Origin of the sequence: Pseudomonas brassicacearum (assembly GCF_000585995.1) — a bacterium.
Classification (GTDB): domain Bacteria; phylum Pseudomonadota; class Gammaproteobacteria; order Pseudomonadales; family Pseudomonadaceae; genus Aquipseudomonas; species Aquipseudomonas brassicacearum_A.
The window spans coordinates 1,881,243-1,938,510 of sequence record NZ_CP007410.1; the positions used below are offsets into that span (position 1 = coordinate 1,881,243).

General features: G+C 56.7%; 53 protein-coding genes and 1 pseudogene (2 of these 54 only partly in view). 45 read left to right on the forward strand and 9 right to left on the reverse strand.

What is annotated here, in order from left to right:
• Both pap and CD58_RS08200 read left to right on the forward strand, forming a co-directional pair.
• Positions 1-113 carry the 3' portion of a polyphosphate:AMP phosphotransferase gene (gene pap, locus CD58_RS08195; RefSeq protein ID WP_025212544.1) on the forward strand. The gene continues 1,411 nt to the left of window position 1, outside the view, so 113 of the gene's 1,524 nt are visible here — the last part of the coding sequence; its start codon lies beyond the left edge, outside the window; the stop codon is at positions 111-113.
• A gap of 102 nt (positions 114-215) precedes the next feature.
• Positions 216-1,400, forward strand: a complete 1,185-nt coding sequence (locus CD58_RS08200; protein ID WP_025212545.1) for a thiolase family protein — start codon at positions 216-218, stop codon at positions 1,398-1,400.
• A 214-nt stretch (positions 1,401-1,614) separates the two neighbouring features.
• On the opposite strand, the gene CD58_RS08205 is transcribed toward CD58_RS08200, so the two are convergent.
• Positions 1,615-1,812 carry a DUF6316 family protein gene (locus CD58_RS08205; RefSeq protein ID WP_025212546.1) on the reverse strand — a complete coding sequence of 66 codons (198 nt, stop codon included), beginning with the start codon at positions 1,810-1,812 and terminating at the stop codon, positions 1,615-1,617.
• Positions 1,813-2,001: 189 nt separating this feature from the next.
• Between CD58_RS08205 and CD58_RS08210 the strand changes: the two genes are divergently transcribed.
• Positions 2,002-2,964, forward strand: coding sequence for a DMT family transporter (locus CD58_RS08210; protein ID WP_025212547.1), 963 nt, complete (start codon positions 2,002-2,004; stop codon positions 2,962-2,964).
• 186 nt (positions 2,965-3,150) lie between these two features.
• Here the strand turns inward: CD58_RS08210 and CD58_RS08215 are convergent, their stop codons facing one another.
• On the reverse strand, positions 3,151-4,545 hold the full coding sequence (locus CD58_RS08215; RefSeq protein ID WP_025212548.1) for a class II fumarate hydratase: 1,395 nt from the start codon (positions 4,543-4,545) through the stop codon (positions 3,151-3,153).
• 191 nt (positions 4,546-4,736) lie between these two features.
• Between CD58_RS08215 and CD58_RS08220 the strand changes: the two genes are divergently transcribed.
• The 7 genes from CD58_RS08220 to CD58_RS08250 all read left to right on the forward strand — a co-directional run bounded on the left by CD58_RS08220 (position 4,737) and on the right by CD58_RS08250 (position 12,633).
• On the forward strand, positions 4,737-5,264 hold the full coding sequence (locus tag CD58_RS08220; RefSeq protein ID WP_025212549.1) for a DUF2059 domain-containing protein: 528 nt from the start codon (positions 4,737-4,739) through the stop codon (positions 5,262-5,264).
• 12 nt (positions 5,265-5,276) lie between these two features.
• Positions 5,277-5,576 carry a BolA family protein gene (locus CD58_RS08225; RefSeq protein WP_025212550.1) on the forward strand — a complete coding sequence of 100 codons (300 nt, stop codon included), beginning with the start codon at positions 5,277-5,279 and terminating at the stop codon, positions 5,574-5,576.
• Between the two features lie 157 nt (positions 5,577-5,733).
• The gene (locus CD58_RS08230) at positions 5,734-6,675 is read left to right on the forward strand and encodes a rhodanese-related sulfurtransferase (RefSeq protein ID WP_025212551.1); all 942 of its coding nucleotides are present in this window, start codon (positions 5,734-5,736) and stop codon (positions 6,673-6,675) included.
• Between the two features lie 3 nt (positions 6,676-6,678).
• Positions 6,679-7,314 (forward strand): DsbA family protein, encoded by a 636-nt coding sequence (locus CD58_RS08235; protein ID WP_025212552.1) that lies wholly within the window; start codon positions 6,679-6,681, stop codon positions 7,312-7,314.
• Complete coding sequence (locus CD58_RS08240) at positions 7,307-9,133, forward strand: ABC transporter ATP-binding protein (RefSeq protein WP_025212553.1); 1,827 nt, start codon at positions 7,307-7,309, stop codon at positions 9,131-9,133. Before CD58_RS08235 ends, CD58_RS08240 begins: the two co-directional genes overlap by 8 nt.
• A gap of 191 nt (positions 9,134-9,324) precedes the next feature.
• The gene (locus CD58_RS08245) at positions 9,325-11,784 is read left to right on the forward strand and encodes an EAL domain-containing protein (protein WP_025212554.1); all 2,460 of its coding nucleotides are present in this window, start codon (positions 9,325-9,327) and stop codon (positions 11,782-11,784) included.
• A gap of 78 nt (positions 11,785-11,862) precedes the next feature.
• The gene (locus CD58_RS08250; protein ID WP_419178824.1) at positions 11,863-12,633 is read left to right on the forward strand and encodes a TenA family transcriptional regulator; all 771 of its coding nucleotides are present in this window, start codon (positions 11,863-11,865) and stop codon (positions 12,631-12,633) included.
• A 143-nt stretch (positions 12,634-12,776) separates the two neighbouring features.
• Here the strand turns inward: CD58_RS08250 and CD58_RS08255 are convergent, their stop codons facing one another.
• The 5 genes from CD58_RS08255 to CD58_RS08275 all read right to left on the reverse strand — a co-directional run bounded on the left by CD58_RS08255 (position 12,777) and on the right by CD58_RS08275 (position 17,724).
• Entirely contained in the window at positions 12,777-13,703 is a 927-nt protein-coding gene (locus CD58_RS08255; protein ID WP_025212556.1) for a GGDEF domain-containing protein, read from the reverse strand.
• Between the two features lie 362 nt (positions 13,704-14,065).
• Positions 14,066-14,806 carry a YciK family oxidoreductase gene (locus CD58_RS08260; RefSeq protein ID WP_025212557.1) on the reverse strand — a complete coding sequence of 247 codons (741 nt, stop codon included), beginning with the start codon at positions 14,804-14,806 and terminating at the stop codon, positions 14,066-14,068.
• Positions 14,807-14,956: 150 nt separating this feature from the next.
• Positions 14,957-15,628, reverse strand: coding sequence for an N-acetylmuramic acid 6-phosphate phosphatase MupP (mupP, locus tag CD58_RS08265; protein WP_025212558.1), 672 nt, complete (start codon positions 15,626-15,628; stop codon positions 14,957-14,959).
• Positions 15,629-15,632: 4 nt separating this feature from the next.
• On the reverse strand, positions 15,633-16,331 hold the full coding sequence (gene ubiG, locus CD58_RS08270; RefSeq protein ID WP_020299633.1) for a bifunctional 2-polyprenyl-6-hydroxyphenol methylase/3-demethylubiquinol 3-O-methyltransferase UbiG: 699 nt from the start codon (positions 16,329-16,331) through the stop codon (positions 15,633-15,635).
• Between the two features lie 61 nt (positions 16,332-16,392).
• A complete protein-coding gene (locus CD58_RS08275; RefSeq protein ID WP_025212559.1) occupies positions 16,393-17,724 on the reverse strand; it encodes a TRZ/ATZ family hydrolase in 1,332 nt (443 codons plus the stop codon).
• A 106-nt stretch (positions 17,725-17,830) separates the two neighbouring features.
• Here CD58_RS08275 and mtnA point away from each other — a divergent pair, with 106 nt between their 5' ends.
• The 35 genes and pseudogenes from mtnA to CD58_RS08435 all read left to right on the forward strand — a co-directional run bounded on the left by mtnA (position 17,831) and on the right by CD58_RS08435 (position 55,861).
• Positions 17,831-18,907, forward strand: coding sequence for an S-methyl-5-thioribose-1-phosphate isomerase (gene mtnA / locus CD58_RS08280; protein WP_025212560.1), 1,077 nt, complete (start codon positions 17,831-17,833; stop codon positions 18,905-18,907).
• Positions 18,908-19,352: 445 nt separating this feature from the next.
• On the forward strand, positions 19,353-22,016 hold the full coding sequence (gene gyrA, locus CD58_RS08285; protein WP_025212561.1) for a DNA gyrase subunit A: 2,664 nt from the start codon (positions 19,353-19,355) through the stop codon (positions 22,014-22,016).
• Positions 22,017-22,241: 225 nt separating this feature from the next.
• Complete coding sequence (gene serC / locus CD58_RS08290) at positions 22,242-23,327, forward strand: 3-phosphoserine/phosphohydroxythreonine transaminase (protein ID WP_025212562.1); 1,086 nt, start codon at positions 22,242-22,244, stop codon at positions 23,325-23,327.
• Complete coding sequence (gene pheA, locus CD58_RS08295) at positions 23,327-24,421, forward strand: prephenate dehydratase (RefSeq protein WP_003199233.1); 1,095 nt, start codon at positions 23,327-23,329, stop codon at positions 24,419-24,421. Before serC ends, pheA begins: the two co-directional genes overlap by 1 nt.
• A 13-nt stretch (positions 24,422-24,434) precedes the next feature.
• A complete protein-coding gene (gene hisC / locus CD58_RS08300) occupies positions 24,435-25,547 on the forward strand; it encodes a histidinol-phosphate transaminase (protein WP_025212563.1) in 1,113 nt (370 codons plus the stop codon).
• Positions 25,548-25,575: 28 nt separating this feature from the next.
• On the forward strand, positions 25,576-27,783 hold the full coding sequence (locus CD58_RS08305) for a bifunctional prephenate dehydrogenase/3-phosphoshikimate 1-carboxyvinyltransferase (protein WP_025212564.1): 2,208 nt from the start codon (positions 25,576-25,578) through the stop codon (positions 27,781-27,783).
• Positions 27,780-28,469, forward strand: a complete 690-nt coding sequence (cmk, locus tag CD58_RS08310; protein ID WP_025212565.1) for a (d)CMP kinase — start codon at positions 27,780-27,782, stop codon at positions 28,467-28,469. The genes CD58_RS08305 and cmk overlap by 4 nt, the downstream gene beginning before the upstream one ends.
• Before the next feature lie 120 nt (positions 28,470-28,589).
• Positions 28,590-30,284 (forward strand): 30S ribosomal protein S1, encoded by a 1,695-nt coding sequence (gene rpsA, locus CD58_RS08315; RefSeq protein WP_025212566.1) that lies wholly within the window; start codon positions 28,590-28,592, stop codon positions 30,282-30,284.
• Between the two features lie 227 nt (positions 30,285-30,511).
• Complete coding sequence (locus tag CD58_RS08320; RefSeq protein WP_025212567.1) at positions 30,512-30,790, forward strand: hypothetical protein; 279 nt, start codon at positions 30,512-30,514, stop codon at positions 30,788-30,790.
• 144 nt (positions 30,791-30,934) lie between these two features.
• Positions 30,935-31,231, forward strand: a complete 297-nt coding sequence (gene ihfB / locus CD58_RS08325; protein ID WP_003199243.1) for an integration host factor subunit beta — start codon at positions 30,935-30,937, stop codon at positions 31,229-31,231.
• A gap of 25 nt (positions 31,232-31,256) precedes the next feature.
• Complete coding sequence (locus CD58_RS08330; protein ID WP_025212568.1) at positions 31,257-31,481, forward strand: lipopolysaccharide assembly protein LapA domain-containing protein; 225 nt, start codon at positions 31,257-31,259, stop codon at positions 31,479-31,481.
• A gap of 192 nt (positions 31,482-31,673) precedes the next feature.
• Complete coding sequence (locus CD58_RS08335; RefSeq protein ID WP_025212569.1) at positions 31,674-32,747, forward strand: LPS O-antigen chain length determinant protein WzzB; 1,074 nt, start codon at positions 31,674-31,676, stop codon at positions 32,745-32,747.
• Positions 32,748-33,270: 523 nt separating this feature from the next.
• Positions 33,271-35,265, forward strand: coding sequence for a polysaccharide biosynthesis protein (locus CD58_RS08340; protein ID WP_025212570.1), 1,995 nt, complete (start codon positions 33,271-33,273; stop codon positions 35,263-35,265).
• Between the two features lie 531 nt (positions 35,266-35,796).
• Positions 35,797-36,318, forward strand: a complete 522-nt coding sequence (gene rfaH / locus CD58_RS08345; RefSeq protein ID WP_200868908.1) for a transcription/translation regulatory transformer protein RfaH — start codon at positions 35,797-35,799, stop codon at positions 36,316-36,318.
• 503 nt (positions 36,319-36,821) lie between these two features.
• Complete coding sequence (gene wecB / locus CD58_RS08350) at positions 36,822-37,943, forward strand: non-hydrolyzing UDP-N-acetylglucosamine 2-epimerase (RefSeq protein ID WP_025212572.1); 1,122 nt, start codon at positions 36,822-36,824, stop codon at positions 37,941-37,943.
• Positions 37,944-38,039: 96 nt separating this feature from the next.
• Entirely contained in the window at positions 38,040-39,311 is a 1,272-nt protein-coding gene (gene wecC / locus CD58_RS08355) for a UDP-N-acetyl-D-mannosamine dehydrogenase (protein WP_025212573.1), read from the forward strand.
• 82 nt (positions 39,312-39,393) lie between these two features.
• Entirely contained in the window at positions 39,394-40,392 is a 999-nt protein-coding gene (gene pseB / locus CD58_RS08360; RefSeq protein WP_025212574.1) for a UDP-N-acetylglucosamine 4,6-dehydratase (inverting), read from the forward strand.
• A 3-nt stretch (positions 40,393-40,395) separates the two neighbouring features.
• Positions 40,396-41,556: a UDP-4-amino-4,6-dideoxy-N-acetyl-beta-L-altrosamine transaminase gene (gene pseC, locus CD58_RS08365; protein ID WP_025212575.1), complete on the forward strand. Its 1,161-nt coding sequence runs from the start codon at positions 40,396-40,398 to the stop codon at positions 41,554-41,556.
• A complete protein-coding gene (pseF, locus tag CD58_RS08370) occupies positions 41,553-42,260 on the forward strand; it encodes a pseudaminic acid cytidylyltransferase (protein ID WP_025212576.1) in 708 nt (235 codons plus the stop codon). The genes pseC and pseF overlap by 4 nt, the downstream gene beginning before the upstream one ends.
• Positions 42,257-43,369, forward strand: a complete 1,113-nt coding sequence (pseG, locus tag CD58_RS08375; RefSeq protein WP_025212577.1) for a UDP-2,4-diacetamido-2,4,6-trideoxy-beta-L-altropyranose hydrolase — start codon at positions 42,257-42,259, stop codon at positions 43,367-43,369. The genes pseF and pseG overlap by 4 nt, the downstream gene beginning before the upstream one ends.
• Before the next feature lies 1 nt (position 43,370).
• Positions 43,371-43,892 carry a UDP-4-amino-4,6-dideoxy-N-acetyl-beta-L-altrosamine N-acetyltransferase gene (gene pseH / locus CD58_RS08380; RefSeq protein WP_327205592.1) on the forward strand — a complete coding sequence of 174 codons (522 nt, stop codon included), beginning with the start codon at positions 43,371-43,373 and terminating at the stop codon, positions 43,890-43,892.
• An 11-nt stretch (positions 43,893-43,903) separates the two neighbouring features.
• Positions 43,904-44,965 carry a pseudaminic acid synthase gene (gene pseI / locus CD58_RS08385; RefSeq protein ID WP_038436536.1) on the forward strand — a complete coding sequence of 354 codons (1,062 nt, stop codon included), beginning with the start codon at positions 43,904-43,906 and terminating at the stop codon, positions 44,963-44,965.
• 32 nt (positions 44,966-44,997) lie between these two features.
• On the forward strand, positions 44,998-45,915 hold the full coding sequence (locus CD58_RS08390) for a hypothetical protein (protein ID WP_144238527.1): 918 nt from the start codon (positions 44,998-45,000) through the stop codon (positions 45,913-45,915).
• An 83-nt stretch (positions 45,916-45,998) separates the two neighbouring features.
• Positions 45,999-47,156 carry an O-antigen ligase family protein gene (locus CD58_RS08395; RefSeq protein ID WP_025212581.1) on the forward strand — a complete coding sequence of 386 codons (1,158 nt, stop codon included), beginning with the start codon at positions 45,999-46,001 and terminating at the stop codon, positions 47,154-47,156.
• Entirely contained in the window at positions 47,156-47,653 is a 498-nt protein-coding gene (locus CD58_RS08400) for an acyltransferase (protein WP_025212582.1), read from the forward strand. Before CD58_RS08395 ends, CD58_RS08400 begins: the two co-directional genes overlap by 1 nt.
• On the forward strand, positions 47,637-48,860 hold the full coding sequence (locus CD58_RS08405) for a polysaccharide biosynthesis C-terminal domain-containing protein (protein WP_080712522.1): 1,224 nt from the start codon (positions 47,637-47,639) through the stop codon (positions 48,858-48,860). Before CD58_RS08400 ends, CD58_RS08405 begins: the two co-directional genes overlap by 17 nt.
• Positions 48,861-48,979: 119 nt before the next feature.
• The gene (locus tag CD58_RS08410; RefSeq protein ID WP_025212584.1) at positions 48,980-50,194 is read left to right on the forward strand and encodes a glycosyltransferase family 4 protein; all 1,215 of its coding nucleotides are present in this window, start codon (positions 48,980-48,982) and stop codon (positions 50,192-50,194) included.
• Complete coding sequence (locus CD58_RS08415) at positions 50,194-50,790, forward strand: sugar transferase (protein WP_025212585.1); 597 nt, start codon at positions 50,194-50,196, stop codon at positions 50,788-50,790. Before CD58_RS08410 ends, CD58_RS08415 begins: the two co-directional genes overlap by 1 nt.
• Complete coding sequence (locus CD58_RS29095; protein WP_080712523.1) at positions 50,787-51,410, forward strand: NeuD/PglB/VioB family sugar acetyltransferase; 624 nt, start codon at positions 50,787-50,789, stop codon at positions 51,408-51,410. The genes CD58_RS08415 and CD58_RS29095 overlap by 4 nt, the downstream gene beginning before the upstream one ends.
• Positions 51,411-51,457: 47 nt before the next feature.
• Positions 51,458-52,636, forward strand: coding sequence for a DegT/DnrJ/EryC1/StrS family aminotransferase (locus tag CD58_RS29100; RefSeq protein ID WP_080712524.1), 1,179 nt, complete (start codon positions 51,458-51,460; stop codon positions 52,634-52,636).
• A 38-nt stretch (positions 52,637-52,674) separates the two neighbouring features.
• A pseudogene (locus tag CD58_RS29105) lies at positions 52,675-52,945 on the forward strand (polysaccharide biosynthesis protein); the annotation flags it as partial.
• 133 nt (positions 52,946-53,078) lie between these two features.
• Positions 53,079-53,414, forward strand: a complete 336-nt coding sequence (locus CD58_RS08425; protein ID WP_025212587.1) for a ComEA family DNA-binding protein — start codon at positions 53,079-53,081, stop codon at positions 53,412-53,414.
• Positions 53,415-53,517: 103 nt separating this feature from the next.
• Positions 53,518-54,129, forward strand: coding sequence for a hypothetical protein (locus tag CD58_RS31385; protein WP_235195294.1), 612 nt, complete (start codon positions 53,518-53,520; stop codon positions 54,127-54,129).
• A 211-nt stretch (positions 54,130-54,340) separates the two neighbouring features.
• Positions 54,341-54,994 (forward strand): GntR family transcriptional regulator, encoded by a 654-nt coding sequence (locus CD58_RS08430; RefSeq protein ID WP_025212588.1) that lies wholly within the window; start codon positions 54,341-54,343, stop codon positions 54,992-54,994.
• A 15-nt stretch (positions 54,995-55,009) separates the two neighbouring features.
• Positions 55,010-55,861 carry an urea carboxylase-associated family protein gene (locus CD58_RS08435; protein WP_025212589.1) on the forward strand — a complete coding sequence of 284 codons (852 nt, stop codon included), beginning with the start codon at positions 55,010-55,012 and terminating at the stop codon, positions 55,859-55,861.
• Between the two features lie 169 nt (positions 55,862-56,030).
• On the opposite strand, the gene CD58_RS29120 is transcribed toward CD58_RS08435, so the two are convergent.
• Complete coding sequence (locus CD58_RS29120; protein ID WP_003183831.1) at positions 56,031-56,198, reverse strand: DUF2897 family protein; 168 nt, start codon at positions 56,196-56,198, stop codon at positions 56,031-56,033.
• A 120-nt stretch (positions 56,199-56,318) separates the two neighbouring features.
• Positions 56,319-57,268 carry the 3' portion of an ethanolamine permease gene (gene eat / locus CD58_RS08440; protein WP_025212590.1) on the reverse strand. Its footprint extends 415 nt past the window's final position, so only the last 950 of its 1,365 coding nucleotides appear in the window; the start codon falls outside the window, past its right edge — the gene reads right to left on this strand; its stop codon occupies positions 56,319-56,321.

The window sequence follows — 57,268 nt, forward strand, 5'->3', positions numbered from 1 at the left end:
ACGACAAGCGCTGGGCACGGGTCAAGGTGCTGCGCACCCTTAACCAGGCACTCGAGGAAGCGTTCGAACGCTCGGGCAAACAGGCGCGTCAGTCGAAGAAGGGCAAGAAGTAGGCGATGGCAGCGCATACGCGGGGTGAATGATTGTCGCGGTCGGTTATGCAGTGGATTTATGCTCGATTCACTCTCAACCGACCACAATAATGAGGAACAGCCATGCGTGAAGTGGTGATCGTCGACAGCGTACGGACCGGCCTGGCCAAGTCCTTTCGCGGCAAGTTCAACATGACCCGTCCGGACGACATGGCGGCGCATTGTGTCGATGCTTTGTTGGCCCGCAATGACATCGACCCGGCCAGCGTCGAGGATTGCATCGTCGGCGCCGGCTCCAACGAAGGCGCCCAAGGCTTCAACATCGGCCGCAATGTGGCGGTGCTCTCACAATTGGGCATTGGCACCGGCGGCATGACCCTCAACCGTTTCTGCTCTTCGGGCCTGCAAGCCATCGCCATCGCGGCCAACCAGATCGCCTCCGGCTGCAGCGAGATCATCGTCGCTGGCGGTGTGGAATCCATCAGCCTGACGATGAAAAGCGTCAACACCGACAACCTGATCAACCCACTGCTCAAGGAGCAGGTGCCTGGGATCTATTTCCCCATGGGCCAGACGGCCGAGATCGTTGCTCGTCGCTATCAGGTCAGCCGCGAAGAGCAGGACCGCTACGCCTTGCAGAGCCAGCAACGCACCGGCCAGGCCCAGGCGGCCGGGCTGTTCGATGATGAAATTATTCCGATGGCGGTCAAGTACCGTGTCGAGGACAAGAACACTGGCGCGGTGCAGATCCTCGATGGCGTGGTGGATCGCGACGATTGCAACCGTCCGGACACTACCTATGAAAGCCTGGCCGGCCTGAAGCCGGTGTTCGCCGAAGACGGTTCGGTGACAGCGGGCAACTCGTCACAGTTGTCCGATGGCGCCTCGATGACCCTGGTGATGAGCCTGGAAAAAGCCCTGGCCCTGGGGCTCAAGCCGAAGGCGTTTTTCCGTGGTTTTACCGTGGCCGGTTGCGCGCCAGACGAGATGGGCATCGGTCCGGTGTTTTCCGTGCCGAAGTTGCTCAAGGCCAAAGGCTTGCAGATCGCTGATATCGATTTGTGGGAGCTTAACGAGGCCTTTGCGTCCCAGTGCCTGTATAGCCGTAATCGGTTGGAAATCGATCATGAGAAATACAATGTCAACGGTGGCTCGATTGCCATCGGCCACCCGTTCGGGATGACCGGCTCACGGCAAGTGGGGCATCTGGTGCGCGAGCTGCAACGGCGTAACCTGCGCTACGGCATCGTGACCATGTGCGTGGGCGGTGGGATGGGGGCGACGGGATTGTTCGAGGCGGTGCGTTAACCGTTTACCGAAGAGATGGGGTGGCAAAAGAATCATCTGTTGGGAGGGATTTAACTGTGGCGAGGGGATTTATCCCCGTTGGGCTGCGTAGCAGCCCTGAAACCTGAACCCCCAGTGTGTCAGACACACTGGGGGTTTCTTTTGGGGCTGCTGCGCAGCCCAGCGGGGATTTATCCCCTCGCCACAGGAATGCTGCGCCCAGAACTGGGGGGACTTAGCTGGCAACCTGGGTCAACTGCTGCATCCGGCTGATATACGCCTCTATCTCCCGTTCCGCTGCCTCGCGACTGGCGAATGGACCCTCCTGCGTGCCTTCGCGGGTATTGAAATAAAACTCGCTATTTACCCGGCAGATCCGGTCACTGCGAAAAATCGTCGTAGGAACGGGGTCCTGGGCGCGTTTGCCAAGCATAGTGAGTCTCCAAGGGGCCGCGTGGTCGGTTTCATTGAGCATATGTGGTGTCGTGAATATGCGCCTGGCCAGCCGATCGACGGCTGCGACCCATACAATCCCATGGGCGGCCTTTGCCCAACTGTCCCTGTGTCGCCGGGCGCGACGCGCCTAGAATGGGGGCTCATTGTCTTGAGCTTCGAGGGTTGCATGCACGTATCGTCCGGTCGCTGGGTCTATGGTCTGTTTCTGGCCCTGTTGACCGCTTTGCTGTGGGGCATCCTGCCGATCAAGCTCAAGCAAGTGTTGCAAGTGATGGATCCGGTCACCGTGACCTGGTTTCGCCTGCTGGTGTCCGGTGGCTTGCTGTTCATCTACCTGGCGGCGACTCGGCGCCTGCCCAGCCGCAAGGTGCTTGGCCCTCGTGGTGGCTGGCTGGTGGCGATGGCGGTGCTGGGGCTGGTGGGCAATTACGTGCTGTACCTGATGGGCCTGAACCGCTTGAGCCCTGGCACGGCGCAACTGGTGGTGCAGATGGGGCCGATCATGTTGCTGGTCGCCAGCCTGTTTGTGTTCAAGGAGCGATTCAGCGTGGGGCAGGGCATTGGCCTGGCCGTGCTGTTGATCGGCTTTACGCTGTTTTTCAACCAGCGCCTCGTCGAGCTGTTGACCTCCTTGAGCGACTACACCGCCGGGGTCTTGCTGGTCTTGCTGGCTTCCACGGTCTGGACGTTCTACGCCTTGGGCCAGAAGCAACTGTTGACGGTGTGGAATTCGCTGCAAGTGATGATGGTGATCTACCTGTTTTGTGCGTTGCTGCTCACGCCTTGGGTGCATCCGTTGGAAGCGCTGCAATTGAGCCCTCTCCAGGGCTGGTTGTTGCTCGCGTGCTGCCTCAACACGCTGATTGCCTACGGCGCGTTTGCCGAGGCGCTGGCCCACTGGGAAGCCTCGCGTGTCAGCGCGACCCTAGCGATCACGCCGCTGGTGACCTTTGCCGCAGTGGCAATAGCCGCCTGGTGGTGGCCTGACTACGTCCATGCCGAGCAGATCAATCTGCTGGGGTATGGCGGGGCGGTGCTGGTGGTGCTGGGATCGGCGCTGGTGGCGCTGGGGCCGTCGCTGATGGCTGGGCTCAGGGCCCGGCGTGAGCGGATGGCCGTCGGGCGTTAAGAGCACAACAGGTCGTGCGACCGACACAAAACCAATGTGGGAGCGAGCTTGCTCGCGATGGCGGCGTGGCGGTCGATGGCGATGTCGACTCGACCGGCCCTATCGCGAGCAAGCTCGCTCCCACATTTTATTTTCAGTGGACGCAAATTTTGCGTCCGGCACACATTCGCTGAGGGCCGCCAGTCATCAGCCCTGGCTACCCGCCTCCAGCATATTCTCCGGTCTCACCCAGGCATCGAACTCTTCATCGCTGAGATACCCCAGCTGCAACGCCGCCTCGCGCAGGGTCAGCCCTTCGCCGTAGGCTTTCTTGGCGATCTCGGCGGACTTGTCGTAGCCGATGTGCGGGTTCAGCGCGGTCACCAACATCAACCCGCGTTCCAGGTGCGCGGCCATCTGCTCGGCATCCGGCTCGAGTCCGGCGATGCAGTGCTGCTGGAAGTTGCTGCAGCCATCGGCCAGCAGACGGATCGATTGCAGCAGGTTATGGATGATCACCGGTTTGAACACGTTCAGCTGCAAGTGGCCCTGGCTGGCGGCAAACCCGATGGTCACGTCGTTGCCCATGACCTGGCAGGCCAGCATCGACAAGGCTTCGCACTGGGTTGGATTGACCTTGCCGGGCATGATGGAACTGCCCGGTTCATTGGCCGGCAATTTCACTTCGGCGAACCCGGCCCGTGGCCCGGAACCCAGCAGACGCAGGTCGTTGGCGATCTTCATCAGGGTCACGGCCAGGGTTTTCAGCGCGCCGGACAGGGCGGTCAGGGGCTCATGGCCCGCCAGCGCGGCAAATTTGTTCGGCGCGGTGACGAACGGCAGGCCGGACAGCGCCGCCAGTTCGGCGGCAATGGCTTCGCCAAAGCCGTGGGGTGAGTTGAGTCCGGTGCCCACCGCCGTACCGCCCTGGGCCAGTTCGCAGACCGCTGGCAGGGCGGCGCGGATGGCGCGTTCGGCGTAATCGAGCTGGGCAATGAAGGCCGACAGTTCCTGGCCAAAGGTGATCGGTGTGGCATCCATCATGTGGGTGCGACCGGTCTTGACCAGTTTCATGTGGCGCGCTGCCAGTTCCGCCAGGCCGCCAGACAGCTCACCGATGGCCGGCAGCAATTGCTGCTGGACGGCCTGCACCGCGGCGATGTGCATGGCGGTGGGGAAGCAGTCGTTGGAGCTCTGGGAGCGGTTGACGTGGTCATTGGGGTGCACCGGGCTCTTGCCGCCGCGCGGGTTGCCCGCCAGCTCGTTGGCGCGTCCGGCGATCACTTCGTTGACGTTCATGTTGCTCTGGGTACCGCTGCCGGTCTGCCAGACCACCAGTGGGAATTGGTCGTCATGCTGGCCGTCCAGTACTTCGTCGGCGGCCTGTTCGATCAGGCGGGCGATGTCGGCGGGCAGATCACCATTGCGGTCGTTGACCCGCGCGGCGGCTTTCTTGATCAGCGCCAGGGCGTGCAGCACCGACAGCGGCATGCGTTCGTTGCCGATGGCAAAGTTGATCAAGGAACGCTGTGTCTGGGCGCCCCAATAGGCATCATCCGGGACTTCAACCTGGCCAAGGCTGTCGGTTTCGATACGGCTCATCGGGTCAAACTCCTGTAGGGCTGAATGCGCAGTTTAGGCCCTGATGGGCGGCGTCGGTTCCCTCAATCTAGGGGCGCCGGGTTCGGCCCGTCAATCGGACGTGGGGAGCATCGGGGTTGAGGCGCGGCGTTTTTTAGGCGCAGAATGGGCGCCCTTGGGGTTTTACCTCGCCTTTAATGAAAGGAAACTCGATGACCCGTCTTCGTGCCATCTGTACCGCAGTTGCTCTGGTGTGTGCCAGCGGCCCTGTTCTTGCCGATACCGCCAGCCACAACGCCAGTGCCGAAGCGTTCCTGACCCTGGCCCACGCTGACAAACTGGGCACCCCGGTGTACATGCAAGTGCAGCAAATGTTTGCCCAGCGCTTTGAGCAGACTAAAGCCCCGGAGTCGAAAAAAGCCACCCTGGAAACCTATCAGGCCAAGGCCAATGCCGCGCTGGACCAGGCCATCGGCTGGAACAAGCTCAAGCCGGACATGGTCAAGCTCTACACCAGCAACTTCAGCGAGTCGGAGCTCAAGGACCTGGTGTCCTTCTACCAGTCGCCATTGGGCAAGAAAGTCCTGGAAAAAATGCCCCAGTTGACTCAGCAATCGGCCCAACTGACCCAGGCCAAGCTTGAAAGCGCGGTGCCGGTGGTCAACAAGCTGCTGGCGGACATGACAGCGGAGCTTGAGCCAAAAGCCGCTGCCCCTGCCCCTGCCAAGAAAAAGCCGTAAGCGGAGCCTGGTATGAGCATGCAACAACGCATCGAATCGACGCTCGGGCTCTTGCAGCCCGAGCACCTGCAAGTGCTGGATGAAAGCCACATGCACAGCCGTGGGTTACAGACCCACTTCAAGGCCGTGGTGGTCAGCCAGCAGTTCGAGGGACTCAATCGCGTCAAGCGCCACCAGAAGGTCTACGGCACGCTGGGCGAGCTGATGGGCGAATTCCATGCGTTGGCGCTGCACACCTACACCCCCGAAGAATGGGCACAGATCGACACCGCCCCGGCTTCGCCAACGTGTGCCGGTGGTAGCAAGGGGTAGAGCGCTACAAGTTTCAAGCTACAAGCTATAGCCCTGTGGCTCGAAGCTTGGAGCTTGAAGCTGCTTTTTTGCTAGAATCCGCAACGCGCCTTCCCGGGCGCGTTTTTTTTCGCGTCCGGTTCACCCTTTACGAGGGTAGCCACCTGGAGAAACACCCATGACACAACCCATTGTCGTGGCGGCACTGTATAAGTTCGTCACCCTTGAAGATTACGTCGAGTTGCGTGAGCCCTTGCTCAAGGCCATGCTCGACAACGGCGTCAAAGGCACGCTGCTGATCGCCCAGGAAGGTATCAACGGCACGGTCTCCGGCACCCGCGAAGGCATCGACGGCCTGCTGGCCTGGCTCAAGAACGATCCGCGCATGATCGACATCGACCACAAAGAGTCGTACTGCGACGAGCAGCCGTTCTACCGCACCAAGGTCAAGCTCAAGAAAGAAATCGTGACCCTCGGCGTTGAAGGCGTAGACCCGAACAAACAAGTCGGCACTTACGTCGAGCCGCAGGACTGGAATGCGTTGATCAGCGATCCGGAAGTGCTGTTGATCGACACTCGCAACGATTACGAAGTGTCCATCGGCACCTTTGAAGGCGCGATCGATCCCAAGACCACCAGCTTTCGCGAGTTCCCCGAGTACATCAAGGCCAACTTCGACCCTGCCCGGCACAAGAAAGTCGCGATGTTCTGCACCGGCGGCATTCGCTGTGAAAAAGCCTCCAGCTATATGCTCGGCCAGGGTTTCGACGAGGTCTATCACCTCAAGGGCGGCATCCTGAAATACCTCGAGGAGGTGCCTCAGGAAGAAACCAAATGGCGTGGCGACTGCTTCGTGTTCGATAACCGCGTGACCGTTCGTCATGACCTCAGCGAAGGAGACTACGATCAATGTCACGCCTGTCGTACACCGATCAGCGTGGAAGACCGTGCCTCGGAGCATTATGTACCGGGCATCAGTTGCCCTCATTGCTGGGATAAGCTGAGCGAGAAGACCCGCCGCAGCGCCATCGACCGGCAAAAGCAGATCGAATTGGCCAAGGCCCGCAACATGCCGCATCCAATCGGCTACAACTACAAGCAGTCATCTTCCGAGGCTTGAACCATGGCGCCACGCCTGCTCTATGTGATGGACCCGATGTGTTCCTGGTGCTGGGGCTTCGCGCCGGTGGCCGAGGCACTGGTCGAGCAGGCGCAAGCCGCCGGTGTGGAGTTGCACCTGGTGGTGGGCGGTTTGCGCACCGGCAGCGGTTCGGCCCTGGAGCCGACTACCCGACGCTACATCCTGGAACATTGGCAGGCCGTCACCGAGGCCACCGGCCAGACGTTCAAGCTTGAAGGTGCATTGCCGGACGGTTTCGTCTACGACACCGAACCGGCCTGCCGGGCCTTGGTGACCGCCCGTAGCCTGGCGCCTGACCTGGCCTGGAAGCTGGTGAAGCTGATCCAGCAGGCTTTTTATGTTCAAGGCCGCGACGTAACCCTCGCCAGCGTCCTGGTGGAATTGGCCGAACAAGCCGGGCTGCCGCGCATCGAATTCGCCGCGGCATTCGATCGCGCCGACCAACATGCGGCCACTGCTGCGGATTTCACCTGGGTGCAGGACCTGGGTATTGCGGGGTTTCCCACGTTGCTGGCCGAGCGTGACGGCCAATTGGCCTTGCTTACTAACGGTTACCAGCCCTTGAGCCAATTGTCTCCATTGCTGGGTCGCTGGCTGGAGCGCGCGGCCTGTGCCTGACCTGTCGGATGAGGCATCGGCCACGCGGCGCATCGATCGGTTGAGTTGGGCAGAAATCCGTAGGCTGGCCCTCAAACACAAAAAAGCCCTGTGGATCGCCAACGGCGTGGCCGTTCTAGCGACGTTGTGCAGTGTGCCAATCCCGTTGCTGTTGCCGCTGCTGGTGGACGAAGTGCTGCTGGGGCACGGCGATGCTGCCTTGAAAGTCATGAATCAGGCATTGCCGACAGAGTGGCAGCGCGCGGCCGGCTATATCGGGCTGATGCTGCTGGTGACCTTGGCCCTGCGGTGCGGCGCGTTGCTGTTCAACGTGTTGCAGGCACGCTTGTTCGCCAGGCTGGCCAAGGACATCGTCTATCGCATTCGTATCCGGTTGATCGAGCGTCTCAAGCGTATTTCCCTGGGCGAGTACGAAAGCCTGGGCAGTGGCACCGTGGCGGCCCACCTGGTCACGGACCTGGACACCCTCGACAAATTCATCGGCGAAACCCTCAGCCGTTTCCTGGTGGCGATGCTGACCCTGGTGGGCACCGCTGGGATTCTGGTATGGATGCACTGGGAACTGGCGCTGCTGATCCTGTTGTTCAACCCGCTGGTGATCTACGCCACGGTGCAGTTGGGCAAGCGGGTCAAGCACCTCAAGAAGCTGGAGAACGACAGCACGTCGCGCTTCACCCAGGCCCTGACCGAAACCCTGGACGCTATCCAGGAAGTGCGCGCCGGTAACCGCCAGGGATATTTCCTCGGCCGTTTGGGGGCGCGCGCCAAGGAGGTCCGCGATTACGCGGTGAGTTCGCAGTGGAAGACCGACGCCTCGAACCGCGCCAGTGGTTTGCTGTTCCAGTTTGGTATCGATATTTTTCGCGCGGCGGCCATGCTCACCGTGGTGTTTTCCGACCTGTCCATCGGCCAGATGCTGGCGGTGTTCAGCTACCTCTGGTTCATGATTGGCCCGGTGGAGCAACTGCTCAACTTGCAATACGCCTTTTATGCCGCCGGCGGTGCGCTATCGCGGATCAACGAGTTGCTGGCCCGTGCCGATGAACCGCAATACGCTGGCGGCGTAGACCCGTTCAAGGGGTGCGAGACCGTGGGCATCGACATTCAAGGCTTGAGCTTCGGTTATGGCGAGGAGCTGGTGCTCGACCAATTGAACCTGTCCATCTCGCCGGGCGAGAAGGTTGCCATCGTCGGGGCCAGCGGCGGCGGCAAGAGCACCCTGGTGCAGCTGTTGCTGGGGCTGTACACGCCGCAGTCGGGGAGCATCCGTTTCGGCGGCGCCACGCAGCAGGAGATTGGCTTGGAAACCATCCGCGAGAACGTCGCGGTGGTGCTGCAGCACCCGGCGCTGTTCAACGACACGGTGCGTGCCAACCTCGCCATGGGCCGGGAGTGCAGTGACGAGGCCTGTTGGCGGGCGCTGGAAATTGCCCAGCTCGATGCCACGGTGCGAGCGTTGCCCCAAGGGTTGGAGAGCGTCGTCGGGCGTTCCGGGGTGCGCCTGTCGGGCGGGCAGCGTCAACGGCTGGCCATCGCCCGCATGGTGTTGGCCAACCCTCGGGTGGTGATTCTCGATGAGGCCACCTCGGCACTGGATGCCGCCACTGAGTACAACCTTCATCAGGCGCTGGCGCGATTCCTCAGCGGGCGTACCACGCTGATCATCGCCCACCGGTTGTCGGCCGTGAAACAGGCTGATCGGGTGCTGGTGTTTGACGGCGGTCAAATCGCTGAAGACGGTGACCATCTACAGCTGATTGCCGAGGGTGGTTTGTACGCCCGACTCTATGGTCACCTGCAACAAATACAGCAGCCTTGAGTTTCCTGCGCTTTTCTGCGCTTAGTATCTTAAAAAACTCAAGGAAACTCCCCGACTTCCTCCGAATTTCAAGCCAAAGCCCTTCGTTCCTTCATCTGGTCATTCGAAGGGTCGAAAACTAGCCTAGGCTGTGGAGTCAGGAGCGGAATTCTCGCGGGTGTTCATCTGGCAGTACCTGTGCAAGGGACCTCATGAAGCAAAAGCAGACTCTCGGAACGCCACGGCTGCTGGGTATTGTCTGGCCCTTTATTGCCGTTGTGTTATTTCAAGCATTACTTGGAGGCGTCAGCCTTTACGTATTGTCTGCGGTTCGCGGCTATGTGGCTGGAGAAAGCCTTTGGTCCAAGGGCCAGAAAGACGCCATCTACTACCTCAATCTCTATGCCGACAGCCGTGACGAGGCGATTTTCCGTAAGTACCAGCAAGCCATCGCCGTACCCGAGGGCGGCCATGAGTTGCGAGTGGCGCTCGACCGTGAGCCGCCGGACCTGGACGCGGCAAGGGCCGGCATCCTCAAGGGCGGCAACCACCCGGACGACGTGTCCAGCGTGATCTGGCTTTATCTGAATTTTCGACACTTCAGTTACCTGGAAGAGGCCATCGATCTCTGGACGGTGGGTGACGGCTATCTGATCGAGCTGGATAACGTCGCCCGGCAGATGCACGACAGCATTACCGCAGGCCAGGCGTCGGAGAGCGATATTCGTAGCTGGAAGGCCCAAATCTTTGCGATCAACGATTCCGTCACCCCGGCTGCCAAGGCTTTCAGCGATGCGCTGGGCGAGGGGTCGCGCTTTATCCTGCGCCTGTTGCTGGTGACCAACTTCGCCACGGCCCTTGGATTGATTGTCCTGGCGTTATTGCGTACGCATAAATTGCTGGCCCAGCGGCAGGTCTTCGCCAATGCGCTGCAACTGGAGAAGGAGCGTGCGCAGATCACCCTGCAATCCATCGGCGACGGGGTGATCACCACCGACGTTGAAGGCGCCATTGCCTACATGAACCCCGCTGCCGAAGCGATGACCCACTGGAAAGCCGAACACGCCACGGGGCTGCCTTTGGCGGCGCTGTTCAATCTGCTCGACGACAACGCACAGACCGAGGGACTGACCCTGATCGAGCACATTCTCAGCGGTCGGCTCAGCGGCGCCAGCGAGCATTCCAAGTTGATCCAGCGCCTGGACGGCAGCACGGTGTCGGTGACCCTGGTGGGGGCGCCGATCCGTCATGCGGGCAAGGTCAGTGGCGCCGTACTGGTGTTGCATGACATGACCCAGGAACGCCAATACATCGCCAACCTGTCGTGGCAGGCCACCCATGACGCCCTGACGGGCCTGGCGAACCGTCGGGAGTTCGAATATCGCCTTGAGCAGGCCTTGCACAACCTCACCCGTCAGGTCGGGCGCCATGCCTTGATGTTTCTCGATCTGGATCAGTTCAAATTGGTCAACGACACTTGCGGCCACGCGGCGGGTGACGAATTGTTGCGGCATATCTGCGCCTTGTTGCAATCGGGCCTGCGGGAAAATGACACCCTGGCCCGGCTGGGCGGCGATGAGTTTGGCATTTTGCTGGAGAATTGTTCGCCGGAGGCCGCGGAAAAAATCGCCGAGGGGCTGCGCCAGACGGTGCAGAACCTGCACTTTGTCTGGAAGGGCCGGCCGTTTGTCACCACTGTGAGCATTGGCCTGGTGCACATCGCCCAGAGCCCGACCACCCTGGAGGCGTCCCTGCGCGCCGCCGACATGGCTTGCTACATGGCCAAGGAGAAGGGGCGTAACCGGGTCCAGGTCTATCACGCCGACGACTCGGAGTTGTCCCTGCGCTTTGGTGAAATGGCCTGGGTCCAGCGTCTGCATATGGCGTTGGAGGAAAACCGCTTCTGTCTTTACGCCCAGGAAATCGCCGCGCTGGGCCCGGGCGACCATGGTGGTGGGCATATTGAAATCCTGCTGCGCCTGCATGACGAAGCCGGGCGGATGATCTTGCCGGACAGTTTCATCCCAGCGGCAGAACGCTATGGCCTGATGACCTCCCTGGACCGTTGGGTGGTGGAGAACGTCTTCAAGATCATCCGCCAATGCCTGAATGAGTCGCGACAAGAGCCAATGGCCATGTGTGCGATTAATCTGTCAGGTACTACTATCGGAGATCAGGCGTTCCTGGACTTCCTGCGTAAACAGTTCGTGGCCTACTCGATCCCGCCAGAAATGATTTGTTTTGAAATTACCGAGACCAGTGCCATTTCGAATCTGGGCAGCGCGATCCGCTTTATCAATGAACTCAAGGGCTTGGGCTGCTATTTCTCGCTGGATGACTTTTGCGCCGGAATGTCTTCATTCGCTTACCTGAAACATTTACCTGTAGACTTCCTGAAGATCGACGGGAGTTTCGTAAAGGATATGCTGGACGACCCGATTAACCGTGCAATGGTCGAGGTGATCAATCACATCGGCCACGTCATGGGTAAGCGCACCATTGCCGAGTTTGTTGAGACCACCCAGATCGAGCAGGCATTGCTGGAGATTGGTGTGGATTACGCTCAAGGGTATGTGATCGAACGCCCGCAATTGTTTACCTGTGACACGTTGCAATGTCGGCCGGCCCGGCCTCAGCCGTTGTTATTCAAGGCCCCCGGCACGTTCCGCTGAACTTCTTTGTTGATCCGGAAAATCACAATCAAAAGGAGCCCGACAGTGATCGACATATTCAACCGAACAGGCCCGCTCATGGACCCCACGAGCTATCCGAAATGGGCACAACAGCTCATTACCGATTGCAGCGAGAGCAAGCGCCGGGTTGTCGAACACGAGCTGTATCAACGCATGCGCGATAACAAGCTCAGCGCCAAGACCATGCGCCACTACCTCATTGGTGGTTGGCCGGTCGTTGAACAGTTCGCTTTATACATGGCACAAAACCTCACCAAGACCCGCTTTGCCCGCCATCCCGGCGAGGACATGGCGCGTCGCTGGCTGATGCGCAACATTCGTGTCGAACTCAACCATGCCGATTACTGGGTGAACTGGAGCGCCGCCCATGGCGTGTCCCTGGAAGATCTGCAAGCGCAACAGGTGGCGCCCGAGCTTCATGCCTTGAGCCACTGGTGTTGGCACACCAGCTCGTCGGATTCATTGATCGTGGCCATCGCCGCGACCAACTATGCCATCGAGGGTGCGACCGGGGAGTGGTCGGCGCTGGTGTGTTCCACCGGCGTCTATGCGGCGGCTTTCGCCGAGGAAGACCGCAAGCGGGCCATGAAGTGGCTGAAGATGCATGCCCAGTACGATGACGCCCATCCTTGGGAAGCCTTGGAAATCATCTGTACCCTGGCAGGCATGAACCCGAGCAAGGCCCTGCAGACAGAACTGCGCCAGGCCGTATGCAAGAGCTACGACTATATGTACCTGTTCCTGGAGCGCTGCATGCAACTGGAGCAGTCGGAGTCCGTGGGGAAAACTTCATCCACCCGTGAGCGCCTGGCGCTGGCTGGGAGCTGATTTCCTCCGCTTCGGATAGCAACCCAATGTGGGAGCGAGTCAGCTCGCGAAGAGGCTGACAGTCAACGGGGAGGTTGGCTGTCAGACCGTCATCGCGAGCAAGCTCGCTCCCACAATGATCCCAGTGTCCTTTGATTGTTTTTTCAGCCCGCCATCGCCAACCGGTTGCGGCCTTCGCGCTTGGCCACGTACAGCGCGCTGTCGGCCCGTCGCAACAGGCTCTCCGCTGATTCGCCCGGCAGCAAGGTTGCGCAACCCAGGCTGACCGTCAGTTCAATCCGTGTGCCCGCCGCGAAATAATCCTGTGCCTGAGCGGCGTAACGCAATCGTTCACCGACCATGGCCGCGGCATCGCGGCTGGTGTTGGAAAGCAGGATCAGAAACTCTTCACCACCAAACCTGAACACCATGTCCACGTTGCGCAGTTGATTCTTGATCGATTCGGCAACGGATTTGAGCACCTCGTCACCAACGCCGTGTCCATGGCTGTCGTTGATGCGCTTGAAATGATCGATGTCGAGCATCAGCAGCGACAAGGGCTGCAGATGACGCCTGGCCATGTCGATTTCACGCACCAGGGTCTGGTCCATGGCGATGCGGTTACCGGTGCCGGTCAGGGGATCGCGCAGGGCGCTTTGGGTGGCGGCACGGTAGAGCAGGGCGTTGCGCAGCGGGTAGAGCAATGTCGAGAGCACGGACTCCAGGTCGCTTTGCTCCGACTCGGAAAAGCGCTGGTTGCGGCGAAACACCAGCTCCCCCAAATGTTCGCCTTCATGGCTGAGGTTGTAGCTGAGGGTGTGATGGCCGCGCTGACCGAATTCGAGACGCAGATCGCTGGGTTTGTGCTGATAGGCCAATGCGTCCAGGGGCACCAGGCGTTGAACTTCCCGGAAAAACAGGCCCAGGATTCGTTGCGGCTCCAGGCTGGTCTGCAATTGTTGGCTCAGTTGCTGACGCAGTTGCGAAAGGTTGACGGACCGTGCCACGAGCGGCGACGGCTGGCCGAAGCCCAGGCGCTGCAACTTGGCGCTGTCGAAGTCAATCGCGTTGATCTGGGTGGGCGTTTTCATTTTGGCGTTAGCCCCTAAGCTAAATCTGTTCCTGCCGGGCTGGGTGAGGCGACTTTGGTAGTGCGTCGTACTGGTCCTTCAGTCCCGTAGGACATCTGATTTGAGTTTAGTCCGCTTCCCTGACAGGCGTAAGACTCGTCTCAACGTCCGTTCCCCGCCGAACATGGCGTGTTTGAGGATATTTAGAGCGAAAGTCGTGCCATTCAGTTCATTAGAATAAAAACCGATTAGGAATCAAGGAATTGATAGCCAATCGCTGGCATCCCTTCGTCTTTTTTTGTGACGTGGACTTGGCGGTTCGTCTGGCTGGGCATCGAAGGCGAGTGCGTCGCGACGGTAATACGTCGCGACGTGGAGGAGGGTTACTGCGCGTTGAAGGCTTGGCCGTTGACACCAGCGCTATCCGGTCCCATCAGGTACAAGTAGACCGGCATGATTTCTTCAGGCGTCGGGTTGTTGAGCGGGTTTTCCCCCGGATAGGCCTGGGCACGCATGCTGGTGCGGGTTGCCCCGGGGTTGATGCTGTTGGCGCGCACCGCGGCGACGGTATCGACTTCGTCGGCCAGGGTCTGCATCAGCCCCTCGGTCGCAAACTTGGACACGCCATAAGCCCCCCAATACGCCCGGCCTTTACGCCCGACGCTGCTGGAGGTGAACACCACGGACGCATCCTGGGACAGCTTGAGCAGCGGTAGCAGGGTGCTGGTGAGCATGAACATGGCGTTGACGTTGACATGCATCACCCGCATGAAATTCTCGCCGGACAATTGTTCCAGCGGCGTGCGCGGGCCAATGATCGAGGCATTGTGCAGCAGTCCGTCCAGATGGCCGAACTCGGTTTCGATCATGGCCGCCAGTTCATCGTATTGATGGGGCAGGGCGGTTTCGAGGTTGAACGGAATCACCGCCGGCTGCGGATGGCCGGCCGCCTCGATTTCATCGTAGACCTGGGTCAGGTTGGCTTCGGTCTTGCCCAGCAACAGCACGGTGGCGCCATGGGCGGCGTAGGCTTTTGCCGCAGCGGCACCGATCCCGCGACCGGCGCCGGTGACCAGAATCACCCGGCCATTGAGCAGGTCGGGACGGGCGGAATAATCAAACATAAAAAACCTCAACAATTAGAGCAGCACAGTACCTGTGGCGAAGAAGCTTTTGTGGCGAGGGAGCTTGCTCCCGTTCGGCGGCGAAGCCGTCGTCCAGGGGACCGCTTCGCGGTCCAGCGGGAGCAAGCTCCCTCGCCACAATGAATCAGCTCAGCAACCGCACAACGCGTTATCCAGCACTTCGCGCAGCGCCGAGGGGTGATCGATCACCACATCCGCGCCCCAATGCCTGGGGTTGTCGTCCGGGTGGATATAGCCGTAGCTCACCGCGCAGGTCTTGGTGCCGGCGTTGCGGCCGGACTCGATGTCCCGCAGGTCGTCGCCCACGAACAACACGCTGGCCGGGTCCAGGTCGAGCATCTTGCACGCCAGGATCAGCGGTTCCGGGTCCGGCTTGCTGTTTTTCACATGGTCAGGGCAGATCAGCACCTTCGAGCGCTCGGCCAGGCCCAGTTGCTGCATGATCGGCTCGGCGAAGCGCACCGGTTTGTTGGTGACCACGCCCCAGATCAGGTTGGCCGCTTCAATATCGGCCAACACCTCGGCCATGCCGTCGAACAGGTGGCTGTGGACCGCGCAACCCTTGAGGTAGCGGTCGAGGAACTCCTGGCGCAGTTCCTCGAACCCCGGTGATTCCGGATCCATGGAAAAGGTCACCGCGACCATCGCCCGGGCACCGCCGGAAATCTCGTCGCGAATGTGCTGTGTGTTCATCGGTGGCAAGCCACGGTCGGCGCGCATGGCCTGGCAGATGGCGATGAAGTCCGGCGCGGTGTCGAGCAGCGTGCCGTCCATGTCGAAGAGAACTGCTTTGAGACGCATCGACTTACTCCTCGCGCAGGGTCTGGATCATGTAGTTGACGTCAACGTCGGCGGCCAGCTTGTAGTGCTTGGTCAGCGGGTTGTAGGTCAGGCCGATGATGTCCTTGACGGTCAGCCCGGCCATGCGGCTCCAGGCGCCCAGCTCGGAAGGCCGGATGAATTTCTTGAAGTCGTGGGTGCCGCGCGGCAGCAGCTTCATGATGTATTCGGCACCGATGATGGCGAACAGGTACGCTTTCGGGTTGCGGTTGATCGTGGAGAAGAACACCTGGCCGCCGGGCTTGACCATGCGAAAGCACGCGCGGATGACCGATGACGGGTCCGGCACGTGTTCGAGCATTTCCAGGCACGTGACCACGTCGAACTGCTCGGGCATTTCCTCGGCCAGGGCTTCGGCGGTGATCTGCCGGTATTCCACGCTGACGCCGGACTCCAGTTGATGCAATTGCGCAACCGCCAGCGGGGCCTCGCCCATGTCGATGCCCATCACCGTCGCCCCGCGCTGGGCCATGGCCTCGCTGAGGATGCCGCCGCCGCAGCCGACGTCGAGGACTTTCTTGCCGGCCAGGTTGACCCGTTCGTCAATCCAGTTGACCCGCAGCGGGTTGATGTCGTGCAGCGGTTTGAATTCGCTTTCACGGTCCCACCAGCGATGGGCCAGGGCTTCGAATTTGGCGATTTCGGCGTGGTCAACGTTGCTCATGTGCAGATCCTCGAAAAACTTGAAAAATCGTGTGCCCCGAGCCATGGCTCCAGGGGCAGGGTTATTCGTTGTGACCGCTGACGCGACGGCCCCAGGCCTGGGCCGTGGCGGTCAGCTGCGATTCGTCCAGGCGAGTCAGCCGGCCATCTTCCAGCAACGGCTTGCCGGCCACCCAGAGGTGTTTCACGCAATCGCGGCCCGTGGCGTAGATCAGTTGCGACACCGGGTCGTAGACTGGCTGCTGGGCCAGGCCCGACAGGTCAAAGGCCACCAGGTCGGCGGCCTTGCCGACTTCCAGGGAGCCGACCGTCGCTTCGATGCCCAGCGCCCGGGCGCCATTGAGCGTGGCCATGCGCAACGCCCGGTGGGCGTCCAGGGCCGTGGCCGAACCGGCGACTGCCTTGGCCAGCAACGCGGCGGTGCGCGTTTCGCCGAGCAAGTCCAGGTCGTTGTTGCTCGCCGCACCATCGGTGCCGATCGCCACATTGACCCCGGCCTGCCACAAGCGCTCCACCGGGCAGAAGCCGCTGGCCAACTTCAAATTCGATTCCGGACAATGAATCACGCTGCAATTGCTTTCTACCAGCAAAGCCTGGTCTTCATCGCTGACCTGAGTCATGTGCACGGCCTGGAAGCGCGGCCCCAACAGGCCCAGCCGTCCCAGCCGGGCCATGGGCCGCTCGCCAGTGTTATCCACAGCCTGCTGCACTTCGAAGGCGGTTTCGTGAACATGCATATGAATGGCCGCGTCGAGCTCTTCGGCGATCACGCGGATTTTCTCCAGGTTCTCGTCGCCCACCGTGTAGGGCGCATGGGGGCCGAATGCGACTTTGATCCGTGGATGGTGCTTGAGGTCGCCAAACAACTCGATGCCCTGACGAATGGCTTCGTCGGCACTGGCGGCACCGGGGATCGGGAAATCCAGGATCGGAATGGCGATTTGCGCGCGGATGCCGCTGTTATGCACGCGTTCGCTGGCAACCTTGGGATAGAAATACATGTCAGAGAAGCAAGTGATGCCGCCCTTGATCTGCTCGGCGATCGCCAGGTCGGTGCCATCGCGCACGAAATCTTCATCGACCCATTTGGCTTCGGCTGGCCAGATATGCTGTTCGAGCCAGGTCATCAAGGGCAGGTCGTCGGCCAGGCCGCGGAACAAGGTCATCGCCGCATGGCCGTGGGCGTTGATCAGGCCCGGGCTGAGCAGCATGCCGGGCAGTTCGCGAACCTGGGCGGCGTCACACTTGAGGGCTTCTGCCCGCGGGCCGATGAACACGATGCAACCGTCGCGGATGCCCAGGCCATGGTCCTTGAGCACGACACCGGCGGGTTCGACAGGCACCAACCAGGTCGGCAGCAATAATAAGTCGAGCGCAACGGCAGGCTTGGGCATCGTGGAAGGGTTCCATGGGTTATAAAGGATGGCGAAGTATACCCGAGCGTCTTCGCAGAGGGATCGCTATAATCGGCGGCTTTTGTTCATGAGTGCGGGGTGAAGGATGCGCGATCGACTGTTGGCTGCGGAGAAGGTGAAGGCCATCGATTGGCGGGATGGCGCCCTGTACCTGCTGGATCAGCGTATTTTGCCGTTCGAGGAAAACTGGATCGCCTACACCAGCGCGGCCGGTGTGGCCGAGGCGATCCGCTCGATGGTGGTGCGCGGCGCGCCCGCTATTGGTATCAGCGCGGCCTATGGTGTGGTGCTGGCGGCGCGGGCGCGGGTAGCCGAGGGTGGTGACTGGCAGGCGGCGCTGGAAGCTGATTTTGCCTTGCTGGCCAGTTCCCGGCCGACCGCGGTAAACCTGTTCTGGGCATTGGACCGGATGCGCGACCGGCTGGGGCGCTTGAAAGAGCACGCCGAGCCGCTGGCGGTCCTTGAGGCCGAAGCCATCGCGATCCATGAGAGCGACCGCGAAGCCAACCTGACCATGGCCCAGCTCGGTGTCGACCTGATTCGCAAGCATCAGGGCAACGCCCAGGCCATCCTGACCCACTGCAACACCGGCGCCCTGGCCACCGGCGGCTTCGGCACGGCCCTGGGGGTGATCCGCGGTGCGTTCCTCGAAGGCATGGTCGAGCGTGTCTACGCCGACGAAACCCGTCCGTGGCTGCAAGGCTCGCGCCTGACTGCGTGGGAACTGGCCAACGAAGGTATTCCGGTGACCCTCAACGCCGACTCCGCCGCCGCCCACATCATGAAGACCAAGGGTGTGACCTGGGTGATCGTCGGTGCCGACCGTATTACCGCCAATGGCGACGTGGCGAACAAGATCGGCACGTATCAGCTGGCGGTCTGCGCCATGCACCACGGCGTGCGCTTCATGGTGGTGGCACCGAGTTCGACCATCGACATGAACTTGGCCAGCGGGGAAGACATCCCGATTGAAGAGCGCGACGGGCGCGAGCTGTTGGAAGTCGGCGGCAAGCGGGTCGGGGCGGATGTGGACGCCTTCAACCCGGTGTTCGACGTCACCCCGGCGGACCTGATCGACGCGATTATCACGGAGAAGGGCATTGTCGAGCGCCCGGATACCGCGAAGATGGCGCAGTTGATGTGTCGCAAGCGGTTGCATTGATGGTGGGTGCTGTCTGACTGCCGCCATCGCGAGCAAGCTCGCTCCCACATTTTGATCGAGTCGCCTGCAGCGTTAATGCACGACACAAATCCATGTGGGAGCGAGCTTGCTCGCTATGAGGCCCGAAAAGTCAATAAAACAAGCAGAATCGAGCCATGAATCTTCATTCACACTGCCTCTGAGGCCCTCTGGCCCTCTATCAGCCTGTCACCGGTCAACTAACTATGCTCCATGCGCATCAGGGGGATAGGTGCGTGGCGGCTCTTGTGATAACATCCGGCGGTTTCCAGGGCTGCCTCGCGAGGTGGCCTTTACTGCGCAGATCCGTGGCATAACTCGTTGATTTGTCGTAAGTCGCTGCACGGCACTTGTTCTGCAGCGGCGAGCTTCGTTCGTCCCATCTGGATGTGACGAGGTTTCACCAGAAAAAGGAATCAGGCTTCTCATGGGCGAACTGGCCAAAGAAATCCTCCCGGTCAATATCGAAGACGAGCTGAAACAGTCCTACCTCGACTACGCAATGAGCGTAATCGTCGGGCGGGCGTTGCCGGATGCGCGCGATGGCTTGAAGCCCGTGCACCGGCGCGTGCTGTTCGCGATGAGCGAGCTGGGCAACGACTTCAACAAGCCGTACAAGAAGTCTGCCCGTGTCGTCGGTGACGTGATCGGTAAGTATCACCCCCACGGTGACACCGCCGTGTACGACACCATCGTGCGGATGGCCCAGCCATTCTCCCTGCGCTACCTGCTGGTAGACGGCCAGGGCAACTTCGGTTCCGTGGACGGCGACAATGCCGCGGCCATGCGATACACCGAAGTGCGCATGACCAAGCTGGCCCACGAGCTGCTGGCCGACCTGCATAAAGAAACCGTGGACTGGGTGCCGAACTACGACGGCACCGAAATGATCCCCGCGGTCATGCCGACCCGTATCCCGAACCTGCTGGTCAACGGTTCCAGCGGTATCGCCGTGGGCATGGCGACCAACATCCCGCCGCACAACCTCGGTGAAGTCATCGACGGTTGCCTGGCCCTCATCGACAATCCCGAGCTGACCGTCGATGAGCTGATGCAATACATCCCCGGTCCGGACTTTCCGACGGCCGCGATCATCAACGGTCGCGCCGGCATCATCGAAGCCTACCGCACCGGCCGTGGCCGCATTTATATGCGCGCCCGCTCGACTATCGAAGACATCGACAAGGTCGGTGGTCGCCAGCAGATCGTCATCACCGAACTCCCTTACCAGCTGAACAAAGCCCGCCTGATCGAGAAGATCGCCGAGCTGGTGAAAGAGAAGAAACTCGAAGGCATCACCGAGCTGCGCGACGAGTCCGACAAGGACGGTATGCGCGTCGTGATCGAGCTGCGCCGCGGCGAAGTGCCGGAGGTGATCCTCAACAACCTCTACGCCCAGACCCAGCTGCAAGCCGTGTTCGGTATCAACATCGTCGCGCTGATCGACGGCCGTCCGCGGATCCTGAACCTCAAGGACCTGCTGGAAGCTTTCGTGCGTCACCGCCGCGAAGTGGTCACCCGCCGCACCGTGTTCGAACTGCGCAAGGCCCGCGAGCGCGGTCACATCCTTGAAGGCCAGGCCGTTGCCCTGTCGAACATCGACCCGGTCATCGCGCTGATCAAGGCCTCGCCAACACCGTCGGAAGCCAAGGAAGCGCTGATCAGCACACCTTGGGAATCCAGTGCCGTGGTGGCAATGGTCGAGCGTGCCGGTGCCGATTCGTGCCGTCCGGAGAACCTCGATCCGCAATACGGCCTGCGCGAGGGCAAGTATTTCCTGTCCCCGGAACAGGCCCAGGCCATCCTGGAACTGCGTCTGCACCGCCTGACCGGCCTGGAGCACGAGAAACTGCTGGCCGAGTACCAGGAGATCCTCAACCAGATCGGCGAGCTGATCCGCATCCTCAACAGCGCTACGCGTCTGATGGAAGTGATCCGCGAAGAGCTGGAAGTGATCCGCGCCGAGTACGGCGACGTACGCCGCACCGAGATTCTCGATGCGCGTCTCGACCTGACCCTGGGCGACATGATCCCGGAAGAAGAGCGCGTGGTGACCATTTCCCACGGCGGCTACGCCAAGACCCAGCCGCTGGCCGCCTACCAGGCCCAGCGTCGCGGCGGCAAAGGCAAGTCGGCTACTGGCGTCAAGGATGAGGACTACATCGCTCACCTGCTGGTCGCCAACAGCCACACCACGTTGTTGCTGTTCTCCAGCAAGGGCAAGGTGTACTGGCTCAAGACCTACGAAATTCCGGAAGCGTCCCGTGCCGCTCGCGGTCGTCCGCTGGTCAACCTGCTGCCGCTGGACAGTGATGAATACATCACCACCATGCTGCCGGTAGAGGAATACACCGAAGGTCACTTTATTTTCATGGCCACCGCCAAGGGCACCGTGAAGAAGACCCCGCTGGAATCCTTCAGTCGTCAGCGCAGCGTTGGCCTGATCGCCCTGGAACTGGACGAAGGCGACGTGTTGATTTCTGCCGCCATCACCGATGGCGAGCGTGAAGTCATGCTGTTCTCCGACGGCGGCAAGGTGACTCGCTTCAAGGAATCCGACGTTCGCGCCATGGGCCGTACCGCCCGCGGTGTGCGCGGCATGCGTCTGCCGGAAGGCCAGAAGCTGATTTCCATGCTGATCCCCGAAGAAGGCAGCCAGATCCTCACCGCTTCGGCGCGTGGTTATGGCAAGCGCACGGCCATCAGCGAATTCCCTGAGTACAAGCGTGGCGGCCAGGGCGTGATCGCCATGGTCAGCAACGACCGTAACGGTCGTCTGGTCGGCGCTGTCCAGGTGCTCGATGGTGAGGAGATCATGTTGATCTCCGACCAGGGCACCCTGGTCCGTACGCGAGTCGCCGAAGTGTCGAGCCTGGGTCGTAACACCCAGGGCGTGACCCTGATCAAGCTGGCCAGTGATGAAACGCTGGTGGGACTTGAACGGGTACAGGAGCCATCGGAAGTCGAAGGCGAGGAGCTGGAAGGCGAGGAAGGCGTGGCGTTCGACGGCACCCTCGGCGCCGATGTCGATGACATGACCGGCGACCAACCGCTCGACGCTGCCGCAGACGAAGAAGAACCGCAGGACTAAGCGGACACGCAGGGGGCGGATGAAGATTCGCCCCCTTGTTGTTTGTCCCTTTTGAAAATTTGCGACACTGCGCATTCTCCTGTGGGAGCGGGCTTGCTCGCGAATGCGGTGGATCAGTTAATGAGCCGTTGACTGACGTACCGTATTCGCGAGCAAGCCCGCTCCCACAAGGGGAGTGGGTTGAATGAAGATTTATGTGACCACCAGATCAGAGCGAGATTGGATGTGAGCAAGAGAGCCTATAACTTCTGTGCCGGCCCGGCGGCGCTGCCTGAAGCGGTCCTGAAGCGTGCCCAGGGTGAACTTCTCGACTGGCATGGCAAAGGCCTGTCCGTCATGGAAATGAGCCATCGCAGCGATGAGTTCGTGTCCATTGCCACCAAGGCCGAGCAGGACCTGCGTGATCTGCTGAGCATCCCGTCCAATTACAAGGTGCTGTTCCTGCAAGGCGGCGCCAGCCAGCAGTTCGCCCAGATTCCGCTGAACCTGCTGCCGGAAAGCGGCAAGGCCGACTACATCGACACCGGCATCTGGTCGCAGAAAGCCATCGAAGAAGCCTCGCGCTACGGCCACGTCAACGTTGCCGCCACCGCCAAGCCCTACGACTATTTCGCCATTCCCGGCCAGAACGAGTGGAACCTGTCCAAGGACGCGGCCTACGTTCACTACGCGCCGAACGAAACCATCGGCGGCCTGGAATTCAACTGGATCCCGGAAACGGGTGACGTGCCATTGGTGGCCGACATGTCTTCGGACATCCTCTCGCGCCCTGTGGATATCTCTCGTTTCGGCATGATCTACGCCGGCGCCCAGAAGAACATCGGCCCAAGCGGCATCCTGGTCAGCATCATTCGTGAAGACCTGCTGGGGCGCGCCCGTTCCCTGTGCCCGACCATGCTCAACTACAAGGTCGCGGCCGACAACGGCTCGATGTACAACACCCCGCCGACCCTGGCCTGGTACCTGTCCGGCCTGGTGTTCGAGTGGCTGAAGGAGCAGGGTGGTGTCGAAGCCATCGGCAAGCTCAACGAAGTGAAGCAGCGCACGCTGTATGACTTCATCGACGCCAGCGGTCTCTACAGCAACCCGATCAACAAGACCGATCGTTCGTGGATGAACGTGCCGTTCCGCCTGGCCGACGACCGTCTCGACAAGCCGTTCCTGGCTGGCGCCGACGAACGCGGCCTGCTGAACCTCAAGGGCCACCGCTCGGTCGGTGGCATGCGCGCCTCCATCTATAACGCCGTCGATATCACTGCGGTCAACGCGCTGATTTCCTACATGGCAGAGTTCGAGAAGGAACACGGCTGATGTCCGAGCAAGAACTCAAGGCGCTGCGCCTGCGCATCGATGCCTTGGACGAAAAGGTCCTCGAGCTGATCAGTGAGCGTGCGCGCTGCGCCCAGGAAGTCGCCCGGGTGAAGATGGCTTCCCTGGCGGAAGGCGAAGTGCCGGTGTTCTATCGTCCTGAACGTGAGGCGCAGGTCCTCAAGCGGGTCATGGAGCGCAACAAGGGGCCGCTGGGCAACGAAGAAATGGCGCGGTTGTTCCGCGAGATCATGTCTTCGTGCCTGGCCCTCGAGCAGCCGCTGAAAGTTGCTTACCTGGGGCCTGAAGGCACCTTCACCCAGGCGGCTGCCATGAAGCACTTCGGTCATGCCGTGATCAGCAAGCCCATGGCGGCCATCGATGAGGTCTTCCGCGAAGTGGCGGCCGGCGCGGTGAATTTCGGCGTGGTGCCGGTGGAAAACTCCACCGAAGGCGCGGTCAATCACACGTTGGACAGCTTCCTCGAGCACGACATGGTGATCTGTGGCGAAGTCGAGCTGCGCATCCACCATCACCTGCTGGTGGGTGAGAACACCAAGACCGACAGCATCAGCCGGATCTATTCCCACGCCCAGTCCCTGGCCCAATGCCGCAAGTGGCTGGACGCGCATTACCCGAATGTCGAGCGCGTGGCGGTATCGAGCAACGCCGAAGCGGCCAAGCGGGTCAAGGGCGAGTGGAACTCGGCGGCGATTGCTGGCGATATGGCTGCTGGCCTCTACGGGCTGACGCGCCTGGCCGAGAAAATCGAGGACCGTCCGGACAACTCCACGCGGTTCCTGATGATCGGCAGCCAGGAAGTGCCGCCGACCGGCGACGACAAGACATCGATCATCGTCTCCATGAGCAACAAGCCCGGCGCGCTCCATGAACTGCTGGTGCCGTTCCACGACAACGGTATCGACCTGACTCGGATCGAGACCCGTCCGTCGCGCAGCGGTAAATGGACCTACGTGTTCTTCATCGATTTCGTCGGCCACCACCGCGATCCGCTGGTAAAAGGTGTGCTTGAGAAAATCAGTCAGGAAGCAGTGGCACTCAAGGTGCTGGGTTCCTACCCCAAGGCAGTTCTTTAAGGGCGGATAGCAAATGAGTGGCAACTTCCTCGCTCTGGCACAGCCAGGCGTGCAACAACTCTCGCCTTACGTTCCGGGCAAGCCCGTGGACGAATTGGCTCGCGAGCTGGACCTGGACCCGGCCAGCATCGTCAAGTTGGCGAGCAACGAAAACCCGTTGGGCGCGAGTCCCAAGGCGCTGGCGGCGATTCGCGATGAGCTGTCCGAGCTGACCCGTTACCCCGATGGCAATGGTTTCTCGCTCAAGAGCCTGTTGGCCGAGCGCTGCGGCGTGGAGCTGAACCAGGTCACCCTGGGCAACGGTTCCAATGACATTCTCGAGCTGGTGGCGCGCGCCTACCTGGCGCCGGGCCTCAATGCCGTGTTCAGTGAGCATGCGTTTGCGGTCTATCCGATCGCCACCCAGGCGGTCGGTGCGGACGCCCATGTGGTGCCGGCCAAGGAATGGGGGCACGATCTGCCGGCCATGCTGGCCGCCATCGACGCCAACACCCGCGTGGTCTTCATCGCCAACCCGAACAACCCGACCGGCACCTGGTTCGACGCCCAGGCCCTGGATGACTTCCTGCAGGACGTGCCCGAGCACGTGCTGGTGGTGCTGGACGAGGCCTACATCGAATACGCCGAAGGCAGCGACTTGCCCGATGGCCTGGACTTCCTCGCGGCCTATCCGAACCTGTTGGTTTCGCGCACGTTCTCCAAGGCCTATGGCCTGGCATCGCTGCGGGTCGGCTACGGTCTGTCCACCGCGGTGGTGGCCGATGTGCTGAACCGCGTGCGCCAGCCGTTCAACGTCAACAGCTTCGCCCTGGCCGCCGCCTGCGCCGCCTTGCAGGATGAGGCCTACCTGGCTGAAAGCCGTCGCCTGAACGAGGCTGGCATGCAGCAATTGGAAGCCGGGTTTCGTGACTTGGGCCTGAGCTGGATTCCATCGAAAGGCAATTTCATCTGCGTCGACATCGGACGAGTGGCGGCGCCGGTCTTCCAGGGCTTGCTGCGTGAAGGCGTGATCGTGCGTCCGGTGGCCAACTACGGCATGCCGAACCACCTGCGCATCACCATCGGCCTGCCTGCGGAAAACAGCCGTTTTCTTGAGGCGCTGAGCAAGGTTTTGGCTCGTGGTTGATGTCACTTCACTGCAACCTGCGACCCCTATGATCGGGCGCCTGGTGGTGGTCGGCCTGGGGTTGATCGGCGGTTCGTTTGCCAAAGGCTTGCGTGAAAGTGGCCTGTGCCGTGAAGTGGTCGGTGTCGACCTGGATCCGCAGTCGCGCAAGCTGGCGGTGGAGCTGGGGGTGGTGGATCGCTGTGAAGATGACCTGGCGATTGCTTGCCAGGGCGCGGACGTGATCCAGCTGGCGGTGCCGATCCTGGCCATGGAAAAACTTCTGGCGCGCCTGGCCGCCATGGACCTGGGGCAAGCCATTCTCACGGATGTCGGCAGCGCCAAGGGTAACGTCGTACGTGCCGCCACCGAAGCCTTCGGTGGCATGCCTGCGCGCTTCGTGCCCGGTCATCCGATTGCCGGTTCCGAGCAGAGCGGGGTGGAGGCCTCCAACGCTGAACTGTTTCGTCGTCACAAGGTGATACTGACGCCGCTGGAGCAGACCGATCCGGCTGCGCTGGCGGTGGTGGACCGTTTGTGGCGCGAGCTGGGTGCCGATGTCGAGCACATGCAGGTCCAGCGTCACGATGAAGTATTGGCCGCCACCAGTCATTTGCCGCATCTGTTGGCGTTTGGTCTGGTGGATTCATTGGCCAAACGCAATGAAAATCTTGAGATCTTCCGTTACGCTGCCGGCGGTTTCCGCGATTTCACGAGAATCGCCGGTAGCGACCCGGTCATGTGGCACGACATCTTCCTCGCTAACCGCGAAGCTGTCCTGCGCACACTCGATACATTTCGCAGTGACCTCGACGCCTTGCGCGACGCGGTCGATGCAGGGGACGGGCACCAATTGCTGGGCGTTTTCACACGCGCCAGGGTGGCCCGCGAGCATTTCAGTAAAATCCTGGCCCGTCGGGCCTATGTGGACGCTATGAACTCCAACGATCTGATTTTCCTGGCACAACCTGGTGGCTCCCTGAGTGGGCGTATTCGTGTACCGGGCGATAAATCGATTTCCCACCGCTCGATCATGCTCGGCTCCCTGGCCGAGGGCGTGACCGAAGTGGAAGGTTTCCTCGAGGGCGAAGACGCCCTGGCGACGCTGCAAGCGTTTCGCGACATGGGCGTGGTCATCGAAGGCCCGCACCACGGTCGCGTGACCATTCATGGTGTCGGCCTGCACGGCCTCAAGCCTGCCCCGGGCCCGATCTACCTGGGTAACTCCGGTACCTCGATGCGCCTGTTGTCCGGCCTGCTGGCCGCGCAAGACTTCGACAGCACCCTGACCGGCGACGCCTCGCTGTCCAAGCGGCCGATGAATCGCGTGGCCAACCCGCTGCGGGAAATGGGCGCGGTCATCGAGACCGCAGCCGATGGCCGTCCGCCGATGACCATTCGTGGCGGCAACAAGCTCAAGGGCCTGACCTACACCATGCCGATGGCCAGCGCCCAGGTGAAATCCTGCCTGCTGCTGGCCGGTCTCTATGCCGAAGGCAAGACCACCGTCACTGAGCCGGCGCCGACCCGCGACCACACCGAGCGCATGCTGCGCGGCTTCGGCTACCCGGTCACGGTCAACGGTGCAACGGCCTCCGTCGAGTCCGGCAACAAATTGACCGCGACCCACATCGAAGTACCGGGCGACATCTCGTCGTCGGCGTTCTTCCTGGTGGCTGCATCGATCGCCGAAGGCTCCGACCTGGTGCTCGAGCACGTCGGCATCAACCCGACCCGTACCGGCGTGATCGACATCCTGCGCTTGATGGGCGCTGACATCACCCTGGAAAACCAGCGTGAAGTCGGCGGCGAACCGGTAGCGGACCTGCGCGTAAGAGCGGCTAAACTCAAGGGTATCGAGATCCCCGAGGCGCTGGTCCCACTGGCCATCGACGAGTTCCCGGTGCTGTTCGTGGCGGCCGCCTGTGCGGAAGGGCGCACCGTGCTGACCGGCGCCGAAGAGCTGCGGGTCAAGGAGTCGGATCGCATCCAGGTAATGGCGGACGGTTTACTGGAACTGGGCGTCAAGTGCCAGCCCACGCCGGACGGGATCATCATCGACGGCGGCCAGATCGGCGGTGGCGAAGTCCATGGTCACGGGGATCACCGTATCGCCATGGCCTTCAGTGTTGCGTCCTTGCGCGCCAATGCGCCAATTCGCATCCATGATTGCGCCAACGTCGCCACGTCGTTCCCGAACTTCCTGGCGCTGTGCGCGCAGGTCGGTATTCGTGTAGCACAAGAGGCACAGTCGTGAACATCAAGGCACCGGTCGTCACCATCGATGGCCCAAGCGGCTCGGGCAAGGGCACCGTCGCCGGGATCCTGGCCAAGCAACTGGGCTGGAACCTGCTCGATTCAGGTGCCTTGTATCGTCTGCTGGCGTTCGCCGCCGCCAACCATGGTGTCGATCTGACCAACGAAGAACTGCTCAAGGCATTGGCCGCGCATCTGGACGTACAGTTCATCGCCGCGACCGATGGTCAACTGCAGCGCATCATCCTGGAAGGCGACGAAGTCAGCGATGTCATCCGCACTGAAAGTGTCGGCGCCGGCGCTTCCCAGGTCGCCGCGCTGCCGGCGGTGCGTGAAGCGTTGCTGCAGCGCCAGCGGGCCTTTCAGGAGCCGCCGGGGCTGGTGGCCGACGGTCGCGACATGGGCACGGTGGTGTTTCCCGATGCGCCGTTGAAGATTTTCCTCACCGCCAGCGCGGAGGAGAGGGCGCGTCGCCGTTATTTGCAGTTGAAGGGCAAAGGCGAGGATGTTAGTCTGTCGAGTCTGCTAGATGAGATCCGTGCACGCGACGAGCGTGATACCCAGCGCGCAGTAGCCCCGCTAAAGCCGGCGGCCGACGCGATTCAGCTGGATTCCACGGAGTTGTCCATCGATCAGGTGCTGCAACGCATCATGAGTGAGATCGCCATTCGCGATATCGCCGGGTGACCAGGAAGCTCCGCAGGGGACCAGTCATAGTCCTGTGGTGCTTCTTTTATATGAAACTAACCCACACCGTCTGGGGTGTGGAGGCGGGCGTATTCTTCGCCCTAATCAACAGGAATTAAAATGAGCGAAAGCTTTGCGGAACTCTTTGAAGAAAGCCTGAAAACCCTGAACCTTCAGGCAGGCTCCATCATCACCGGTGTTATCGTTGATATCGATTACCAAGCTCGCTGGGTAACCGTTCACGCTGGTCTGAAGTCTGAAGCACTCATCCCGCTTGAGCAGTTCTACAACGACGCTGGCGAACTGAACATCAACGTCGGTGACGAAGTTCACGTTGCGCTGGACTCGGTTGAAGATGGCTTTGGTGAAACCAAGCTGTCCCGTGAAAAAGCCAAGCGCGCTGAATGCTGGATCGTTCTGGAAGCGGCTTTCGCAGCTGAGGAAGTGGTCAAGGGCGTTATCAACGGTAAGGTTAAAGGCGGCTTCACTGTCGACGTTAACGGCATCCGTGCGTTCCTGCCAGGTTCCCTGGTTGACGTCCGTCCAGTGCGCGACACCACGCACCTGGAAGGCAAAGAGCTGGAATTCAAGGTCATCAAGCTGGACCAGAAGCGCAACAACGTTGTCGTTTCCCGTCGCAGTGTCCTGGAAGCCGAGAACTCCGCCGAGCGTGAAGCTCTGCTGGAATCGCTGCAGGAAGGCCAGCAGGTCAAAGGTATCGTCAAGAACCTCACCGATTACGGCGCATTCGTCGATCTGGGTGGCGTCGATGGCTTGCTGCACATCACCGACATGGCCTGGAAGCGTATCAAGCATCCTTCGGAAATCGTCAACGTTGGCGACGAGATCGATGTCAAGGTTCTGAAGTACGATCGCGAGCGCAATCGTGTTTCCCTGGGCCTCAAGCAACTGGGCGAAGATCCATGGGTTGCTATCAAAGCCCGTTACCCAGAAAGCACCCGCGTCACCGCTCGTGTTACCAACCTGACCGACTATGGCTGCTTCGCTGAGCTGGAAGAAGGCGTTGAAGGCCTGGTACACGTTTCCGAAATGGACTGGACCAACAAGAACATCCACCCTTCGAAAGTCGTACAAGTCGGCGACGAAGTGGAAGTCATGGTTCTGGACATCGACGAAGAGCGTCGTCGTATCTCCCTCGGCATCAAGCAGTGCAAATCTAACCCATGGGAAGATTTCTCTGGCCAGTTCAACAAGGGCGATAAAATCTCCGGCACCATCAAGTCGATCACCGATTTCGGTATCTTCATTGGTCTGGACGGCGGCATCGACGGCCTGGTTCACCTGTCCGACATCTCCTGGAACGAAGTGGGCGAAGAAGCCGTACGCCGTTTCAAGAAGGGCGACGAGCTGGACACCGTTATCCTGTCGGTTGACCCAGAGCGCGAGCGCATCTCCCTGGGTATCAAGCAACTGGAAAGCGATCCGTTCTCCGAGTACGTTCAAGAGAACGACAAAGGCGCAATCGTTAAGGGCATCGTGAAAGAAGTTGACGCTAAAGGCGCCATCATCACCCTGGCCGACGATATCGAAGCGACTCTGAAAGCCTCCGAAATCAGCCGTGACCGCGTTGAAGACGCGCGCAACGTTCTGAAAGAAGGCGAAGAAGTAGAAGCCAAGATCATCAGCGTTGACCGCAAGAGCCGCGTAATCCAGCTCTCCATCAAGTCGAAAGACGTTGAAGAAGAGAAAGAAGCAATCCAGAGCCTGCGCGACAAGCCAGCTTCGGACACTTCTGCTCCTGGTCCTACCACTCTGGGCGACCTGTTGCGTGCACAGATGGAAAAGCAGAACTAAGTTCTGTCAGACCATAGAAAAAGGGCGACTTCGGTCGCCCTTTTTTGTGCCTGCGATTTTTCAGACTTTTCCGACTCCCATAAGTACTGCCGAATTGCGATCATTCGAGGTGCAACGAAACCAACGCCCCTGCCTGGCTGTCTCTTTTATGAAGCAGATCAATAATCTACTCGGGGCCTCCGGCTTGTGTGTGTAATCGGTCTGGGCTCTCTACCTAAAGGATCTGAATGAACAAGCTCTTTCTGGTATTGACCATCCTGGTGCTGGTGGGGTGCTCTACAAGCGCCAAGACTCACGCAGTGCGTGGTGTCAGCGGTATCGAGGTCGACTGCTCAGGATTGGGTTCCGGTTGGGAGAAGTGCCATAAGCGGGCTGCGAGGGAGTGCAAGGGTGCAGGCTACAAGGTCATTACCCGATCCGACGACGCGAAGGATGAAGACCAATACCCCTTTGGTTTCAATCCCGCAGGTTATCTGACCCGAACGATGTTAGTCATCTGTCGGTAGCTGGGGGAAAGTCCCTCTATCTGCAGGGGAAGAACCGCAGGGGAATGAAGAAGAATGTCAATACTTGGGCTGTTCAAATCCCTCCGACCATGCTAAAACCTTTTCAAGCGATTTTCCTAGCTGCTTGAAAAAGAAGGGAAAAATATGACGAAGTCGGAGTTGATCGAACGAATTGTCACCCATCAAGGGCTACTCTCATCCAAGGATGTGGAGCTGGCTATCAAGACCATGCTTGAGCAAATGTCCCAATGCCTGGCTACGGGAGATCGTATCGAGATCCGTGGTTTCGGCAGCTTCTCCCTCCACTATCGCGCGCCGCGTGTGGGGCGCAATCCTAAGACCGGCCAGTCCGTCAGTCTTGATGGGAAATTTGTCCCTCATTTCAAGCCGGGCAAAGAGCTTAGGGATCGCGTGAATGAGGAGGAGGGGGATGAGCTCTGACGGGGCGTCCAGGAAAGGGCTATTCATGTGGAACTTCAAACGTCTGGCGATGGTCGTACTTGCGGTTCTCGCCGCCTCAGCTATTGTTCTGTTCGTGCTTGAAAATCATCAGCCGGTCGCGCTCTTGTTCTTGGGCTGGTCAGCCCCGCAGCTTCCGGTTTCAGTTTTCGTGCTGTTGGCGTTTCTCGCAGGTATGCTGATCGGTCCGTTACTTACGTGGTTCATGAGTGCGCGTCGGCGGTTGAAATAATGGATGTGTGAGCCCAGGAGTCTTGGAGTAAGGATCACTGCCTACAAATTTTTCTGACTTTGGGTATTTTTTTGTTCGTATTTAATTTGACTCAGTTTGCTGTTTTTTCCGTTGGAGACCTACCCGTCTTGCCTTTTGATGCGTCCAGTTTGACTGCAAGCGCAATCTCAGAAAAAGGAAGCGAGGCCATCCATGCAAAATAATCGTGCTGAAATACGTGGCTCGGATGAGATTGATCTGATTGAGCTTGTGCGTGGGCTTTGGGCTCAGAAGTGGTTGATCGTTGGTATTACTATTCTGGTCACTGCTGGTGCCGCCACCTATGCGTTTCTTAGTAAGCCAGTCTACGAAGCCAAGCTTTTTATCATGCCTCCTACTCAGAATGGTATTGCTGAGCTGAACTATGGGCGGGGTGGAAAAGGCTCTGGTCTGGAGCCTTATTCCATTCAATATGTTTATGACGTGTTTGCCCGAAATCTTCAGGGTGAATCCCTCCGTCAAAGTTTCTTCAATGATATATATCTCCCTTCGCTTGATGAGTCTCAGCGAAAGGGGGCTCTAGACCGATTGTATGGGCGTTTCTCCCGAGAGTTAGTCATAAAGGGGCCTGCTAAGGATACTCCTGATCGTTTTTCGGTGACTGTGCAAGGTGGCGATCCCGTGCGGGTGACAGAGTGGGCCAAGGCATATGTTAAGCGTGCTAGTGGCGCTGCTGAGTCCGAGCTGATCAAGAACGTCACGACTGAAGCATCTGTGAAGGCGAGAAATCTGGAGCAGCGAATTGTCAGCTTGCGTGAGACTGCGCAACGGGTCCGTGAGGATCGGATTCAGCAGTTGCGCGAGGCGCTAAAAATCGCTGAGGCGATTGGCCTGTCTACGCCAACTATAAATTCTTCTGCTGCGGTGGATATTACTGTAGATACGGGTAATAAAATGGATTACCAGCGAGGCAGCAAAGCTTTGGCTGCTGAGATTGTCGCGCTGGAATCTAGAGCTTCCGATGATGCGTTTATAGCGAATTTACGAACACTGCAAATGCGTTATAACTTCTATCGTAAGTTGAATGTAGATTCTGAACATCTTTCAGTTTATCGGCAGGATGGTAGTGTTGAGGTGCCGGGAAGTCCGATTAAACCCAAAAAAGTCTTGATCGTTGGCCTTGGTCTTTTCGCTGGGCTTGTGTTGGGCGTATTTGTCGCATTGGTTTGCTTTGTATTGTTACGCAGTCAAGGTGGTCGATGGACCAAGGAAGCCGGTGGGAACTGAGCGCAGTCTTATAGATCCCACATTCCTCTAGGGGCGTTCAAGTTCACATGGGCTACGCGGGAGGTAAATTTCTCAGTATCATGCTGTAACTGCTGGTGGCTGGGACTGCACTTACACGATCTTCATTACCGCCGGTCGCACTTGGTACTTTATCGTTGACACAGCGGTATTGTGGATGTGCGGGTTTTGCGGAGCGCAAGATAGATGAGGTCTATCACCATTACGTCTATCAGTTCGTTTCGCGAAAATCGCCCTGTGATCCTAGCAATCGCCGCAAACAACCTGTTTGGCTACTGCCGGTGGCATGCTCCGTTTTATTGAATAGGGATGACGCGCTACCTTAGAGCGGTGGCTTGCATGCCGTTGGTGCTTCTTGATCAAGATTCATGCAGGCAAAACTGGAGAAGGTCTAATCTGGAATAAGGCTCATATTGGGCTGGGGCTGTCGAATCTTTCTTACGTGAATTTTGATTCCTGGGAATGGATCCATTTTTAGGAGCTGGCCAAGGTGCGTGAAGGGGTTATGGATAAAGTGAGATCGGCTTTGCTGGGGTTGCCAAGGCGCCACAAGCGCGCAATCCAAGTAGCTACAGATGTGGTTTTGGTTTGGGCCGCTCTGTGGCTGGCATTCGTCGTTCGACTGGGTGTCGAGGCATTGGCCAGTCCGATCGAAACGCACCTTTGGCTTTTTGCTTCCGCTCCGTTGATTGCCATTCCAATTTTCATCCGCTTCGGCATGTATCGTGCTGTCATGCGATATTTTGGTAACGATGCGCTGATCACCATTTGCAAGGCGGTCAGCCTTTCAGCGCTACTGTTAGCCCTCGTAGTGTATTGGTACAGCAACCATAAAACCGTGGTTCCACGCTCGATTATCTTCAATTACTGGTGGCTCAGCCTGATCATGATTGGCGGTCTACGCCTGATGATGCGGCAATATTTCCTGGGTGACTGGTTCACCGCCGCCCAGCATGTACCGTTTACCAATCGTGATGATGGTCTGCCGAAAGTTGCTATTTATGGCGCCGGGGCTGCCGGTAATCAGCTGGTGGCGGCGTTGCGCATGGGCCGGGTGATGCGGCCGGTTGCGTTCATTGACGACGACAACAGCATCGCTGATCGTGTCATTGCCGGGCTGCAGGTGTACCAACCCAAGCATATTCAAAAAATGATCGATACGACTGGCGCTCAGGAGATCTTGCTGGCAGTGCCGTCTTCGTCGAGAGGTCGTCGTCGGGAGATACTGACGCTGCTTGAAGGGTTCCCGCTGCATGTGCGAAGCGTCCCAGGTTTCATGGATCTGGCCAGCGGTCGGGTCAAGGTCGACGACATTCAGGAAGTGGATATTGCGGACCTTCTCGGGCGTGACCCGGTGCCTGCGCAAGCTGACCTGCTTGAGCATTGCATCGCAGGACAGTCCGTTCTGGTGACAGGGGCTGGGGGGTCAATCGGCTCCGAGCTTTGTCGACAAATTCTGGCGCTAAAGCCGACAACGTTGCTGCTTCTCGATCATAGCGAGTTCAATCTCTACAGCATTTTGTCCGAACTTGAGCCTCGTATCGTTCGGGAGTCGTTGTCTGTTCGGTTGCTGCCCATCTTGGGATCGGTCCGGGATCAGAACAAGTTGCTGGACGTCATGAAGACCTGGAATGTCGATACGGTCTATCACGCCGCTGCTTATAAACATGTCCCGATGGTTGAGCACAATATCGCCGAAGGCGTCCTGAACAATGTGATCGGGACATTGAACACGGCGCAGGCGGCGTTGCAGGCAGGTGTGTCGAACTTCGTCTTGATCTCTACAGATAAGGCCGTGCGCCCGACCAATGTAATGGGCAGCACCAAGCGGCTTGCTGAACTGACGTTGCAGGCCCTCAGTCGCGAGTTGGCGCCCGTATTGTTTGGCGACAAGGCCAACGTGTCACGCGTCAATAAAACCCGTTTCACTATGGTCCGGTTCGGCAATGTATTGGGCTCGTCCGGGTCGGTTATTCCGCTGTTCCATAAACAGATCAAGTCTGGCGGGCCGTTGACCGTTACCCACCCCAAGATCACCCGTTATTTCATGACGATCCCCGAGGCCGCTCAGTTGGTGATTCAGGCTGGGTCGATGGGGTTGGGTGGGGATGTATTTGTGCTCGATATGGGCGAACCCGTGAAGATAGTCGAACTGGCGCAGAAGATGATCCACCTGTCGGGCTTGAGTATTCGCTCTGAAAAGAATCCCCAAGGCGACATTTCAATTGTGTTCACAGGGCTACGACCAGGTGAGAAGCTTTACGAAGAGCTGTTGATCGGCGACAACGTCGTCGCAACCCAGCACCCGATGATTATGAGTGCCAACGAAGATCATCTGCCATGGGATGTGCTCAAGACCAGGTTGACCGAGTTGCTGGCTGCCATTGAGCATGATGACTACGCGAGGGTTCGTCAGTTGCTTAGAGATACGGTGAGCGGCTACGCCCCGGACGGCGAGATTGTCGACTGGATCTACCAACAGCGCCGTCTTGAGCCCTGATTGTTACATTCCCTGTAACGTACACATTTGCGATATTGTTCCATCCTTGTCTGGGTGAGGCGCGGGGAGCAACAGCTCTGTATCTCTTGCTCCTGGGAGTGATACCTGAATGCGGACGAAGCCTGGATCGAATGACGGGTGTTGTCTGTCCATCTACAGCCAAGGCGCTATGTAACCTGGCCTGGTGCTATTGATTTCCAGTGACACCAACGATGCTAGACTGTGCCGTGTTGGAGGGCTTCTAGTCTTGAATGTTTAGAGGTATCAACGGCTTCGGGACTAAAGCGGGGCGCGGCAGCACGTGTCCACGTGGAGGAAGTTTTCCACACAGGGTAAAAAAGGACTTAAATGGGTCTCCACTGTGCGCCTGGTGGTACAGAAAACTGTGGTTTCGACAGCCCAAATTTCTCTCTCTTCATCCTGGCCAGCTGGCTAGGCTAAGCGAATCCTGCAACCAGCTTGATCGAGCTGGCTGCGCAGAGGAGTAAACTGTCGGTGTGCAAATGTCGCACCGATTTGCTTGTTACCCATATGAATGTAAGCGTTACGGATCCCATAAACATTGTAGATACGGCCCCGGCCTGGTATCTCGTGCACTGCAAGCCCCGCCAGGATGAGCGTGCGGAAGAGAACCTGCTACGCCAGGGTTACACCTGCTATCGGCCGCAGCACAGCTACGAGCGAGTAATGCGCAGCCGTCGGCTAATCATTACTGAATCGCTGTTCCCTGGATATCTATTCATTCAACTGGCTGCCGATGCCAATTGGGCACCTCTGCGATCGACTCGCGGGGTCTACCGCATAGTGAGCTTCGGTGGTATTCCTCTGCGGCTCGATAACAGCCTGATCATGCATTTGCAGCAACGCACGGCAAAAGCTATCACACCGGCGTTTTCGGCAGGGGATAGCGTACGCATCACCCAAGGAGGCTTTGCCGAACTGGACGCGGTCTTCGTATCAATGGATGGCGAGCAGCGCGTAGTACTGCTGCTCAATATGCTCAACCGCCAGCAAAGGATCAGCATGCCACTGGTGAGTATAATCAAGAATTGAATCAGCCTCGGCAGCGGCCGAGGTCAAAGCAACACCCTGGCTATGCCAGTAGAGTTTTGAAGCCTGCGACGTTCTCAGGAAGCCAACGGTAAATCCTGGGGCGGTAGCGTGTCTGATGCAGATCAAATCTCCAACCGCGCCCGTACGGGTAGGCGGGTTGGGCTTCGTTCGGTGCCAGGCGCGATACTTTTGTTTTGCAGGTTTGGTTTCGGATGGAAGTTATCCGCTATCGCCCCGGGGGTCCCATAGGGAATGCGGTGCCTACATCTGTCGGGAGGGGGCCATCAGGGCGCGACGCTTGGCGGGTCTAGAAATCTTGTCCTAAAGCTAACAGTCAGGGCAAGTCCTTATCGCAAAGGGCGGAGCGTATGACGGACCATACTAGAGTGATTGAGAAGTAATGGACAAATGTCGCAGTAAAATGCTGACAGATTTCGAGTTAAAGCTGTGATTTTTTGAGCTAAAAAGGCCCGTCGTATATTCTGGCCAAGGAACTTATTTAGATGAAAACTCTTTGTGTGTTTGGTACCCGCCCCGAAGCAATCAAGATGGCACCTTTGGCTTTGGCTTTGGCTGCTGACGAGCGCTTTGAGTCCAAGGTATGCGTGACTGGCCAGCACCGAGAAATGCTTGATCAAGTTTTGGGATTGTTTGCCATCGAGCCGGATTTCGACCTGAATGTCATGAAGCCCGGACAGGATCTGACAGACGTGACGACTTCGATCCTTCAGGGTATGAAAACTGTTTTTGCTGAGTTCAAGCCAGACGTCGTATTGGTTCATGGCGATACGGCCACAACGTTTGCGACCAGCCTAGCGGCTTATTATCAACAGATCCCGGTCGCGCACGTAGAAGCGGGCTTGCGGACAGGAAATATTTATTCCCCTTGGCCAGAGGAAGCCAATCGCAAACTGACCGGTGTTTTGGCTAACCTTCATTTCGCTCCCACCGAAACCTCCCGGGCCAACTTGCTACGAGAGGGCGTTGCTCCCGCGAAAATCATTGTCACGGGTAATACTGTGATCGATGCACTAGTGGACGTTATCAAGCGGCTCGACCATGATGAAGAGCTGAACGCCATAGCCTCTGCGCCTTCGGCATTTCTGGATCCTGCTCGCAAACTTATCCTGGTTACCGGGCATCGTCGTGAAAGTTTCGGTGACGGCTTCGAGCGTATTTGCCAGGCACTGATGGAGGTTGCCCAGCAACATCCTGATGTCGATATCGTTTACCCGGTTCACCTCAATCCCAACGTGCGTGAGCCGGTCAATCGTCTGCTCAGTGATATCAGCAACGTTTATCTGATCGAACCGTTGGATTACCTGCCCTTCGCCTCCTTGATGAGCCGCTCGCACATCATCCTGACCGACTCGGGTGGCATTCAGGAAGAAGCGCCTTCGTTGGGTAAGCCGGTGCTGGTCATGCGTGATACCACGGAGCGTCCCGAAGCCGTAGATGCAGGTACCGTTAGATTAGTGGGTACGGAGACGAGCAATATAGTTAGCGAACTAAATCGGCTGCTAACTGATCAAGATGCATACCGCGCCATGAGCTACGCCCATAATCCCTATGGCGATGGTCACGCCTGCGGTCGAATCATTGACGCCTTGTGCAAGATATCCTGAGCTTGCACCCAGCTCTGGCGGTTGTAGGAGCGGGTCTGCTCGTCAGAACCGAGCCTAGTGCAAACATATTTATTTAAGAATATTCAAGGAAGCACCATGCTCTTCCAAACCATTTCCGTCATAGGTCTCGGCTACATTGGTCTACCTACGGCAGCAGTATTCGCATCCCGCAAGAAGAAGGTGATTGGTGTTGATGTCAATCAGCAGGCGGTGGATACCATCAACCGTGGGGAAATTCATATTATCGAACCCGATCTGGATATGGTCGTGCATGCCGCGGTCACCGAAGGTTATCTGCGTGCGACGACACAGGCAGAGCCAGCGGATGCATTTTTAATTGCAGTACCAACCCCGTTCAAGGGCGATCACGAACCGGATCTCTCATATATAGAGTCGGCGAGTAAGGCTATTGCGCCAGTCCTGAAGAAAGGTGACCTGGTGATTCTAGAATCCACCTCCCCGGTGGGCGCGACTGAACAAATGGCGGCATGGTTGGCTGCGTCGCGCCCCGATCTGAGCTTCCCACAAACTCATGGGGAAGACTCTGATATCCGCGTAGCGCACTGCCCCGAACGGGTTTTACCAGGCCATGTCTTGCGGGAACTTGTGCGGAATGATCGAGTGATTGGCGGCATGACAGCCAAATGCTCGGAGGCAGCGGTAATACTTTATAAGACTTTCGTAGAAGGTGAGTGTGTCATTACCAACGCACGCACCGCAGAAATGTGCAAGCTGACTGAAAACAGTTTTCGTGACGTGAATATTGCCTTCGCCAATGAGTTATCGATCATTTGCGATAAGCTGGATATCAACGTATGGGAATTAATCCGTCTGGCTAATCGTCATCCGCGAGTGAGCATCCTGCAGCCAGGTCCGGGGGTAGGTGGACACTGCATCGCTGTGGATCCTTGGTTTATCGTTAGTAGCACTCCAGAAGAAGCAAAGCTTATCCGTGCTGCGCGCGAAGTTAACGACGACAAGCCGCATTGGGTTGAGAATAAGGTGAAATTGGCCGTAGCTGAATTCTTACAGCAGAACCCAGAGAGGACCGCTTCGGAGGTGACTATTGCCTGCTTTGGCCTGGCCTTTAAGCCTGATATCGATGATCTGCGTGAAAGCCCCGCCTTAGCAATTTCCCAGAAAATTGCTGCAGCCCACCCCGGTTGCGTATTGGTGGTTGAACCAAATATTGAGGCGTTGCCGATTAAGTTAGCGGGTAAAAAGCTGGTCCTGAAAAATATTGATCAAGCACTTGCTGAATCTGATGTGCTGGTGTTGTTGGTCGACCACAAGGTGTTTAAAAGTATTTCTGTGGCTGCACTTCAGAATCATAAGGTCATTGATACCCGGGGTATTTGGATCTCTTGATTGGCGATTTGTTCGTGGGTGTCGAGATTTAAACTTACCCAATAGAATCATTTTAAAGTTTAATTTAAACGGGATTGATCAAATGTTCACTAACCAAACTATTCTCGTCACTGGCGGAACTGGCTCCTTTGGCAACACTTTCGTGCCGATGACCCTGGCCAAGTACAACCCGAAGAAAATCATCATTTTCTCCCGTGATGAGATGAAGCAGTGGGACATGGCAAAGAAGTTCGAGGGTGACCCCCGAGTGCGTTTTTTTATCGGCGATGTACGTGACAAGGACCGTCTGTACCGTGCCCTAGATGGTGTCGACTACGTCGTACATGCTGCCGCCACCAAAATCGTTCCGACCGCTGAGTACAACCCGTTCGAGTGCGTCAAGACCAACATTAATGGCGCCATGAACTTGATTGATGCTTGTATCGACAAGGGCGTCAAGCGTGTGGTCGCGCTGTCGACGGACAAGGCCAGCAGCCCAATCAATCTGTACGGCGCGACCAAGTTGGCTTCGGACAAGCTATTCGTCTCTGGCAACTCCTATGCCGGTGGGCATGACACCCGTTTCGCCGTCGTCCGTTACGGCAACGTAATGGGCTCACGTGGTTCGGTGATTCCGTTCTTTATGTCAATCAAGGACAAGGGAGTGCTGCCTATTACCGATGACCGCATGACCCGCTTCATGATTTCCCTCGAAGAAGGCGTCGAACTGGTTTGGCACGCTTTCGAAGACATGGAGGGTGGGGAGATCTATGTGAAGAAGATCCCGTCCATGAAGGTGACGGATTTGGCTCGTGTGGTTGCGCCCGACGCTAGACAGGAAATCATAGGCATTCGTCCCGGCGAAAAACTGCATGAGCAGATGATCAGCGCAGAAGACTCGTACTACACCTATGACTACCCCGAGCATTACAAGATCCTGCCAGTCATCAACGACTGGTCGACGTGTACCAAGCGGATCAAGGATGGCACGAAAGTCCCCGAAGGATTTGTCTACTCCAGCGACAACAACGCCGAGTGGATGAGCGACGAGGAACTGCAGATCTGGATCGATACGAACCGCGAAAAGATCGGGAGCATCTGATCCATGATTCCCTACGGTCGCCAAGACATCACCCAGGCCGATATCGATGCGGTTCTGGAAGTACTGAAATCCGATTTCCTGACTCAGGGCCCCATGGTGCCGCTTTTCGAGCAAAGTGTGGCGCAGCATGTCGGTGCGAGCCATGCGTTGGCCGTGAACAGCGCCACCTCGGCACTGCATATCGCCTGCCTGGCGCTTGGGCTTGGTCCCGGTGACCGTTTGTGGACCACCCCTATCACCTTCGTCGCCTCTGCCAACTGTGGCCTGTACTGCGGAGCGGAGGTCGACTTCGTTGATATTGACCCGCACACCTATAACCTTTGCCCGCAAGCCCTTGAGCGCAAGCTGGAGCGTGCCGAGCATGAAGGCAAGTTGCCCAAGGTCGTGGTTTCCGTGCATCTGTGCGGGCAACCCTGCGATATGCAAGCCATCCGTACCCTATCCCGGCGCTATGGCTTCAAGGTGATAGAGGATGCCTCTCATGCCATCGGCGGCAAGTACCGCGGCGAATTCATTGGTAACTGCCGCTACAGTGACATCACTGTGTTCAGCTTCCACCCGGTGAAAATAATCACCACCGCCGAAGGTGGCATGGCGCTGACCAACGATGCCGAACTGGCCAGGAAGATGGCCTTGCTGCGCAGTCACGGCATCACCCGCGATCCCGCACTGATGACCCACGAGGCCGACGGCCCCTGGTACTACCAGCAGGTCGATCTCGGCTTCAATTACCGTATGACCGAGTTGCAGGCTGCCTTGGGTGTCAGCCAGATGTTGCGCCTGGATCAGTATGTGGCGCGTCGCCACCAGCTGGCTCGCCGTTACGACGAGTTGCTGGCCGAGTTACCGGTCACCACGCCCTGGCAGCACCCGGACAGTTACTCGGGGTTGCACCTGTATGTCATCCGCTTGCAATTGGACAAGCTCCAGAAGAGTCATCGTCAAGTATTCGAATCCCTGCATGAGTTGGGTATTGGGGTCAATTTGCACTACATTCCGGTGCATACCCAGCCTTATTACCAACGTATGGGGTTTAAGGTTGGCAACTTCCCCTTAGCAGAAAGCTATTACAGCGAAGCTATTAGTCTACCGATGTTCCAGACCATGAGTGAGGAGCAGCAGGACACTGTCATTGCCGCTCTGCGTGAGGTAGTCAACGCATGAGACTGGCTGTCATTCCTGCACGAGGCGGCAGCAAACGCATCCCGCGCAAGAACATCAAACCCTTCTGTGGCAAACCGATGATCGTCTGGTCCATCGAGACTGCGCTGCGTAGTGGCTGCTTCGATCAGGTCATCGTCTCCACCGACGATGCAGAGATCGCCGACGTCGCTCGCCAGCATGGCGCCGCTGTACCGTTCATGCGCCCGGCCGAACTGTCCGACGACTACACCGGCACGCTCCCGGTGATTCGGCATGTCATCGAGTGGTTCAACGCCCAGGAACAGGCGATTGAACAAGTCTGCTGTCTGTATGCCACCGCGCCTTTTGTCCGAGTTGAGGATATTCAGCGAGGGTTGCAGATCCTCGAAGAGACGGATAGTGACTATGCCTTTTCGGTGACTAGCTACGCTTTCCCGATCCAGCGGGCCATTCGTCTCACCGAGCAGGGTCAAGTTGAGATGTTCAGTCCCGAACATTTCAATACCCGCTCGCAGGATCTGGAAGAGGCTTTCCATGATGCAGGCCAGTTCTACTGGGGCCGCGCTAGCGCATGGCTGCAAGACAAAATGATCTTCAAACCCGGCTCGGTGCCTGTTCTCTTACCGCGCCATCGTGTGCAGGATATCGATACGCCGGAAGACTGGGTGCGAGCTGAATGGCTGTTCAAAGCTATGCAGGCGCAACAGGTTACAGATCAGTTATGAAGGTTGTCTTCCGCGCCGACGCCTCCCAGCAGATCGGTACCGGTCATGTTATGCGCTGTCTGACCCTGGCCGACGCTCTTAATGCCCGGGGCGCAGAATGCAGCTTCATCTGTCGCGCGCACCCCGGCAACCTGATTGAGTTCATTCGTAGCAAGGGTTATCCAGTTCATAGCTTGCCTTTCAGCTGCCCGCAAGAAGTTAGTTTGCTCGTGACCAACAAAGCTGGCGGAGGAGCAGAGTTGGCCCACACTGCTTGGCTCGGCACCTCCCTGGAGCATGATGTCGCTGAGTGTGCTGTCATCCTTGGCGAGCTGAACACCGATTGGCTAGTCGTCGATCACTACGCCCTTGATGCACGCTGGGAAGTTGCACTCAAACGGCACTGCCGCAAGCTGATGGTGATCGATGACTTGGCCGATCGTCCCCATCAAGGCGACCTGTTGCTGGATCAGACCTTCGGTCGCAATCCGGAGGACTATGCCCTGTGGGTGCCTGCTACATGCACGTTACTCTGCGGCTCTCAATATGCCTTGTTACGCCCTGAATTTGCCGAACTGCGTCCCTACAGTCTGGCTCGTCGGAGAGATGCGCAGCTCAGGCATCTACTCATCACGATGGGCGGTGTCGACAAGGACAATGCGACCGGGCAGGTACTGTATGCCCTCCAGTCCTGCGAACTTCCTGCTAATTGCCGTATCACTGTGGTGATGGGCGCAACTGCGCCCTGGCTAACTGAGGTTCGTCAGCGGGCTGAGCAGATGCCCTGGCCCACCGACGTCCGAGTAAACGTTGGCGATATGGCACAGCTGATGGCCGATAGCGACCTGGCGATTGGCGCTGCCGGCTCCACGTCCTGGGAACGCTGCTGTTTGGGACTACCGACGGTGCTGATCGTCCTCGCCGACAATCAACAACAAGTCGCAAAAGGTCTCGAACAAGCGGGGGCAGTCTATGTTCTGCAGAGAACGCAGCGCATCGCGGAGCACCTCCCCCAGGCACTGGCGTCACTGAGCTCATCGACAGCCTTTCGGACAGCCATGAGCCAGGCCGCTCAGCGCATTGCAGACGGTAATGGCATGGCTACTGTAATCCAGTACCTGGAGTCTTGAAGTGACCGCAACCGTATCGGCTCAACAGCGAGTACGTCCGATGACATACGAGGATCTCGAGCGAGTGCTTGCTTGGCGTAACCACGAAGAGGTGCGCCGCTACATGTACACTCAGCACGAGATCAGCCTCATCGAGCACTCGCGCTGGTTCGAGCGGGCATCCCAAGACTCCAGCCGCCACTTGTTGGTATTTGAAAGTAATGATGTGCCTCTAGGCTTCATAAACCTCCACCAGATTGCACCCGGTGGTGTGGCGGACTGGGGCTTCTATGTTGCTCCTGACGCGCCGAGAGGGACAGGCCGTCTACTGGGGCATGTAGTATTGCAACATGTTTTCACTCATCTAGCCCTGCACAAGCTCTGTGGTCAGGCCCTGCGCTTCAATACGAGGTCCATCAAGTTTCATCAGAGACTTGGCTTCCAGCAGGAAGGGATTCTGCGTGAGCAACACTTTGACGGCCAGAGCTATCACGATGTGATGTGCTTTGGCCTTCTTGCCTCTGAATGGCAATCGAACCTCTGAGAGATAACCGTATGTTGACTATCCCAAGTATCAGCATTGCCGGTCGACGCATCGCTCTCGATGCGCCGCCTTACATAATTGCTGAACTATCCGCGAACCATAATGGCAAGCTGGAAACGGCACTGAAGATAATCGAAGAAGCTAAAAAGGCGGGTGCCGACGCCATCAAGCTTCAGACCTACACCGCTGATACCATAACTTTGGATTGTGATTCGGAAGAATTTCAGATCCACGGGGGATTGTGGGATGGCAAGAGTCTCTATCAGCTTTACCAAGAAGCCCATATGCCCTGGGACTGGCATGCTCCACTGTTCGAGCATGCGCGTAAATTAGGTATCACCATCTTCAGTTCGCCGTTCGACAACACCGCTGTCGACCTGCTGGAGAGCCTCGGCGCCCCAGCCTACAAGATCGCCTCCTTCGAGGCCGTCGATCTGGCGCTGATCAAATATGTCGCCAGCACTGGCAAACCGATGATCATCTCTACCGGTATGGCTGATGCGGAAGAGATCCAGGAAGCGATAGCGGCTGCGCGCGACGGTGGATGCAAGGAGTTGGCGATATTGCATTGCGTAAGTGGCTATCCAGCCCCAGCAGAAGATTACAACCTACGTACTATTCCCGACATGATCCAGCGATTCGGCTTGGTTACGGGATTGTCCGATCACACGCTTGATAATACTACCGCTATTACAAGTGTTGCTCTGGGGGCATCAGTGATTGAAAAACACTTTACCCTAGACCGCAACGGTGGAGGGGCGGATGACAGCTTTTCCCTAGAGCCCGCCGAACTTACTGCGCTTTGTTGTGACAGTAAGACCGCGTGGGCAGCTTTAGGTCGAGTTGATTATGGTCGCAAGTCCAGTGAGCAAAATAACGCAAAATTTCGACGGTCTCTATACTTTGTGAAAGATCTGAAGGCTGGCGATGTGATTACTAAAAGAGCAGTGCGAAGCGTGCGGCCGGGGTATGGTGCTGCACCGAAATATTTAGATTATGTGCTTGGTAAAAAAGTAATATCTGATGTTTCTGCTAACAGTCCAGTTATTTTGGAAGGATTGAGAGATGCATGAGCGCTGCCTTGTAATTTATGAGTTCAATTAAAATGAAGAATAAGGTGTTGATTCTGGTAGAAACACCGTTTCAACTGTTGTGTGCTTATGAGTATTTGCGTAAGCATCAAGCCTGTATTTCTTTATATATAAGGAATAGCGGCGTTGGCAGTAATGATCAGCAAATGAGCGCAATGGTCAAGGATCTGAACATTAAAGTAAAAAAAGAGTTTTTGGTTAGGCCAGGTAATAAGATAGATTATTTTTGGTCGATCTTGGGTTTTTTGTTTAGCGATATTCATTGGTATAACAAGGTTGTTTTAGGCAGTTTTTTTTCTGGCTTTCAGAAATTACTTTGTTCTATTGTGCTGAAAAAAGAAATAGTTCTGCTGGATGATGGTGTTGCGACTTTATTGGCTGATAAAATAATTAATGAGCAAGGAGGGGAGTATTCAGTATTTAGCATCTTTGATTTGGATGGAGAAAAATATCTTAATTGCGAGGTGAATCGATTTGATTCGATTGCCGGAGAGTATGATTGTAAGGAGAATGAAGAATACGCTGTTTTTTTTATAGGGCAAAAATTGGTTGATATCGGTGCAATGGATATTGCTGCCTATACTAGGGTTCTAGAGTCTGCAGTGCGGGAGGCGTTTGGATCAGTTGTGCACTACATTCCGCATCGCACGGAAAGTCTAGCGTGTTTAGAAGCCGTTAAGAAAGTAAAAGGGCTCCAGTTGTTGCATGCAGATGTAGCGGTGGAGTATTTCATGTTGCGAAATAAGTGGCGTCCTAGGAAAATCTATTCAGTTAACTCTACGGCGCTTTTTACGCTGGCGAGCCTATTTCCTGATGCGAAGGCCGTTGCCATAATTCCCAGTACGTTAAAGACGCAAATGTTTGTGCATCATGATTTGATAATGGAGTCTTTCGAAAGGCACAAAACAATCGTGATAAATTATGTTTCGTAGATCTTGCGCAGAAGCGCTTCTGTCGTGTTGTGTGGTGGCGTAGACCTCTTTCGTCAATAGTATGATTATCTAAAGGCATTTAAATGCTTGGGTTGCTCGCTTTTCTTTCGACGATTGTGTTCTTTTCCCCAGTCGTTAATTTACTACTTCTCCCAATTGTCTTCTATAGATTGTTTTTTACCAGCTATGGAAGGGATCTGAGCTTCCTAAAGACGGGGCATATTATTGGGTTGGTGCTGTTGCTGTTGTCAGCGCTTCTGTCAGTTGCTGTATTTGCTTTTACAGATCCTTTGATTGATAATTTTGAAAAGTCTATATTGGGTGCTTTTCCCTATGTGGTGCTAATACTAATTTCTTTATTTGTGGGTATGGTATTTCGCAGGAAAGATTTGATAGTGGTACTTTTGCTGGTTCTATTTGAAGTGGCTGTAGGTTTTGCTGAATATATTGCTGGGGTTCATTCTTTTTTTTCGGTTGAACATAAAGGGCAGACGCAGATTGGTGATACGGAGTTGCTTTATTATAATCGGGTTTTTGGTCTCAGTGTGAATTCCAGTGTCTATGCTTTCAAGGTTTTAGTTGGCTCGGTTATTTTAATGGCAATAAAATCTGAGTTATCCCGGCGTGTCTTTCTGGTTTGTGCGGCAATACTCGTTGTCGGATTTGTTACGTCGTTCAATAGAACTGCCATTGTTGCTGCCGCGATTAGCCTGATGTTCTATTATGCAACTAATTGGAGGGTTGTGCTTTTCGGGGGGATGGTAGGTTGTGCTGTAGGTATTCTCTATTTGTCCTCTATCATTGAGAATCTTACGCGTGGTAGAGGTGAGCTGGATTTGTCTGGGCGGGATTTTATTTTTTATGAATTCTTCAATGTTCTAAAGCAAAGTCCATTCTTCGGTAACGGTGCGCAAAAAGTTTGGTTGGAGATTAACAATGGGTTATATCACGCGCACAGTTCATATCTTGAATTTTTGGTATCAAATGGCATTTTCATCTCGCTTTTGTTTTTTTGGGGCTACTATCTCTTGGTTTTGCGTGGCCGGATGCTGGCGGCGTTACCGTTGCTGATCTATTCGGTGTTTCAGTATGGATTGCTTTGGGGGTTGGTGTTTAATGATGTGGTATTTTTTGGGTTGATGTTTTATCTGTTAAGATCGAGGTCCGATAAACGAGCTGTTAAGGGGGGGCTCCGAACAGCGAGTAGTAATAAGGTTTTCTCTGGAAATGAAGGTGATTAATGTTTAAGCGCATAGTTAAGAAAATTCTTTCCGAGATTTTCTATCTGACTTCTGGACGCAATTTTATTGCGCCCTCAGGTCGGCCTAAAATAAACGGCTTCTGTAGATTTGGGGCGGGATTGATTTTGGGAGCTAACGCTAATTTTAATGGTGCGAGAACATTTGGAACTGGTAAGGTTTATATTGGAGATAACTTTCACTCGGGTGTGGGGTTGAAGATATTGACTCAGAGCCATAATTATAATGGCGCATCTATTCCTTATGATAAAACTATTATAGTAAAAGATGTTGTTATTGGTGATAATGTTTGGTTTGGTATGGATGTAATGGTTCTGCCAGGCGTGAGAATCGGGGAGGGAGTGATTATTCAGGCTGGAGCGGTAGTTTCGAAGTCAATACCTGATTTAGCCATTGCGGGTGGTAATCCCGCTGAGGTTATTCGGTTTCGTGATAAGAATCATTACTTTAAGATGAAGCAAGATGACCGCTATCTATAAAACTTTAGGTGTGGTGTTTGGTTACTCTTCGGTCTTATTGACGTCAAAAGGGCTTACCTTGTTGGTAAGTTACTTGGTTGCTTTCTCTGTGGATAACGCAGAGTTCGGATATTTTTCTCTTGCTCAAGCACTGTTTGTTACAGCGATTGCTTTGTTAGGGTTCAATTCTTCCGCGGCTTACGTTAGATATTTTTATAGCAAAGGAGTTGCTGCAACTTATAGGGCGTTAAAGCGGGTTTATTATTTGTTTTTTGCGCTCGCTGTTTTTTTTGGAATACTGTTATATTTTGTTTTTTTAGGGCATCCATATTTCGCTTGGTTTGCATTACTTCCCATTTCTGGTTTTTTAGCGGCACATATTGCCAGTTTTAATGCGATATATAGATGTTCAAGTAATTTGCTGGGTTATGCTTTTGCGGAATTGGGGAGGCCCGTTCTAGTCTTTATTTCATTGGCAGTGTTATTGTGGATGAAATTCGAGTTTTCTGTTGTTGCGGTATATTTAATTGTTCTGTGTTTTTCTTTGGTGTTGGTTGTTTTCTTTTCGTTCTTTCATCTTCGTTCGAAACTGCTCAATGAGTCGCAGTCGTCTCTGGATGAGAAGGAGGTTGTTGTATATCTACTTCCATTGGTAATGGTTCAATTGATGGCCTTGCTTAATAATGTTGGTGATAGATATATTTTGAGCGCGTTTGTAACTGTTGATGAGCTTGGTAAATATGGAAAGGCTTATCTTATAGGGTCGGCTGCGGGAATGCTCATTGATAGCTTTTCCTTGTTGTGGGCGCCATATGTTGTCAGAAGGGTCGATGATTTTAAGCGTAATCTGTATCCTAAGGCCCTGCTTGTTTTTGGGTGTGCGACCTTATTCTCGTTACTTTTGCTATTTGGGGCAGGTTTGGTTTTTATCTATGAGGTTTCATTCTTTTCTTTCGATTACCTTTTTTGGGTGATGGCGATCATTGTGCTTTCTGCATTTATGGCTCGTGTGGGATATCAAATATTTGTCCCGGTGCTGAGCGCCTATGATCTTACAGGTACCGTCGCCAAAATATCTTTTGTAGGTGCGATTAGCGGGATTGTTGCGAACTTTGCTTTGATTCCTTTTTGGGGCGGGGTAGGGGCAGCTATAGCGACCTGGGTTTCATTTTTCATTTTTTCCATACTTTCCGTCTGGGTTGTACGAGAAAAAATTCTTCGGGTATGAGTCTGTATCAAATAGATTGTTATATTTTTGTGATATAAGTCGAGCTGTAAAATAAACGCCGGTACTGGAATTTAACTCCGTCAGCCGGGATCGCTAATTACGGAGTATCGCAGCGTCCTATGAAAGTTCTGTATTTTCACCAACACTTTTCGACCCCGAAAGGCACGGTTGGTACCCGCTCTTATGAAATGGCTCGTCGTTTGCTTGCGCGTGGCCATCAAGTGACGATGGTGTGTGGAAGTTATAGTGGCGGGGAGACTGGTCTGAGTCTGCCTTTCATTGGCGGTAAACGACGAGGAACAGTCGACGGTATCAACATTATTGAGTTCGATCTGGCGTATTCCAATAGTGATGGTTTGGCAAAGAGAGCTGTGACCTTCGCTAAGTTTGCTTTACGCAGTATCGGTTTGGCGCTTACTGAGCGCTACGATCTGGTATTTGCAACCACTACGCCATTAACTGCGGGTATTCCTGGCGTTTTCGCTCGCTGGCTACGAGGTAAACCGTTCGTATTTGAGGTGCGCGACCTTTGGCCAGAGTTGCCCAAGGCTATGGGGGTGATCCGGAATCCTCTAGTGTTGTGTGCCATGTCGATACTGGAGTGGATAAGTTACCGCTCGGCGCATAGGCTGATTGGCTTGTCCCCTGGAATAGTTGATGGCATTGCTAAACGTGGGGTCCTGCGCAAGCGGATTGCTCTGGTCCCCAATGGTTGCGATCTCGGTATTTTTGCCGGCGACGTTGAGCCTTGGCGCCCCGAGCAGGTAAAACCGGACGATCTGCTGGCTGTTTTTGCGGGCACTCATGGCGTGGCCAATGGCCTGGATGCGGTGCTCGATGCGGCTGCGGAACTGAAACGGCGCGGACGTGACGATATCAAGTTGCTTTTGATTGGCCAGGGTAAGCTCAAACCGTCTTTACAGGCACGCGCGCAGCGCGAGGCACTGGACTGCGTTGTGTTTCATGAACCAGTTAACAAATCCCGGCTTGCTGGTCTGATGGCTAGTACGGATGTTGGGTTACAGGTATTGGCAAATGTGCCTGCTTTCTACGTTGGCACTTCACCAAACAAGTTTTTCGATTACATTGCATCTGGCTTGCCCGTACTCAACAATTATCCAGGCTGGTTGGCGGGGATGATCCGCGACAACCAGTGCGGCTATACAGTTGAACCAGAAAATCCGCGCGCTTTTGCGGATGCCCTGGAGCAGGCCGCGGGTGATAAGGCGGCAGCAAAGGAAATGGGTAAACGGAGTCGTGAGTTGGCTGAGCGAGAGTTTGACCGAGAACTGCTGGCAAATCGCTTTGTTGATTGGCTGGAGGGAATAAAGTGATGATCAAGCGCCTGTCCGATATTGTCGCCTCCTTTTGCGGTCTTTTACTGCTAGCACCAGTTATTGCCATCGTTGCATGGCAGGTTCGCCGCAAACTTGGTTCTCCTGTGCTGTTCCGTCAGGTGCGCCCCGGTCTGGATGGTGAGCCATTCGAGATGATCAAGTTCCGTACCATGCGTGATGCTGTGGATGTTGTAGGCAACCCACTACCAGACTCCGAGCGCATGACACCATTTGGCAGTTTCTTGCGTTCCAGTAGTTTGGACGAGTTGCCGGGTCTGTGGAATGTATTAAAGGGGGACATGAGCCTAGTGGGCCCGCGTCCGCTTTTGATGGAGTACCTTCCGCTTTACAGCCCTGAGCAATACCGGCGTCATGAGGTGCGACCCGGAGTTACCGGTTGGGCGCAAATCAATGGCCGTAATGCAGTTAGCTGGGACGAAAAATTTAAGCTGGATGTCTGGTATGTCGACAATCGCTCATTCTGGCTGGATCTTAAAATCGTCTTATTGACCATCAAAAAGGTGTTGGTGCGTGATGGCATCAACGCAGAAGGGGAGGCGACCATGTCCAAGTTTATGGGAAACAAACCGTGAATCGCCTAGCCGTTCTAGGTGCTAGCGGCCACGGTAAGGTAGTTGCAGATACAGCTGAGTGTTCCGGCTGGGACTCGATATGTTTTTTTGATGATGCTTGGCCGGCAGTTAAGCAAAATGGAATATGGTCAGTCGTGGGGAATACGGACCGCTTACTTTCGGAACTTGAAACGTTTTCCGGTGTGGTTGTCGCCATTGGCGATAATCGGATACGTCAGGATAAACTCCAAACATTAATTCTGGCTAACGCTAAGTTGATTACGCTTATACATCCTGCCGCTACGGTGAGTCGATATGCGACGATTGGAGCCGGTTCGGTCGTTTTTGCCGGTGTCGTAGTAAATGTAGGAGTTCAGGTCGGATTAGGTGCAATTTTAAATACAGGTTGTAGTGTTGATCATGATTGTGTTTTGGGGGATTCTGTCCATATTAGTCCGGGGGCGCATCTTTCAGGCGGTGTGAAACTGGGTGATCGGAGCTGGATCGGGGTTGGTGCGTGTATCAGGCAGCAGATTAATATTGGTTGTGATGTAGTTGTAGGGGCTGGCGCGGCGGTGGTAAATGATGTTGCTGCCGGTCGAATCGTGGCTGGTGTGCCGGCCAGGCAGCTGAAAGCCTAATTCAGATCGGGTCACCTGGATAATATTAATTTATATAGGTATAGATTGTGCTGAATACACCATTTTCACCTTGGCCTTCTTTCACCGAAGAAGAAGCGGATGCGGTTCGTGCGGTTCTATTATCTAATAGGGTTAATTATTGGACAGGGCAAGAGTGTCGCGAGTTTGAGAAGGAGTTTGCAGCTTGGGCGCAGGTAAAGCATGCTGTAGCGGTTACTAATGGCACCGTGGCATTAGATTTAGCGCTAAAGGCGTTGGGAATTGGTGCTGGAGATGAAGTAGTTGTCACGCCCCGAACTTTTTTAGCCTCTGTGTCCAGTATAGTTAATTGTGGCGCGGTCCCTGTATTCGCGGATGTAGATCGCGAGACGCAAAATTTTACCGCAGATTCAATTCGTGCGGTGCTCACATCTCGAACTCGTGCCTTTATCTGCGTCCATCTAGCAGGGTGGCCCTGTGATATGGATCCAATCATGTCTTTAGCGAAAGAGTTTGGTATTAAAGTTATCGAGGATTGTGCTCAAGCTCATGGTGCTTTCTATAAAGGGAGGCCGGTCGGTTCGATTGGAGATATTGGGGCATGGTCTTTTTGCCAAGACAAAATAATGACCACGGGTGGTGAGGGTGGAATGGTCACTACTAATGACAGTGAGCTGTGGTCTAGTATGTGGTCATTTAAAGATCATGGCAAAAGTTGGGAAGCAGTTTACGAACATGAGCACCCGCCAGGCTTTCGTTGGCTCCACGAAAGTTTTGGCACTAACTGGCGCATGTTGGAAATACAGGCTGTTATAGGTCGCATTCAGCTGCGGCGCATGAGAAATTGGAATACAAGTCGTCTGAATAATGCTCGCCAGATTTGGGAGTGTGCACGAACATGCGTTGCCTTACGAGTTCCAGTTGTTCCCGAAGACATTGTGCACGCAGCATACAAATGTTATGTGTTCGTAAGGCCCGATAAGTTAAAAATTAACTGGGATCGTGATCGGATATTGACGGAAATCGCCGCCCAAGGTGTACCCTGTTTTTCTGGTTCATGCTCTGAGGTATATCTTGAGAAGGCTTTTGACAATACTAGGTGGCGACCTGAAAAGCGGCTAGCTGCTGCGAAAGAATTAGGGGAGACCAGTCTGATGTTTATGGTGCATCCCACACTGACTGAAGCCCAAGTCGCCAAAACCTGCGACATTTTGAAACGTATAATGAGCGAGGCTACCGAAGCTTAATTTAGTGGTGGATAGTATTCGCCCGGAAAAATCCCTAAGGCGACATTTCAATCGAGTTCACGGGGCTGCGTCCAGGTGAGAAGCTTTACGAAGCGTTGTTGATCGGCGACAACGTCGCCGCAACCCAGCACCCGATGATCATGAGTGCCAACGAAGATCATCTGCCGTGGGAATGTGCTCAAGGCCAGCCTGTCTGAGCTGCTAGCTGCCACCGAGCGTGATGATTACGCCAGAGTCCGTCAGTCGCTCAGGAACACGGTCAGTGGGTATGTCCCGGACGGCGAGATTGTCGACTGGATCTACCAGCAGGGGCCGCCTCTAGCCTTGATTGTTACATATTCTGTAACTTACCCATTTTTGACAGCGAGTCATCATCGCCTAAGTTTGAGAAGCAGCTTCGGAAAAGCTGCTTTTCTCTTAACGATGTCATGGAGCGTCACTTATGCGTACAGGCTATTTCTACTCTTTGATTTTTGCCCTTCTGACCAGCGCGTCTATAGCGGTAATCGCTGCGCCTGCGGTCAAGCCCGAGACGACGTTTGCACCACAGGTATTGGATGTGTCGGCGCAGTCGCAAAGCACCAAGGTGGATCTTAACGGGGCGGATGCCGCCACGCTGCAACGCGAGTTGGCGGGGATAGGCAAGACTAAGGCTGAGGCGATTGTTGCGTATCGTGAGAGTAATGGAGCCTTCTCGTCGGTAGAGGAGTTGCTGGAGGTCAAGGGTATTGGTAAGGCGCTTCTGGATAGGAATCGCGAGAAGTTGGAAGTGAATTGAGGTGACATAGTGAAGGAGGCCGGTCGAGATGACTGGCCTTTTTACGATATGCAATCCATGAGTTCCACCGGTCCGTACAACCGCTCTCAAGATAGAGCAACGAATGGGCCGCGAAGTCGGCGGCATGGTTCGAGTCGACCCGCCGACTCAACAGCTTGGCGAATTCTGGCCCTTTTCGACAAGATCACCAGCAGGATCAATGGCGGCCAGAATGGCGCGGCTGAACGCCGGGAGCTATACGGTCGATATGGAGGTTCTGACACGCTTTCCCCACGCTAAAGCTGATAATCCCTGGTATAGCTGTGGCGTTGATTCTGGTCATCAGCGCGAAGCGGAAGTTCTAGGACTGGCGCTATGGGTTGAAGCTGATGGCGCAGCCCGGCCTGCATCACGGACTTGGAGAGCTCAGCAGCGCGGCTGCGGTTCAGATCCAGACAGAGCAGGGCGAGCGCATGGTTCTGGAAAAGGATTGTTGGCCAGCGAAAAATCACCACTAAGAACAGAGCGACGCACAGACGATCATGCTCGCCTGCGCGATCGCCTTGCCACTTCTAATTTGCGACTGTCAGTCGTCATCGAGGATTCAACCAGTGGCTGCGCAATGCCCGCCGCCCTCGACCTCGGCGGCGTGGTTCATGGCAGAGCAAGAGCCCAGCTTGCCCAGCGCATGCTCTACAAATTGTCGCCATCACCGACAACGGTGATCAGGGTCTGAGCAAGCTGGCGACGTGCCAGGCGAATGTAGGGGAATTGCATAAACAGGTTGGGTATTCGTTCGGCCGAACGCACGAGATGGAATCTACCCGGTGGGGATTATTCTCCAAAAGCGATGATTGTGGCTGGGGCCAGTTTCAGGATACCTATATGGCATAAATCATGATTACCAACTGCCAACCGATTGTTGAACAATCTCCAGGCCTTCCTTCATGACCAACGAACTGTCCCTAGCCGACCAAATCACCTTCGAACTACGCGCCGACATCATCGGCGGTCGCCTGGTCCCAGGCATGGCCCTGGTAGAGAGCAACCTGGTCTCAGCCTACAACGCCTCACGCAACACCATCCGCGAGGCGTTACACCGCCTGGGCCAGGAAGGGTTGACCCGTTATGTGCGTAACAAGGGGGTGATGGTCCGCAGGCTGGACGCCGAAGATCTTCGGGACGTGTTCAAGGTCCGTCGCACCCTGGAGCTTCAAGCCATCATGAGCAGTGCACCACTGCGCGAGTACCAATCCGACCGGATGCTCGAAGCCCTGGAAGCGGCCGAGCTGGCGCGGGAGCGTGAAGACTGGCGTGCGGTGGGTACCCATGGCTTGGCATTCCATCAACATATCGTCGGGTTGATGCGCAGTCCTTTGCTCGATGGTTTTTTCACCAACGTGGTCGCGCAGCTGCGTCTGGTGTTCTGCGCCGCACCCGATGAGCCGCGCTTCCAGGCGCCGTGGCTGGCCCGGGATCGCGAGATCCATGACTGGCTGGCCGAGGTCGACAAGGGCGCGGCCTATGAAGCGATGAGCCTTTATCTCGACGATTCCGAGCAACTGCTTTTGCAGTTCCTGACCCCCGCTATCCATCACTGATCGAGGATGTGTGCCATGTACAAAGACTATCCCGCCGCCTATCAGGTCAGCAAAGGCTCAGCCCTGCAGGTGGACAAACCCTTCTACGACCGCATCCGCACTCAGCAAGACAAGCGCACCCTGATTGAACAGTTCGAAGTGCCGATCCGCACCGGCCGCGCCTGGCACGTACCGGCCGGTCATGTGTTCCGCGTCACGACGCCGATGGGCCCGCAGGTGGGCGACTTTAACATCTGGAATGCCCATGATCCGCGGGAGCGGCTTTGGGCGGCGCGCACACGTCAGCTGCAGGGCGCCCACGTCAGCACCCATGATCGGTTGTGGTCGAACCTGCCGTTCCTGCGACCCCTGGTGACCATCACCGATGACAGTCTGGCCGGTTACGGCATCGACGAGCATGGCGGGCGGCTGCACGATTTGCTGGGGACCCGTTGTGACCCGTACGTGAACAAGATGCTGACGGGCGAGGACTTTCACCATCACTGCCATTCGAACCTGACCCGTGCGGTGTTGCCCCATGGTTTGACGGAGTTCGATGTGCACGACGTATTGAATATTTTCCAGTGCACCGGGCTCAACCATGACGACATGTATTTCATGAAGGCTTGTCCGGCACAGAAGGGCGATTACCTGGAGTTTTTTGCCGAGATTGATCTGCTGTGTGCCTTGTCGACCTGTCCCGGCGGCGACCTGTCGCTGGCGATGTGGGGACCGGATGCGCAGGATCCCCTCAGCGTCTGCCGTCCGTTGGGGGTGGAGATCTATCGGTTGGAGGATGCATTGCTGGAAGGCTGGAGTCAGCCTGAGCGGGCGGCGTACAACGGATTGCATGGGTTGCACATTGCCAAGGCGGATTGGGAGAAGTAATGCACAGGGCTTTTGTGGCGAGGGAGCTTGCTCCCGCTGGGTTGCGTAGCAGCCCCAAAGTCACGACTCAATCAGCCTGGTACACCGCGCTGGCAGGTTTGAGGGGGGCGCTTCGCGCCCCAGCGGGAGCAAGCTCCCTCGCCACAAGAGCGGTGTGCCAGTCTGTGGCTCAGCGATCCTTGGCCTCCTTCGCATCCATCTCCGCATTGCGCTCAGCCACGCGCTTGCGCTGTTCATCCGTCAGTTCGACCTTGTTGGCGGTGTCGCGCAGCATCATCAGACCACCGACGATCGAGCCGATTGCAACAATCAGAATCAACCAGGCATACCAGGGCATAGGGCTCTCCTTGAGGGGGCGATGGACGTGGGAACATTTCGCCGGTCCATCGCACCTACCACTTATGAGCGAAGGTTGCTCGCAGTGGTTCAATACTACGCCCGTTCTGCCGGGTTCACCTTAAAGGCCGGTCAGCATCGCATCGGCCGGGGCATCGGCGCGCAGCTGGGCGGTGAGCATGAAATACAAGAACCCCACTGCCATGAAGCCGAGGAAGATCAGCCCGATCAACGCGTTGAACCAGGCCATCGCCACCAGGCACACCACGGCCAATACCAGGGCGATGCCGGGCACCAGCGGATAGCCCGGCGCGCGGAAGGTGCGTTCCAGGTTGGGTTCGGTTTTACGCAATTTGAACAGGCTGAGCATGCTCATGATGTACATGACGATGGCGCCGAACACGGCCATGGTGATCATCGCCGCGGTCAGGGTCATGCCGCCGAGGTTGATCAGGCCGTCGCTGTAGATCGCTGCGATGCCGATCAGCCCGCCGGCGATGATGGCCCGATGCGGGGTCTGGAAGCGGGACAGCTTGGCGAGGGAGGCGGGCAGGTAGCCGGCGCGGGCCAGGGCGAAGAACTGCCGTGAGTAGCCGAGGATGATGCCGTGGAAACTCGCCACCAGGCCGAACAGGCCGATCCACACCAGCATGTGCAACCAGCCGGAGCTTTCGCCGACCACGGCTTTCATGGCCTGGGGCAATGGATCGTTGATGTTCGACAGGGTTCGCCAATCGCCGACGCCGCCGGCAAAGAACATCACGCCCATCGCCAGGAACACCAGGGTCAGGATGCCGCTGATGTAGGCCTTGGGAATCGTGCGTTTCGGGTCCTTGGCTTCTTCGGCCGCCATGGCCGCGCCTTCAATCGCCAGGAAGAACCAGATGGCGAAGGGAATAGCGGCGAACATCCCGGCAATGGCCGGCGCGCCGAACACATCCGAACCGGCCCAGCCGTTCAAGGCAAAGTGGCTGAAACTGAACGCCGGGGCGACGACGCCCATGAACACCAAGAGCTCGGCCACCGCCAGGACGCAGACGATCAACTCGAACGTCGCGGCCAATTTGACCC

Excerpts from the sequence above, each read along its gene's own strand:
- CD58_RS08200 (WP_025212545.1), top strand. The coding sequence starts at position 216 with ATGCGTGAAGTGGTGATCGTCGACAGCGTACGGACCGGCCTGGCCAAG.
- CD58_RS08205 (WP_025212546.1), bottom strand. The coding sequence starts at position 1,812 with ATGCTTGGCAAACGCGCCCAGGACCCCGTTCCTACGACGATTTTTCGC.
- CD58_RS08210 (WP_025212547.1), top strand. The coding sequence starts at position 2,002 with ATGCACGTATCGTCCGGTCGCTGGGTCTATGGTCTGTTTCTGGCCCTG.
- CD58_RS08215 (WP_025212548.1), bottom strand. The coding sequence starts at position 4,545 with ATGAGCCGTATCGAAACCGACAGCCTTGGCCAGGTTGAAGTCCCGGAT.
- CD58_RS08220 (WP_025212549.1), top strand. The coding sequence starts at position 4,737 with ATGACCCGTCTTCGTGCCATCTGTACCGCAGTTGCTCTGGTGTGTGCC.
- CD58_RS08225 (WP_025212550.1), top strand. The coding sequence starts at position 5,277 with ATGAGCATGCAACAACGCATCGAATCGACGCTCGGGCTCTTGCAGCCC.
- CD58_RS08230 (WP_025212551.1), top strand. The coding sequence starts at position 5,734 with ATGACACAACCCATTGTCGTGGCGGCACTGTATAAGTTCGTCACCCTT.
- CD58_RS08235 (WP_025212552.1), top strand. The coding sequence starts at position 6,679 with ATGGCGCCACGCCTGCTCTATGTGATGGACCCGATGTGTTCCTGGTGC.
- CD58_RS08245 (WP_025212554.1), top strand. The coding sequence starts at position 9,325 with ATGAAGCAAAAGCAGACTCTCGGAACGCCACGGCTGCTGGGTATTGTC.
- CD58_RS08250 (WP_419178824.1), top strand. The coding sequence starts at position 11,863 with ATGGACCCCACGAGCTATCCGAAATGGGCACAACAGCTCATTACCGAT.
- CD58_RS08255 (WP_025212556.1), bottom strand. The coding sequence starts at position 13,703 with ATGAAAACGCCCACCCAGATCAACGCGATTGACTTCGACAGCGCCAAG.
- CD58_RS08260 (WP_025212557.1), bottom strand. The coding sequence starts at position 14,806 with ATGTTTGATTATTCCGCCCGTCCCGACCTGCTCAATGGCCGGGTGATT.
- mupP (WP_025212558.1), bottom strand. The coding sequence starts at position 15,628 with ATGCGTCTCAAAGCAGTTCTCTTCGACATGGACGGCACGCTGCTCGAC.
- ubiG (WP_020299633.1), bottom strand. The coding sequence starts at position 16,331 with ATGAGCAACGTTGACCACGCCGAAATCGCCAAATTCGAAGCCCTGGCC.
- CD58_RS08275 (WP_025212559.1), bottom strand. The coding sequence starts at position 17,724 with ATGCCCAAGCCTGCCGTTGCGCTCGACTTATTATTGCTGCCGACCTGG.
- mtnA (WP_025212560.1), top strand. The coding sequence starts at position 17,831 with ATGCGCGATCGACTGTTGGCTGCGGAGAAGGTGAAGGCCATCGATTGG.
- gyrA (WP_025212561.1), top strand. The coding sequence starts at position 19,353 with ATGGGCGAACTGGCCAAAGAAATCCTCCCGGTCAATATCGAAGACGAG.
- pheA (WP_003199233.1), top strand. The coding sequence starts at position 23,327 with ATGTCCGAGCAAGAACTCAAGGCGCTGCGCCTGCGCATCGATGCCTTG.
- hisC (WP_025212563.1), top strand. The coding sequence starts at position 24,435 with ATGAGTGGCAACTTCCTCGCTCTGGCACAGCCAGGCGTGCAACAACTC.
- CD58_RS08305 (WP_025212564.1), top strand. The coding sequence starts at position 25,576 with ATGATCGGGCGCCTGGTGGTGGTCGGCCTGGGGTTGATCGGCGGTTCG.
- rpsA (WP_025212566.1), top strand. The coding sequence starts at position 28,590 with ATGAGCGAAAGCTTTGCGGAACTCTTTGAAGAAAGCCTGAAAACCCTG.
- CD58_RS08320 (WP_025212567.1), top strand. The coding sequence starts at position 30,512 with ATGAACAAGCTCTTTCTGGTATTGACCATCCTGGTGCTGGTGGGGTGC.
- ihfB (WP_003199243.1), top strand. The coding sequence starts at position 30,935 with ATGACGAAGTCGGAGTTGATCGAACGAATTGTCACCCATCAAGGGCTA.
- CD58_RS08330 (WP_025212568.1), top strand. The coding sequence starts at position 31,257 with ATGTGGAACTTCAAACGTCTGGCGATGGTCGTACTTGCGGTTCTCGCC.
- CD58_RS08335 (WP_025212569.1), top strand. The coding sequence starts at position 31,674 with ATGCAAAATAATCGTGCTGAAATACGTGGCTCGGATGAGATTGATCTG.
- CD58_RS08340 (WP_025212570.1), top strand. The coding sequence starts at position 33,271 with ATGGATAAAGTGAGATCGGCTTTGCTGGGGTTGCCAAGGCGCCACAAG.
- rfaH (WP_200868908.1), top strand. The coding sequence starts at position 35,797 with ATGAATGTAAGCGTTACGGATCCCATAAACATTGTAGATACGGCCCCG.
- wecB (WP_025212572.1), top strand. The coding sequence starts at position 36,822 with ATGAAAACTCTTTGTGTGTTTGGTACCCGCCCCGAAGCAATCAAGATG.
- wecC (WP_025212573.1), top strand. The coding sequence starts at position 38,040 with ATGCTCTTCCAAACCATTTCCGTCATAGGTCTCGGCTACATTGGTCTA.
- pseB (WP_025212574.1), top strand. The coding sequence starts at position 39,394 with ATGTTCACTAACCAAACTATTCTCGTCACTGGCGGAACTGGCTCCTTT.
- pseC (WP_025212575.1), top strand. The coding sequence starts at position 40,396 with ATGATTCCCTACGGTCGCCAAGACATCACCCAGGCCGATATCGATGCG.
- pseF (WP_025212576.1), top strand. The coding sequence starts at position 41,553 with ATGAGACTGGCTGTCATTCCTGCACGAGGCGGCAGCAAACGCATCCCG.
- pseG (WP_025212577.1), top strand. The coding sequence starts at position 42,257 with ATGAAGGTTGTCTTCCGCGCCGACGCCTCCCAGCAGATCGGTACCGGT.
- pseI (WP_038436536.1), top strand. The coding sequence starts at position 43,904 with ATGTTGACTATCCCAAGTATCAGCATTGCCGGTCGACGCATCGCTCTC.
- CD58_RS08390 (WP_144238527.1), top strand. The coding sequence starts at position 44,998 with ATGAAGAATAAGGTGTTGATTCTGGTAGAAACACCGTTTCAACTGTTG.
- CD58_RS08395 (WP_025212581.1), top strand. The coding sequence starts at position 45,999 with ATGCTTGGGTTGCTCGCTTTTCTTTCGACGATTGTGTTCTTTTCCCCA.
- CD58_RS08400 (WP_025212582.1), top strand. The coding sequence starts at position 47,156 with ATGTTTAAGCGCATAGTTAAGAAAATTCTTTCCGAGATTTTCTATCTG.
- CD58_RS08405 (WP_080712522.1), top strand. The coding sequence starts at position 47,637 with ATGACCGCTATCTATAAAACTTTAGGTGTGGTGTTTGGTTACTCTTCG.
- CD58_RS08410 (WP_025212584.1), top strand. The coding sequence starts at position 48,980 with ATGAAAGTTCTGTATTTTCACCAACACTTTTCGACCCCGAAAGGCACG.
- CD58_RS08415 (WP_025212585.1), top strand. The coding sequence starts at position 50,194 with ATGATCAAGCGCCTGTCCGATATTGTCGCCTCCTTTTGCGGTCTTTTA.
- CD58_RS08425 (WP_025212587.1), top strand. The coding sequence starts at position 53,079 with ATGCGTACAGGCTATTTCTACTCTTTGATTTTTGCCCTTCTGACCAGC.
- CD58_RS31385 (WP_235195294.1), top strand. The coding sequence starts at position 53,518 with ATGGGCCGCGAAGTCGGCGGCATGGTTCGAGTCGACCCGCCGACTCAA.
- CD58_RS08430 (WP_025212588.1), top strand. The coding sequence starts at position 54,341 with ATGACCAACGAACTGTCCCTAGCCGACCAAATCACCTTCGAACTACGC.
- CD58_RS08435 (WP_025212589.1), top strand. The coding sequence starts at position 55,010 with ATGTACAAAGACTATCCCGCCGCCTATCAGGTCAGCAAAGGCTCAGCC.
- CD58_RS29120 (WP_003183831.1), bottom strand. The coding sequence starts at position 56,198 with ATGCCCTGGTATGCCTGGTTGATTCTGATTGTTGCAATCGGCTCGATC.